Genomic DNA, 49,262 nt, shown 5'->3' on the forward strand with positions numbered 1-49,262 from the left:
TACCATAGCGATGTGAACCATTTAGCCTGCTATGACGCAAGGGATTCGGGTATTGCCGCCTTTTGTCTTCATGGCTAAATCAATGTCGATATTTTCTTGCTCTAAAAAGCTTTTGTTCATTGATGGCTTACCTTTCAAAATAAAGTAATAACCAAAGCCTTCAGCTTCACCATCATACACAAAGCTTGAAATACGAAGTACTCTTACCCCAAATTTAGTAAAATCGACATCCATATTTACGGTGCGTTGTTGTTCAGATTTTTTGTATGTTGTGCTTATTAGTTTGACGCCGTTAATCTTGTAGTCATTACCTATAGCAAACTGATTCTGAGATATACGATTCACAGTGCTTTCTTGCAAGGCAAAAGCAATACCAGCGATGTTCTGTCTATAAACAGAATCACACTCAAGAGTAGATTTCGTTACTAAAGACTCAACATCTACTTCTATGTAATGGTTTGGGCTATCGTTATTAGATGCTATGGCATGACTAGATATATAAAATAGTAGACTTACCATACAAGCGCTAAAAACTCTTGTTTTAATATATTGTAATCTAGCCATTTTCAGTTTTCTAATCAGCCTCATCTTTACCAATCACATCGAACTCTTCTAAGCACAATTTGTCATATTCTTTTTTACAAAAACTAGGATCGATTTTGCACATAGCAGCTTGTAATTGATCGAGGCGGTTTTCTGACTGCTGAATGTGTTCTAGCATTTTAGCAAATGCTTCTGCAACAGGGTCTTGTGAGGTTGGATCAATACCATAAGCCTGAAATGCTGTATCGCGTGCAGTAGCTTGTTTTGAGGTCGCTATTTTTTCTTGTGACTTAGCGTCTGGTGATTTTTCGGTAATTGGATTGCCTTTTTCATCATGATGATCCGATATCATGCGAGCTGCATTACCGACCATCGTAGCGCCTGCTGGTACCGGTTTTACCACGACCGCATTTGAGCCGATTTTGGCATTTTTACCCACCGTAAATGGGCCCAATACTTTTGCACCAGCGCCAACGGTCACGCCATCTTCTAGCGTGGGATGACGTTTGCCATTATTCCATGATACGCCGCCAAGGGTGACGCCATGATATAAGGTGACATCGTTGCCAATCTCAGCCGTTTCACCAATGACGACGCCGACACCATGATCAATAAAAAATCGTTTGCCAATCTTGGCAGCAGGATGAATCTCAATACCAGTGATGATACGTGAGCCATAAGAGACCACACGTGCGGCCAGTTTCTGTTCGTTATTCCAAAGACAGTGCGCCCCGCGATGTAGGACGAGCGCATGGATGCCAGGGTAGGTCAATATGATCTCGAGGCTGTTGCGCGCCGCAGGGTCACGTTTGAATACCGCATTTATGTCTTCTTTTAGGTCTTTTTTGATACTAATAAGTGATTTGAATAATTTGGTTGGCAATGACATAAAGCGTCCTATCTATTTGTCAGTAGAGTGTCACTGGTGAACAGCGATATCTGTAATTTATAGTTATTAGATTTTAATCGTTATTAAGTCTGCATAAATATTAGGTTGTACTTACACTAAGGTCTTTTAAGTTATAGCAGTTTTACACGATAAAATATATAGTCGGTTCAAGATAATTTGGATACAAGGTAGGCGAGTGAAAGTACTACAAGTGGTAGGCTAAGCGAGCCTGACGCCGTATCCGATTTATATAGGACTGACTGTAGTGATGAGCTATTAAATACTCACAAACCCATCAATTCATATGAGCTTGTGAGTATCGATTTTATATTTAGGGCGTGTTAGATAATATAGCTAGTCTTTTGACAGCTTGGCAATCAATGCACTCAGTAATTGATACTCTTTTTGATCGAGCTGTACACGCGAGCCCAGTCGTGACAGGCGCGATGGCAATGATTTTAAGTGCTCACTATCTGCCAGACCGCGCTGAACCATCAGCTCTGTCATACGCTGAGTCAGCTGTTGTAGTTGCTGCTGGGTAATCGCAGGCTCGTCCCATTGTTGACGCAGATGAACGTCCATCATGGGTTCGACGGTTGTACTTATATCAGCATCTAGACTGTTATCAGTTGTATTTAAGTGCGTTTGCGCGTATGCAAAGATAAAACTGGCGATTACTTGTACCGCTGATGCAACGTTGAGCACAGGATAAGCAGGATTGGCATCGATTTGAATATGATAATCTGCATAAGCCAACTCTTCATTGGTCAAGCCGCGATCTTCACGACCAAATAAGATAGCAATATTTGGTTTACTACTAGTCGTACTTGCTTGCTGATCCATAAAATCAAACATGATTTTTGCCGCTTGGGTAGGGTTCACCACAGGGCGCGGCAAATGACGACTACGACTACTCGCTGCGAACACGAGCTGACAGTCTGCAATAGCAGATTCAAGGCTAGGTGCGATGGTCGCTGATGCCAGTAGCTCATTGCCACCTGCTGCATGAGAGACACTCGTCTCATCAATTGGCAATTTAGGATCAACGACCGTCAAACGCGACAACCCCATGGTGTGCATCGCCCGTGCTGCCGAGCCAATATTGGCAGGTAGCGTTGTATTTACCATGACGACTTGTACAGCAGACAGATAGTCATTCACACCATGAGCTGATGGAGAACTGTTACTCATTTATAGCCCCAAGCGTTGATTGATTTCTTGCTCAACGTTTTGCAGCGCGATTGAGATGTTTTCAATAAGTGTGGCTTGTTCGCCAATCGTACGCTCACGGCAGCGCTCTTGTAATTGACTGCTTAAGCTGGCCAATTTCGCAGCGCCTAAATTAGCGCTAGCGCCTAAATTAGCGCTAGCGCCTTTTAGAGCATGAGCGGTCTCATAGCCGTTAGCATGGTCGTTTTCTTGCTGAGCCGTTTTTAGTGCTGCGACACGTTTCTTACTGTCTATAAGATAGACTTGTATTAAGTCGGCAAAATCTTCTTCGAGCAAGTCACGCATGTCTTCAAACTGCTCATCGTTGATAATTTCGTCCATTTTTTATATCCAATTGTTAAAAGTTAAAGCAATAAGGGTTGAGGTGGGTTTAACACATGCTAACTATAATGAAAGTGTAAGTTGTCTTCATTAATCATAGTTTTCAGTTGTTGTAAGTTGTCATCGTTGGGATAAATACGCCAATGCTCGGATAGAGCAACATTGGCAATACCAAACTCTGCATAAATACTTAGTCCAAGTGGTAGACAGTTGTCATTAATAGAGGCGTCGGTATTGCTCAGAGCATTGTCAGTATAACCTTGATCAGTATGACTGCCATTACTCATAGCCGTTAAATCATTGCCGTTTTCATCGTATAGACTGCCGCCCATGGCAGGATCGTAAGCGCCGTTGCCGCCACTATTACTGTCTTGCTCATCTTGCTCGCTGTTATAAGCCAAGCGCGGTGCTGGTATGATGTCAGCTTGTGCAGATTTCAGCAGAGGCTGCATACGTGTGAGCAAATTGATATCGCTACCGTGAACTTTAATGCTGATCTTTTTGAGCCAGCGCAAGCGCGCATCAACCATGCTCATGGCACTATCAAGACGGGCAAAGAGGCGACCGTCACGCTCACGAATACTGCCTTTGATAATGACCACTTCGTCGACTTTTAGCTGGTCTTTGACGCGGTTAAAGCGCTCCGCATAGCAGCTAACCTCTAACCGTGATGTGCCATCGTCTAAGGTAATGACGTTGCGAGTACCAAAGTTGGCGATATCGATAATCAATCCTGCAAAATAACAGATGCCGTTATAACCAGTATCGGTTAGCTTATCAAGACGCGTGCCTGAGGTATAGCGTTTTAGTTCATCTAGGTATTCGTTGATAGGGTGACCTGTCAAATACAGCCCTAAAGTGTTTTTTTCAGCTTTTAGGCGGTGTTTGTCCCCCCAGATTAGCTCTGGTGTCATGACTAATGGTGGCGCGGCGACCACACCATCCATCTCACCAAACAAATCCATCATACCGATTTCACGGTTTTGACGGTCTTGTTCAGCCGCTTGTACCGCACTTGGCAACTGACTCATCAGCGCACCGCGAATCTCGTATGCTTCATCGGCTGGCAAGTCAGGTCGCAATGTCGCTGCAAAGTCATCAAAGCAGCCTGCACTGACCAGTGCTTCAAGCGTGCGCTTATTGACTTTTTTGATGTCTACGCGGCGACAGAAGTCATATAAGTCTCTGAATGGTCCTTCGCGGCGGCGTGCGTCGACGATAGATTCAACAGCACCTTCACCCACGCCTTTAATCGCGCCAAGACCATAAATAATATTGGTCGGCGTATCAGCGACGAAATGCCATTCACTACGGTTCACGGATGGATTGACAACGGTTAACTCAAAATTTTCACGGCAGTCATTGATAAAGAATACGACGTTGTCCGTGTTGTTCATATCTGAAGTCAGTACCGCTGCCATAAACTCGGCAGGGTAGTATTGCTTGAGGTAAGCGGTTTGATACGCCAATACACCATAAGCGGCAGAATGCGAGCGGTTAAAGCCGTAACCAGCGAATTTTTCCATCAAATCAAATACGCCACCTGAGGTGACTTCATCGATGCCTTGTGAGGTTGCACCAGTGACAAAGATATCGCGCTGTTTGGCCATCTCTTCGGGTTTCTTTTTACCCATTGCACGGCGCAGCATATCAGCACCGCCCAAGCTATAACCAGCCATGACCTGTGATATCTGCATGACCTGTTCTTGATAGACAATAACGCCGTTGGTGTTTTCTAGTATTGGCTCAAGATTGGGATGATCGTAGATGACTTCCTCGCGACCATGTTTACGGTCGATATACATCTCTACCATGCCGGCATCTAGCGGACCGGGGCGATATAGCGCACACATGGCGATGACATCTTCGATATTGGTCGGTTGTAGTTTGGCGAGGTACTTTTTCATACCCATACTTTCTAACTGAAAGACAGCAGTGGTCTTGGCATCTTGCAGTAGCTTATAGGCTTTTTTGTCATCTAACGGCAAATCTTCTAGGATTAATGCGTCTTTGCCTTCTTTGGCACGGCGTAAGTTGATGTTCTCAACGGCAGCATCAATGACGGTTAGGTTGCGCAGACCCAAAAAGTCAAACTTCACCAGACCAACGGCCTCGACGTCGTCTTTGTCAAACTGGCTGACACGGTGACCTTCATCATCACAATAGATGGCGCTAAAGTCGGTAATCTTATGCGGGGCAATCAGTACGCCACCCGCATGTTTACCAACGTTTCGGCAGACGCCTTCTAGTTTGATGGCCATCTCCCAAATTTCGATGGCATCTTCATAATCCATATTGTCAGGATTAGAGATCAAGTCCTTGAGCTGTGGCTCTTGTTCGAGCGCTTGACTCAGCGTGATACCCGGAGTTTTGGGGATAAGCTTGGATATTTTATTGGCAAGGAAATACGACTTGCTTTGTACACGCGCCACATCACGTACCACGGCTTTTGCGGCCATGGTACCAAAGGTGATAATCTGCGAGACTGCGTCACGACCATAGGTTTGCGCCACATAGTCAATGACTCGGTCACGGCCTTCGATACAAAAGTCGATATCGAAATCGGGCATCGATACCCGCTCAGGGTTTAAGAAGCGCTCGAATAATAAATCGTAGTGGATAGGGTCAAGATCGGTGATGTTTAGCGCATAAGCGACCAAGGATCCTGCACCGGAACCACGACCCGGTCCAACAGGTACGCCATTGGCTTTTGCCCAGCGAATAAAGTCCATAACGATTAAGAAATAACCAGGAAACTCCATCGAGAGGATAATGCCAAGCTCATACTCTAAGCGCTCATCATACTTCTGGCGAAAATCGTTCCAATGTTCAGTACGTTCTTCAACAGGAAAAAGCTTATCCAAGCGATTATTCAAGCCACGTATCGACTCTGCCCGAAAAAATGATTCAATCGTCTCACCTTCAGGTACAGGAAAATCGGGTAAGACATTAATACCCAGCGTCAAGGTCACATTGCAACGACTGGCTAGGCGTAATGTATTATCAACTACCTGAGGAATATCAGCGAATAGCTGTGCCATTTGCTCTTGAGTTTTGAGGTATTGCTCATCAGAATAGGTCTTTGGACGATTTGGGTCAGCCAGTACATAAGAGCCTGCGATACATACTCGCGCTTCATGGGCATCAAAATCATCTTGCTCCAAAAACCGCACATCATTATGGGCGATAATAGGCATATTGTGTTTGGCACCTGAGTGAATAGCTGCTTTAATAAAGGTATCTTCACCTGAGCGATTGGTGCGTTTGATAGCAAAGTATAACCGATCAGAAAACTGCGACTGCCACTCTGTCAGCAGCTCATCGGCTTTTTCTGGCATTGAGCTGACCAGTGCCTGACCGACATCGGATTTTTCGGTAAATAGTACGATAACACCTGCCGCATGTTCTAAGATATGATGGCGCTTGATAACGGGCACACCATGGTTGGCATCATCGGCACGTCCTTCGGTAAAGCCTAGTGAGACAATACGGGTGATATTTTGATAGCCTTCATTGTCCATCGCTAACAGTGTCAATCGCGTGTCTTCATTTTCCATGATGACTTCGCTGCCGATGATTGGCTTGATACCAGCGCTTAGGCAGGCACGGTAGAATTTCACCGTGGCATAAAGGTTGGATAAATCGGTCAAAGCAAGCGCGCGCTGATTATCGGCCGCAGCAGCCTTGACTAACGGCTTGATACGCACGATAGAGTCAGTGATTGAATATTCGCTGTGAATGCCAAGGTGTACAAATGCCATAGAGGACTCTTACGGATACGATCGGAAAATAGGCTGATAATAAATAAGTTTTTTATTATCAATAATTTAAGTCTTTAATTTGGTGTGCAAATACGTTAATAATCGTATTTGCGTATTCCAAATCAGGTCGTTAATAATAGCATTATTTGCTGCAGACAACCACTGATTCAAAGGTATTGGGCGAAGTAATAAGGTTGGAAGTATTCGTTAGATACGTGCTATTTCTATTTCAATAAATAACCGCTGACATCTTTAACGATGAAAGCGGTTGTTTATGAAATATTCAGAAAGAATTATAGTTCTGTTTAGGGGTAAAAGGCTTTTAGAGGTTTGAATTATAATCCAGCCCATTCGCCTTCAACCCAGATTGGATTCTCGGCGTTACCCTCTCTATTCATCCATTTATCACCTTGCCAATAACCACTAAGGCTGTCTTCTTTTTTACATTCTTTACTATAGTAATATGAGCCCATGTCATAAGAAAAGCATTTTTTGGTATCTTTGTCGGGTGGACAAAAGCCAGTTTGTACATCGCAATTGGGTGCTTGCCCAGGTAGGTAGGCTCTACCTTCTTTACAGACATAGTCTACCGTACCATGAGGTAGATTATTGTAATCCCAAAAATTTGTACCATCACTGCCTAACGGTTGGTTAGTACGACAGTGTAATGCCCAGCCACCTTTACTATTCAGAATGTATTCATCAGGCTTTGAATTATTAATTCCCGCTATATTATCTATACAGCCTGTTAATAGCAATGCGGTGAGTCCACCGGCGATGAGGTATGATGTTTTCATAAGGTGTTTTGCTCTAGTTTTGTTTAAGGGTGAAAATCTTTTAGATATTTGGGTTATAAACTAAACCTCATATCATCTGCCCTAAATTAGTTGATCGCTACAGTACTGAATTAGTAGCTAACTATCGGCTGGTACACTAGGTACACCGTTTCTGCAATTAAATTCATAAGTACTTATAGGCAAATCATATTTTTTCCAATAGCGACGCAGCTGCGGTGTGGTCAGCTCGTTTCCTTGACAGTCCTTTGGTAATAAGGGTGTGCTTCCGTCACAGATAAAATACAGTGTACCTTTAGGCAAGTTGTTGTCTTCCCAGTATCTTTTTGCCCAACTTTTGATTATTGGAGAAAAAAGAAGTCTGTCTGTTGCTGGATTGATCTCTGTGGTACATTCTCCTACTGCATTGCCAGAGTCATCTTCTAAATAGTCTTGTTCATACATAAACCGCGCACCCAAATCGATACAGGCGGTGAGGCCTAACATGCTGGTTAGGAGTAAAGCTAGTTTTATTGATTTCATAATTATATCCTGTTGCTATTAATACCCCACCACAGCCGCATCAACGATACGTGGATCAGACGAGCCGTAAACACCGTTTGGCGTAATCATAATCGACTGCGTCGAACCCATGGCAGATTTTGGACTGACCGTGTGTCCCATTGACTCAAGCTTTTTGACAGTATCAATATTCAATGCTTTTTCGACTCGAATTTCATCAGGCAGCCATTGGTCATGAATGCGCGGGGCATGGGTGGCCTCAGCGATATTCATATCATGGTCGATGACGTTTGAGAGGATTTGGGTGACGGTGGTGATGATACGGCTACCACCTGGGCTACCTGTGACGATATAAGGCTTACTGTCTTTGAACACAAAGGTTGGACTCATCGAGGATAGGGGACGTTTATTGGCTTCGACAGCATTGGCTTCACCGCCTAATAGGCCATAACCGTTTGGCACACCAGGCTTGGCCGAAAAGTCATCCATCTCATTGTTGAGTAAAATCCCTGTACCGTCAGCGACGAGACCGGTGCCGTAAGAGAAATTTAGCGTATAAGTATTGGCTATCGCATTGCCATCTTTATCGACGATAGAGAAATGCGTGGTCTGATCGCTTTCGTAGGGCAGTGGATTATTGGCTTTGATGGTCGCCGCTGGTGTGGCTTTGTTTGGATCAATTAAGGCGCGCAGCTTGTCAGCATAGGCTTGAGAGGTAAGACCGCTGGCAGGCACATCGATAAAGTCAGCATCACCTAAGTACTCTGCTCGATCTGCATAAGCCAATTGCATCGCTTCAGCCATTAAGTGGATGGTCTGCGCGCTGTTTTGTCCGTAGTCTTTGAGTGGATAGCCTTCTAAAATATTCAAAATCTGAATGATATGAATACCACCAGAAGAAGGCGGCGGCATTGAGACCACTTCATAACCACGGTAGTTGCCTTTGACCGGCTCACGGGCGATCGCTTGATAATCGCTCAAATCCTGCAAGCTCATTAGGCCACCTGCTTCATTGACCGCTTTGACCAGTTTTTGCGCCGTTTCACCCTTATAAAACCCATCAGGCCCTTGTGCGGCAATTAGCTTTAGCGAGCGGGCAAGCTCTGGCTGCCTTAAGCGTTCTCCTGGTTGATAGGCACTGCCGTCTGGTTTAAAAAACACCTTTTTGGTACTGGGCCACTTTTGCAAACGATCACTGAGAGCGGTGAGTGACTCAGCCAATCCAGCCGTCACTTCTATACCGTCCTCTGCTAGTGCTATCGCTGGTGCCATGACTTGTCCGCGGCTCATCGTACCATGCTCGTCCAACGCTTTGAGCAGTCCTGCGACTGTACCTGGCACACCGACAGCCAAGCCATGATAGCGAGACAAGTCGCTAACAGCGTTACCTTCTTCATCGAGGTACATATCGCGAGTGGCGCTACTGGGTGCTTTTTCACGGTAATCGAGTGCCACGGTCTTGTCTTGCTTGGCATCATAAATCATCATAAACCCACCACCGCCGATGTTGCCAGCACGAGGTAAGGTGACGGCTAGAGCAAAGCCAACTGCGACGCCTGCATCAACAGCGTTACCACCTTCTTCTAAGATTTTTAAACCAATATTTGAGGCGAGCGCTTCTTGCGTAGCGACCATGCCATTTTTTGCCCAAACAGGGTGATGAATCGCATCGGCAGAATAGATGGCTTGCTCGTTATTGGTACTGTTGGCAGTGTTAGTAGTGGCAATGTTAGTAGTGGCAGTGAGAGTGCTTGATTTGCTAGGTGTAATGCGTTTGGTTTCGGACAGCAGAGTAGGACTGTCGGTCATAATATCGAGGTTGATTGCGCTGGTATTGATAGACGTATTATTTATCGAATCAGTGGGTTTTGGTGTCACGGGTTCAAGCGCATGAGCTGATATAGATAGCAATAATGTACTGGTGATGAGTAGAGTGCTGGATTTGAGTAGTGTACTGAAGTTTTGTTTAGACAGTTGAGTGGTTTGATGGTCAGAGGATGAGGGCTGCATGGCAAAGTCCTTTTTATATGAGACGTTAATCAGTAAGGCTGTATTTTAAAAACAGATAGACTAAGAAAAGGTATGTCACGAAAAATAACAGGATAGCATGAGAATAGGAAGATATTACCTACATATGTCTATAAAAATACTAAAAATAACAGCTTTAAAAGATATTTTTTTCATCTTGCTATGGCAGCTAATTATCGAGAAGGTAACGTGCGGTCGAACATGATGATGTTTTTAGCGTCTATTACATAAATATTATGATGAAGCCCAATGATTTGTGGAAATTAAATGAATAATTGCGCTATTATAGCTAGCTAGTAATGTTTTGTGATATAAATGACGCTATTCATTATATATTTACAATTGTTTATCAGCTTAGACTAAGGGAATTTCATGTCACCGCCTATTTTTCATAACAGCAAACAGCCACTTTTGTCTCAATCATCAGCGCATCAGCCAACGAGTACAGGCAAGCGTCAGTTAATAAAAATGTCTAGCTGTGCGATTTTATCCGTGGGCGCGATGACTTTGCTAGCAGGTTGTCAATCAACGTCGATGGCTTCATCAAATGCTGCGGTATCAGGCAAGGTGATTGATTTTGAGATTGCAGATCCTGCGCAGAGCCAAGCACAGGGCCGTGCATTTAATGCCGATTTAAATGCCAAGTCTGAACGCTATGCACAATTATTTGACCAAGAAAATAATCCTAGCACTGAGAACCAAGCCAAAACGCATTTGATGACGGCCATTCGCCAGCATCTGGCGACCGAGCATGTATCCGTTTCGCAAGCCAATTATCAAACCGCCCCTTTTATTGATCCTGATAGTATCGATGCTGGCGCTAGTAGTTTGCTAAGAACCGTTTTAGAAACTTATGCGTATAGCAAAGAGATGTCAGACGACTATGACTCAAGCTATGATTCGGACTACTCAGATGATGATTATTATGAATCAGATTATGACAGCTATGTCGATGCTGCAGATGAAGTCGTCATCGAAGAATATGCTGATGAGTCAGATGACATTGCATATGATGATGAAGGTTACGATCAAAACGGCTATGACGAAAACGGTTATGACTGGTATGGCTACGACGAATACGGTTATGATGAGTACGGCTACGATGAAGATGGCTATGATCGAGACGGTTATGATGAATATGGTTATAGCCGCAGTGACTATGATGAAGGAGTTTATGCTAGCGATGATTATGAATCGGACAGCGCTCTTTCAAAGTTATCAGAACTAAACCCAAAAAGCATGGCAGAGCAATATGAAGCCATGCAGATGGCAAAACAGCAAGCAGAAATGACTGGTACAACAAACGAGTTTCCTCCTACGTCAGCCTCAGGCGCATTGGGCCAAATGCTTAACATGCTCCACCGAACCCCTGAGCAGATAGCAGCGTCCAATGCTTATCATTATAAAAATCTGTTTTTTAGTAGTGTGAGTCAGTACAAACCTCAGCAGCGACAACTACAAAGCGTCTATAGCTACGACTATGTGACGCCGACGATAAGCTCATCAGTACAAATACCGCTCGCGTTTGATTTTAACAACAGTAATGTCACGGTTGATCCTTCAGTTATTATGCCTATCGTGGCGATGGCCACTCCCGAAAACACGCCACTACCGAACGAGATGGCGTCACATACGGTCAGTTTTGGTTTGCCTGATAGTATCACTGAGCAGCTACCACCAGCAGTGGTCTATGATGCAGCGATTGCTGCTATACAAGACAGTATGGCGGAGCTGGCACCTGAGCACTTTAGTGCAGTCGATATTAGTGATGATGCGTTTGCCAAAGAAGTCGGTGCTAGCCGAGCGGTAAAAGTATATTTTGGTAGTCAGCAAAGCGGTGAGATGATTGGTAAATTTCTAAAGTATATGACGCAGTCGTTACAAGAGTATATCGATACCAATCCAGAGAAATACCCTGATGGCGCCATGCTAAAAGCTGCCATTGAAAAGTTGCAGCTCTATAATAAAGGTTATCAAAGTGCAGATGTGGGTGCGCTATTGCAAGTGATTGAGGCCATTGGTCCAATTTCGTTCAATCAGACAAATTACTATTACTTAGACAGCTCAGATCGACTACTTGCTAAGCAGCAACGTATAAATATGGGCAGTGATTTTCTTGGTTCTACAACCACTGCAATCAATCAAGTCCGCTATGATAAAGCCAGCTTTAATCAGAGTGCGTTGACCCCGTTATTGGCCGAGTCGTTTGGTGATAATGCAACACCTGCTATCGATGGCAATGCTTGGATTGCAGAGCAACGTCAAAAAGGAGATAGGCTGCAAGAGGCTCGTTACGCCCGCTATGATTATGACAACGACTATGCTGATGCTAGCGAGGATTCTGCTAGCGATGCGGCAGAGTACGAGTCTAGTAATTATGATGACTATAACGAAGGTTATAGTGAAGGCTACACTGATGCGGAAGATGATACAGACAACTGGTAGAGCGTTATTAGCACTATAGTCGGTTCAATATAGTTTGGATACCACAAAGCCAAGTGAAAGCACTATAAATAATAGCCTAAGCGAATCTGATAGCGTATCAAAATTATGAAGAGCTGACTATATATCTTGTCACGTTCAAGCCCATATTTATTAAGGATAAGAAATGAAAACAGTACATCAAGCCATCGTAGGTCGTCTGCCGTCAACCATCAAAAACCATACTTTATTGACCAGTGTATTCATCACAGGCGCACTATTATTAACAGGCTGCCAATCTACCAGCTTAGGTCAGTCCAGCAGTGTTACGGCACAGCAAACGCCAACAGCAGCCAAAACAGCATTGGCAACCGCGCTAAAAAAACAGCGTCGTCAATCATTTAGCTATCATGGCAATCTTGAGATTAACAACGATCAGTATGTTACTAATGTAGATCAAGCGGAGTTGGTTACGGCAGATTATGTGGACACATACTGCGAAGAGACACATGATCAAGCGTATGCCGATCTGGTTGCTCAAGCACAAACACAAAATAATGATGTGATGGACGCAGAGTATGATGCCCAGCGAGCAGCACTCAAAGACACTTATCTTGAGTGTTCAGATGCCTATGAAGCGTGGATAGAAAGCGATTACGATAGTGATATCACTGTACCACCATCATATCAGCAACTATTTGATAACTATTATGATAAAACAACACCATCAGATATTAAAAAAGCGAAATTGCTAGACGCTTATCTATTAAAGCCATTATCCATCAATGCGCAAGGTATCTATCAACCTATGGTTGGTAAGGCTACTATGCTAGCCAGTGTGCAATATAAAGCACGTAACCATCAAAGCAGTATCAATCAGCCTATTTATATCGATTTTAAAAACGGCAATATTTATCTGTGGGCCGATAATTTTGCAATGTTAAATTCAGAATTATTAGATGATAAGCTGGGTACTACATGGCAAAACAAGTGGCTAAAAGTTGCACTGGATGATGGTACGTTGCCAAAAGGGTTTGGAAGTGAGGTGATAAAAGCTCATTTTGAAGCGCTAGATCGCACGTTTGAGGCAGCGCCTGTTAGCCAGTTTGACTATGTGGCACCTAATACGTTGGTATCTTTGTCTCCTAAGTTACCAGAGCATCAACTACCTGCCATGCTAGCAAGCGATCAAGTGATTCGCCGTCTACAAAGTGCTGAGAGTTATGAGCAGTTTTATCAAGACTACATGCGCATATTTTACAACCACATCACCGAGCAGTACCCTGAACTGGTAAAAAGTAATGAAGCTTACTCAGAAAACGACACAAACATGGATGTTAGTACTGATACATTTACCAGTAAAGCACTGGTGCAGCAAGCATTGGCTGCAATGAAAAACAGTATGAATAATGATGGCAATGTTGAGACGGTAGAAGATGAAATGGGAGCGGACACAGCGGTGCAAGAGTTATACGGCTTTGATAAACGTGGCAAGCTTGCGTGGCAGCATACGCGTAATACGTTACACACTGCTAGCAACACATCTGACAAAGGCTTGGTAATAGATGCCTTACAGCAGTATTCCGCTATCAATAAAGATATAGCATTCCCTAACTTACCAAATGATGCGCAAGTGCCGAATGACAGTAATAGTGTCGATGCACGGCAGTATAGTAAGGAGTTGCTGCAATATTATCGTGATGGCAATGGTACTGCTCTTGGAAAAATGATGTTTAATCTACTGCCAATGGCGCAAGATGAGTTCGCTGCTATTGATTAAGGTTGTATAGCAACTGGTATAGTTCAGTGAACCACTAAATTACTATGACGTTATCTATCCTTATAGCTATTTTAGAGTTCTTTGACTATCATCGATTGAAATGCACATACTTAAAAAGCGCCTCTACTTAATAGAGGCGCTTTTTAATTTAATACGCATATCGCTAGGTAAAACTATCACTTTTCCAAAGTGGTTTAAGTGAATTATTACATACCTTGCTGTGGGCGCTCGCCACGTTTCTCACGACGGTCTGGACGACCATGACCTTCATCATCATTTTTTCGATCTTCTTTCATTTGTGCCAGTTCCGCACGCTGCTCAGCAGTCAGTACTTGAGCAATCGCATGTTGGGTCTGTATGCGTTCAATAAAGCGTTGTTTTTCTTTCGCTGCTTGCTGATCGGCGAGACGGTTTACCGCAGTACTATTCAATGTGCGAGCATTAGTCAATGCTTGTATTTGTTGCTCTACTTGCGCACGCTCTGCTTGATGTTGTGCAGGTTCTGTTTTGCGATCACCATGCTGCGCTTCCATAATGGCTTTGATTTGGGTTTTTTGCGCAGCTGTAAGGTCTAGTTTAGACAACGGACCTCTCATCTCGCCTTTTTTCATGCCGCCTTTTTTCATATCAGCTTTGTGATGCTTTTGCATTTGTGTCGTTGATGGTGTGGTATCTGTGTTTGCATTGACACTGGTACATGCAGTAACAGTAAATACGCTAGATAATGCGATGGCTGAACCTAATAGTAACTTTTTCATAGTAACGTCCTTTATTTAACTTCATATGGTTTGATTGAATAGATATTTAACGTTTTATCTGGCAATTATTGTTGTTAAGCGTTGAATATAAATACAATACTTGCTGTTGATAGGTGCTATCTTACGACAGTTGAAGGTTACGAACATTTATGAAGTATTAAGAAAAGTAACATTTATAGAATACCGATCAGCTATTGCCTGATAATATAAATAACAAAGCTATTTAACGTTTAAGGAGATAGATATGCCAAACATATTGTTAGGTGATGACGACGAAGAGTTGACTCAGTTATTAGAAGAGTATTTGCATAATCATGGCGTCCAATGTGACTGTGTTCATGATGGTGAGGCTGTCATAAAAAAACTAAAAAAAGCCAGTACGCAGACCCCTGTTTATGATTTGCTAGTGCTGGATATTATGATGCCGAAGATGGACGGACTCAGTGTACTACGTCAATTACCGAATATTATTGATATCCCTGTCATTATGCTAACCGCAAAAGGCGAGGAGATTGATCGTATCATCGGTTTAGAGCTTGGCGCTGATGATTACATTACCAAACCTTGTAATCCTCGAGAGCTGCTAGCACGTATTAATGCAGTCATCAAACGTACCAATGCAGCAGTGTCAGAGCACACACCGTTACCAGAAGGTCGCTTGCATTTGGATCAAAACCAGCGAGTCTGTCAAATAGATGGTGTTGAGCTGCAAGTGACGGGTACAGAGTTTGACTTACTGGTGGCGCTTCTCAAACAAAAAGGCGAGGTCGTTAGTAAGGAGTGGCTGTCAGAGCATGTATTGCAACGTGAGTTACAGCCTTTTGACCGTAGTCTCGATGTTCATGTGTCACGCCTGCGTAAAAAACTTCAACCGTTTCATGACGAGCCAATAAAAGCAGTTCGTGGTAAAGGTTATCAGCTGGTACTTTAATGATGGAATCATCGATGAATAACCCTAAGTTTAAGGTGCGGATCACCCTGTTTTGGCGGCTGTTTTTGAGTCTGTTAGCCACCATTCTGGTCACTTCTATCCTGTCTGTCATGGTAGAGCGTTGGTTAAGTGAAAAAGCGCTCACCGCTCGTATGGATGTGCAGGTAGACAGTTTGTTGGTTCAGCGTCAGGAACTGGTCGCAGCACTGAAAGCCGGTGATATGGAAGCGGTCAAACAACTGTATCGTCAAGACCGCTGGCTAATGAATCAAGTCAGAGTCTATGATGAGCAAGGTAGCATTATATTTCCGCGTTACCGGGATAGAGAAGAGATTAGACCAAATGGTCAGATAGAAACGCCGCCCTCATTACAGTCAGGCTTACCTGAGATGGACAATGATGTATCGAAAAATGTGCGGTCACCTCTGAGCTATTTTGTTCCACCGATGATACCAACCAGTGCCGAAATAGCTGATTCTGAGAGTCGCCCAGAACTCGCTGATGTGACGGTTGTTTTGCCAAATAAACAAACGGTTATTGTGCAGCTGCGTCCCCATCTGCGTTTTTCGGATGTTGTAGAGTTGAAATATACTAACTTTCCTATACGCTTATTATTAATTATCTTGTTAAGCATATTGGTCTGTGTTTGGCTAAGTCGGACGCTGACTCGGCGTATTCGCCGTGTACAAAACACCGTATATCGTATGATTGATGGTGATTATCAAACCTATCCAAATTTGTCCAAAATGGGAGATGATGAATTGGGTCTATTAGCAAACGATGTGGCTAACTTATCAACACGCTTGGCTGAAAGTGAGCTGGCACGTAAGCAGATGTTGAGTGACATCTCACACGAATTACGTTCACCATTGGCACGTCTTGAGGTAGCAACTGAGTTGACTCGAGATTTTGCACCAAATGCCAGCCGTTATCTCGATCGTATTGATAAAGAATCTGCACGCATGAATGAGCTGATTGAACAAATTATTCATATTCAATCTTTACAAATGCAGCAATACACCATTGATAACTTGGAAACTGAAATGGTGGATATGACAGAGCTTATCAGCGAGATTGGACAAGATGTGTGTTTTGAGTTTTATCATAAAAATGTGAGCTGGCAGTGGCAGTCGCCTAGCGCATCGTTAGATAGCTCGTGGGAAGTGTTAGGTAATCAAGAGCAGCTGCACAGTGCACTTGAAAACATCATTCGCAATGCCTTTATGCATACAGCAGCCGATTCAGAAGTGATTGCTGAAATCAAAAAAGTAGAGATGAATCATCAGGTCCCCGCTATTCAGGTTAGTATCACAGATGAGGGTGACGGTGTGGCAGAAAAAGACTTAGAACGTATTTTTCAGCCTTTTGTACGATTAGACTCCGCTCGTCATCGTGAGACAGGAGGGTATGGGTTGGGGTTGGCAATTGTTCATGCGGTGGTCACCGCTCATAAAGGACATATCAATGCCTACAATCGCCAAGATGGGGTACAAGGGCTGGTGGTTCAGATTACTTTGCCGGTGAGAATGAAAGACAGTTAAAAAAGATAGCTAATAAAAAACGTTAAAAAATAAATAGTTAAGCAGACATGAGCGTGATAAACAAACTCTAAAGTCGCTCACGATCAAAAAAGCAAGACATTCGATGTCTTGCTTTTTTGTGTTTGATACATTTAACGGACATTAGGGGCGTGTCTTCAATTCACTCGATAGTCATCTCAATGGGCTAAACATGGCTGAATCTTGCCAAACATCGTCAAATAGCTGGTTAATATCTCGATATTATCTGCGCTCTTTTCCTTGTTTGACGGCAATTTATCTCATTTTTATCAGCATTTTTGACATGAAGACACGCACTAATATTTTAGCAAGTAGGCGCTAAGCACAGGTCAACCATGGTAAAGCGTTTGAGTTATACTCTAAACATTGCGCCATTTGGCGTCAGTCCAACATACGCCATGCCCGCTTGGTTTAACCAATGAGGTTGAATAATGCCATGTTGTAAAATGGCATGAATGTCTCTATGCGCTCTCTCTATTCGATGTTTTTTATAAAGTGAGGCAGTGCCAGCGACGGCATAAACCTCAGACAGCATGGATCTAGCATCGTTTGCTGCTTCACAGGCCGCGGCCCACACATCAGCCAGCTGTTCATCAGTAAATGTGTTCTGTTTTTGCGATTCTGCCCATAATGTTTCAACGCTACTATGTAACTGCAAACGTCTAGATGCCAATAGCGTTTTACTCTTTGCGATGGCAGCTTGCACTGTACCACGATCACGTAAATCTGGGCTCTTATTTGGCGTCACTCGCTCAAGACATATATCGATTAAGTCATCGGTTGCCGCTTTTAACACACCTAGTGCCATCGCGGCACAGCCCGCTGCATTGATACAGCCAATAGGCAGACGACTATATGCATTATCAATGGCAACAGGGCTATCAAAACCAACAGCGTATGCTTCTTTTACAAAAGCATCTTTGACGACTATATAGTCAGTTCAAAATAAAAGTGTTATGGTCAGGGCAAATATCATAAAACAATTTAGATAAGTCATTTTCCATCCAGCCTTGGCGTAGAAACTTCACTTGAGCCCATTTTTTCTCAATAGGGTTCAAGTCTGGGCTGTACGGCGGCAGCCATAGGATACGATGACCATGCCTGTTCAGTAATTTTTGGATACGTCTACTTTTATGAAACCGAGCGTTATCCATGACAATCACGCATTTGGTTTTAAGGCTTGGGATTAGGGTGTGTTTGCACCAATCGTAGAATATGCCGCTGTTAATGTTGTGTTCAAAGTAATCCAGTGCAAATAGCATCTTTTCATATAGAGCCCCAATGACGTTGGTTCGCTTTTTACCTTGCCAGTTGTAGCTGTCGATACAGGGTTTGCCTATCAGTGCATAACCATGAGGACGAATGGTCTGGCTTTCAAAACCGCTTTCGTCCATATACACAATGGGATAACCTTGCTGTTTAAAGTTATCAAGCTTACTCTGATACGCCGCTCTTTTTATTGGACATGCTTTTGGATGCTCTAAGGTCTTTTTTTTTGACTGATGCCTAGGCGTTTTAAAGCCTCACAAATGGCTGGGGCAGTACAGTTGAACCGTCTTGCTCTCTCATAGTGATAGTCATCAGGGTAACGCTCAACGTCTTTGCGTAGTGCATCATCCGGTATTTTTGATGGCGTAACATTGCGAGTGCTCTTACTATGCAGCCGTTTCTTCCACTTTTGAATGGTGGTTGGACTGATGTCATAAAAAGAGGCTGCCTCGGCAAAGGTCATGCCATCCTCTAAGCTTTTTAGTACTTGTTTGCGATAATCTAGTGAGTAAGTCATGATAAATAATCATATCTGTTGAGATGTTTTATCTTATAACATTTTTATACTTAATGCACTATATCGTGACTACCAGTGCCATTTAATCCGCCGACATGCCATGTATCAACGATTTCTACCTTTTCTTTTGGAATAAAAAACAGCTTCAGATTTGCTCCTGGACCTAGGGTAGTCGGAGAGCCTTCTGAGACGACCAAACAGCGTAGTACAAACCAGTCTGCTAACTCACACCCCGATACCAAGGTCCATTGACCAGAGACCATGTAGCCATTCTCTACTGTATGAGCCACGCCTTCAGGACGTGCTGAATTGGCGTAGACATGAGCAGGGTTGTGGTATATCTCTTTCATACTGGTTTCGTCTAAAAATCTACCAAAGGTACAAGCTAAATGATTGTTCCATGTAATCCAAGCGACAGAAGCTTCAGCGCTAGCCAATGTTTCATAGACCTTGAGCGTCTCTACAGGATTGCCTTCCCAGCCTCCAAATGACTTTGGCAGTCCCATTCTAAAGAGCGACAGATCCGAAAGCTTTTCGATGACTGTTGGTGCAATCTTTCTAGCGGCTTCAGTATCAGATCTCGCTGATAAGGCCAATGGATAGACATCGTTAGCGGCATCGGATGGCAGAATGTCTGTATTATTTGATAAAGATGTATGGCTCATCACTTTTTACCTATATTGATTTATAAAACAACATGTAAATATATAATTAATGAATTTTAATTAATTCTATTTTTTACATATATTAATACCTTTAACAAAAATAGCCAATAGTTGTTTGTTATAAATTAACAACTTAAATGTTGATTAAGGTATTAAAGGCAGTGTTAAGTATGGGCAGACAGAATAAACCTCAAATAATCGAGGCATAAAAAAAGGCTGAGCAGTTGCTCAGCCTTTTTATTGATCGTCATGCCTACCAAATCGTATTTAACAAGCCGTACTTAACGAGTCATACGGTTTGGTATATGGCTTGCCTAGTTTTTTAAGACGTCTGCCATGGCGTTGGCTACATAGTCGATATTACTGGTGTTCAGTCCAGCTACACACATACGTGAATTGGAGATCATATAAATACCAAATTCAGTTTGCAAGCGTTCGACCTGCTCAGGCGTCAAACCAGTGAAACTAAACATACCGTTCTGACGGGTAATATAGTCAAAGTTACGGTTTGGTATTTTGGCTTCTAATACTGATTTTAGTTTTAAGCGCATAGCCTTGATACGATCACGCATCGCGTAAACTTCGCCAACCCATTGCTCATGTAACGCTTCATCATTCATGACGATGTCGACGACATGGCCGCCGTGTGACGGTGGGCTTGAGTAGATACGACGCACCATTGCACTCATTTGACCAAATACACGATCGGTTTCGTCGACAGTCGGGCAAACGATAGACAGTCCACCAACACGCTCGCCGTATAGCGATAAGTTTTTAGAGAATGAGTTGCTGACAAACAGTGGTAAGCCCATATCGACTGCTTTGCGAATCGCGTAAGCATCGCTGTCCATATCTTCGCCAAAGCCTTGATAAGCAATATCCATAAATGGGATCAGTTCACGCGCTTGAACGACGTTTAGTACTGTGTCCCATTGCTCGCGAGTCAAATCCAAACCTGTTGGGTTATGGCAGCAAGGATGTAAGAGCACTACATCATCTTTATTCAAGGTTTCAAAAAACTGAATCATCTCATCGAATTTGATGCTGCTGTTTTCTTTATCATAGTATGGATATTTACCGACTGTGACATCAGAGCCTTCAAAGATGGCAATATGGTTGCCCCATGTTGGATCGCTCACATAGCATTTGGCTTGTGGGAACCATTGATTGATAAACTCGGCACCTACTTTGAGCGCGCCAGAACCGCCGATGGTTGCAATAGTAGCAACCAAACCATCTTTTAAAACTTGTGCGTCTTTACCAAAGAGCAGTTCCTGACAGCCTTTACGGTGTCCAGGTAAACCTGCCATCGGCAAGTATGGACGAGGAGAGACTGGATCTGCAATGCGCTGCTCGGCAGTTTTTACACATTCAAGGACGGGTAGTACGCCATTTTCATCATAATAAATACCAATGCCTAGATTGACTTTGTTTGGATTATTATCTGCTAAAAACTTTTCCATCAAGCCTAGAATTGGATCGCCTGCATAATGGTCGATACGTTCAAACATTTTATTTCCTTAGAAGAGGATAAATTTAGCCGTCAAAAATCATAAAACAAATTGGTCAGTAACTCAATATGAATTATTAAATTTAAGGGCGTTTGATTTATAAAAACAGTCAAAAACTATATTTTTTATAGAAATAGCGGCTAAAAGTCCAATTTGGCTGTTAGCGGCTATTCATCAATCTCGCTAATTATAGTCAGTCCTAAATAAAAGAGAGTCGATCACAGAATAAAGAGATACATTTTTGCCTGCCTACTGTGTCTATGTAGACAGAGGCTACGCAAAATGTAATTTGTATCGCTGTGTTCCATCACTGTATTTATCGTATAGTGGATCGCCTATAGTATCACTTTAAAAAATCAGGATGGGTAAAGGCAGGGTTTGGATAAGTATAAAAACCTTCACCTGTAGAAACGCCAAGTTTATTTTGATCAATAAAATGCTCTTTTAAATAAGCGACTGTTTTGAGGGCTAGTGGATCTTGGGTCTTTTCTGCAGACATCTTATTAATATTGTATGCAGTGTTGATGCCTACGGTATCAAGTATACCGAATGGACCAACTGGAGCGCCTGTGGCTTTCATCCATGTTTTATCAATGGTGTAAGGATCAGCCACTTCTTTGGCTAGTAGATCTAGACCAGCACCCAGTAACGGTACCAATAATGAATTGATAATATAACCGGGTTGTTCTTTGTTGAGTGGTAATGCCAACATACCAATCGCCTTAGCAAACGCCACAACGTCATCAAAGACTTTAGGGTCAGTATCAGGGTGTCCCATTATTTCAGCAGTATTATGTACCCAAATATTATTGGCAAAATGCAGGGCTAAAAATTTAGCAGGTCGTCCAGTTGAGTCAGCAAACTGGCTTGGTAATAGGGTAGATGAGTTGGTGACAAAAACAGTTTTTTCTGGTGCCACTTTTGCCAATTCTTCATAGAAGCTGATTTTAATTTTTGGGTTTTCAGGCACGGCCTCAATCATTAAATCCGCATCTTTAACTGCGTCTTTTAAATCGGATGAATAGCTGAGGTTTGCAAATGTTTTGTCTAATTGCTTTTGACTGGCCTTCATATCTCTTTTGAATGCAGCACATATGAGTTCAAACTTTGCTTTGGCTTTTTCTAAGACCTCATCGTTAATATCATAAACGGTGACGTTAAATCCATGAAATGCGGTCTGAAAAGCAATCTGATAGCCTAGAACGCCACTTCCTGCAACGGTTACATTTTTATAGGTCATTATTTTAATCTCCTACTGAGCAAAGACGCTTTTATTTTTGTCCAGTTTCGGGTTGGTTGAAAAACTCTTTTTTATGACGAAAATATCAAATGATACTTATTTTACTTTAACAGATACCGCCAGACTGGTATGTCTTTTTTAAGACTATTAAAGGTACAAATTTGCTAGGGAACCTTCTCAGATAAAACGACAGACTTCTAACTGGGCTAAACGCGGCTAAATTTTGCCAAGCAGCGTCAAATCGATGAAGGTGTATTCTAATTGATGACACGCTTTGCTATGGCTGGACTATCTTTAGCGATTCGTTCGTTTGAAAAAATCCATAAAAAAGCCGGACGAGTTAATCTTGTCCGGCTTTTTACAATTAAGGTTGTGCTCGTATCAGCTCAAACTGATCAACTAAAACTTATAGTTGATGCCCATATAAAACGAACGACCTGCGCCAGGTACGGCAGTGCCCCAGTTGGATCCGGTAGTTAGCTCGTTATTGATGCCCATGGTTCTGCCTTGACCCATATAAGACCCGCCCAGTGGCAATGCGTAGTTTTTGTCCAACACATTATCAATACCTGCCTCAACGCTAACCGCATCCCATTGATAGCCAGTGCTCAGGTTCAATAAACCGTAACCTGCTGTTTTAACCTCATTACGCGGCGTTGATACTTTGTTTTTAGCGGCTACAGCAACCACTTCAACTTGGTTTTTCCAGTCATTGTTTTCATGATTGAGCGCAATGCTGGCATTGAGTGGCATGATATTGTAAAGATGAGAACCTGTATCTTTATTTTTGCCGTTGGTGTAGCTCAGTGATCCAGCCAGTCCCCAATCACCCCAAGCATTAGAGGTTAAGTCGCGGTCAGCTGTGATGTCGATACCGTATATTCTGGCATCTTGGTTGGTATAACGCATCACGTTATATTGGTCGCTGGTTTGAGTGGTTGCAGCGGTATTGTTTGCTGAATCCCACTGTACGGCATCAACGTAATCATCGATGTGCGAGTAATAAGGTGTCGCTTTGATACCCCAGTTATCATCAGCACTGCGCCAGTCAAATGTCATGGATAGCGTATTAGATTTTTCAGGTTTTAGATCAGGATCACCGAAATAGCCATTACCATCACCCACAGTGTTATTCATGATAGAGGCCATGCCCCATGTCGACCATGTATATCGCTCGTATAGGCTAGGAGTGCGCTCTTTGTGTGAAGCACCAAATTCGATAGAGCTGTTGTCGCTCATATCGTAGCGTGCAATGGCAGTGGCATCGATATTATTATCAGTGGTGCTACGGTCACTGGCATTAAAGATGGCGCTATCGCGGCCTTGGTTGGTCATCATCATTGAGTTGTAGCCACTGACCTCATCAGCACTGGTACGTACGTTTTCGTAACGAGCACCTAGCTGTGTGTTCCACTTTGGTGCTATTTGTTTTTCCCACTCAGCATAAACACCGATACGTTCGCGTTCGCCATTATTGATATTTTGAAACTCATTAGGCGCCATCATACCAGTACCAGAGGCGGGCCATAAGTCATCGAGTGTATAGTCTTGATACTCAGCGCCTAGGGTCACCGTACCTTGGTCAATTAAATCAACGATACCCTTAAGGTTAGCACCGATGGTTTCACTGTCGGTATACATTGGCATGCCAGCAGCGGTGCCATATAAGAACTGTTTGTCCTCACCAAAGTTCATATAGTGTTCGACGTCTTCGTGGTAAGCCTGTGCTTCTAACTGTCCCCAGTTTAACTCACCTTTATAGCGCAGGTTCACTCTGTCGAGCTGGTTGTCTAGCATGTCCATACGCTGGTTTGGGTACAGCTCTTCTGGCACGTGTTGCCATAGGTAGGTACCTTGTAGCAGATGATCTCCATTTTGATAAGCCACATCGACAGACTGAGTCTGGCTTTCAAAAGCAGTCGAGCCAACTTCATCTTTCGCCAAACTTTGACCGCTGCCACTTGCATCAGTATAAGTTTTAAAGTCACCACCAGCATCGTAGTTGTCTGATTTTGCATAGCTGCCTTTATACGACAGGCTTAGTACGTCATTAGCGATGGTGGTTTCAACGTTGGCGCCGTAGCCATTGCCGTTGCTGCGATAGAATGCACCCACTTCACCTGAGGTCACAACGGTACTGTCTTCTGAAAACGTTGGCTCTGCTGACTCTACGACAATGGTGCCACCGATACTATTACCACCAACACTCACGGGTGTGACGCCTGCGTAGACAGTGGTTTCTTCGACTGCACTCGGTGAGATGTAGGATAGTGGTGAGTTCATGCTGTTTGGACAGGAGGCGATTGAGTCGACACCATCTACTAAGATACGCAGACGGTTATCAGCCAGTCCTCTAATCACTGGTAGGTTTGAGATGCCACCTGCACTTTGCACATTAATACCAGGGATTTTGGTTAATATGGTTGCAGTATCGCTAGTCGCTACTTGCTGGTGGTTGATATCATTTTGATTAAGCGTCGCAGATGTACCGAGACTATTGGCGCCTGACGCGCTTGCCTCCACGGTAATAGCTGGCAGGTAAGCCATTGGTATATCATCATTAGAATGATCTTCGCCATCGTGCGCGTATGCGCTACTGATTTGAAACAACGCCACTGCTAAAACGCTCAGCTTTAGCGTAGGTGTGGTACTTTTTAATGAATGTCGCATAGTATGCTGTCCTGAAAACTTTGAAAAACACGTGATAAAGGAGATTGTATTTTCGATTATCAGTCATAAAAAATAACGCATCATTAACGCTATAGTCGATTCAATTTAAAAGTGATGCAAGGCAACCTAGCGTAGATGTATATTAAATACTTCAAGCGAGGTTAACGCAGTAATACTTTTATAAGGGGTGACTATAATAGCCAAAGGTTTGCTTTGGTTATTCAGTAGCGCGTCAAGGTTGCAGACAATCAATGCTGAACCAACCAACAAGATTATTGGATGATTGATAATGATTGGTTATGTCGTGACTGATTTAAGTCATCAAAAAAGATGGTGGAGCGCGGGAGAAGGGTCGTAAGAAGTCAGTTGCATAGTAGGCATTTATCGTCTGCGGTATCATCGCTACGATAGTGGTGATTTCTATGGGATGAAATTCAGGTGATTCGATGATAAGCGGAGTAATTACTGCTGACATGGAAGTACATATGTCACAGCTACTGTGTTGATGAGTATCGTGTTTGGAGGTCGTGATGGTCTTTGAATTTACCACTGCCGCCGATTGTGCTGCTGTCTCTGAGGGTGCCAGCATCGATGCATCTGAATGATGCTGCGAGTGCATACTGTGATTATGAGCAGCAGATACAACAGGTGCAAGCTCAATACAAATACCATGACCCAAGCTGGCATTGTCACTCCATAATGGTGTTAATAAAGGAGTGGTATGTAACAGCCATGCAAGACACGCCAATAGTATAGCTGTCCACATCATTGCAGGCGACAACAAATATCGGTGCATGTTATTGGGCTGCTTTACAGTCATAGTGTGTTCAGTTCACTGGCATGGCAAAAAAGTAATTGATAATATGCTTTTAATACAATTAAAAAAGAAAAATTAACAATATTCATAAGAAACACTATTTTACGGTAATTACCTTACTTTTTACAAGGAATAACGCTTCTGAAGAACGAATAAACCTATGACCGTAAAAACAAAAACCCCCGATAACTTTTATATAAGCGTTATCGGGGGTTTTTAGTTATTTGTATTGAGGGTACGTACTCATTGTAAAGGTTGCCGTTAAAATAAAAACAGGCCCTAAAACAATGGTGTTAAGTCTCTTTATTTAAATTCTTACTTATACTTTTTTTGAGAAAATGGTCGAATATAAAAGGGCCGAACGGTAGAAATGAACCCAGTACACCTGCAGGCAGGGCCCATAGCGGCATTTTTATTCTACTGACCGTAATCAGTAGTATCAGAATATAAGTGATAAACAATATACCGTGCGTCATACCGATATACTTTACTGCTTCAGGAATACCCATCATATATTTAAGTGGCATGGCTATGCCCATCAATAATAAAAAAGAGGTACCTTCTAGATAGCCGACAATGGTTAATATTTTTAACGATAAGTTTTGTGATTTGCTAAGGCCAGTTATTTCATTGCTATTGGGGTTGGTGGTCTGAGCTTGTGACACTTTATCTTCCTTTTGGTATCTTTAATGTCATATAAATCGAATAAGGCTTTGATTATCAATCGCTATGATACAGGTTTAGCTTTTACGCCAATAGACTTTTATAATCGAGTCAGTACGTTCTAATGTGAACCTCTCCCTTAGTAACCCACGTAGTGCTTTAGCGGTACCTGCTTCGAGTGCGCCCCAAACTTTATCAATTTTTAAGGGGTGAGTGGATAAGTAACTTTCTAATGTACTGTCAATCAATGTGGCTAATTCACGTCCCGAATTTACTTGACCGGTCACTAAAGGCAATACCGTAAAAGCACTCCCTACATTATTTTCGGTATCAGAGGTGATATCATTGCCTATTTTAACGTCATCAAAATAAGCCTGATCATCTTCATCTTGAGTAATGCAGAGGATTAAAGGTGGTAAAGGATTGTCCCAAAGCTCGAGCAGTCGTGCCACGGTTGGTATCGATGTTTCATCAGCAATCAGCAATGCTTGACCATTACGCAGATGCTCCACCTTTTCGGGGAACTCACGCTTACTAATCACGCTATTACCTGGTTGCAATGAACGTGCCCAATTACCGCCAGAAGTATCTCCATGCAGATACACATCAACCCATGCTTGCATGCCATCCGAGGTTTGCCATGCTTTTCTCAGTGTGTAATAGCAATGAGATCGTGAGGGACGATCGTTGTCATTTGTGACGTTATGTTCTAAATCAAATAAATAGGCATAGCCTGCTTCACTAACAGGTATCAAGTTAGACGGATTGATCTCTGGTGCTGTTAAGGTCAGACGCAGCATATTTTTACTAACGGGATAGCTGTTTTGTACGATAAATTTTTGTTTAGTCAGCTTGATACTTTTTTTACCGAGTTTCTTATCTGCGCGTTGTTTGAGCAAAATATATTGCGTCTGTAGCTCGCTAAGCTGTGAGATGGGTGCTGCAAAGTCAATGTAAACTTTAGGGTCTTTAATAACATGATTTTGAGTGTTTGATGAAACCTCTAAGTCATTGGGTTTAGCGATAACTGAGATGGCGACGCCTTCAGCATAAATGTCAGTCAACTGTATGTCAGCATTATCCATCTCTTCAGTAGTTAGAAAAGTGAACGCTTTTAAAAAACTCAGTAACTCGTCAAAATGCTCTTCATTTATATGAGCAATGGTGCTTGGCAGTTCTGGAATACTCAATGAGGTGTAGCTGTTTCTGTGGGTTTGATGTTTTATGGTAGCAGTTGATGAAATAGAATCGGTCATATATATACTCACGAACAACAGTGAATGGAAGTAGAAGAATTATATTTTGTGTTAATGATAATTGTTTTTATTACGGTTTACGAGTAAAATCGGTTTTTATTGGTTATCTAATACACATACCATGATTTAAATTAACAACATTAACAACGAGTGTCTCTATGTTACGTGCAAACCAACTGACCATCAGTCGTCAAGGAAATACTCTACTAAACAATGTGAGCTGTGAGATTGATAGTAATCAATTGGTGGCATTGGTTGGACACAATGGTTCAGGCAAGTCAACCTTGATCAAGGCATTAGCAGGCGAGATGGCGAGCAATAGCGGTAGTATCAATTTGGATGAGCGCAGTATCAGTGATTACAGTAGTAAAGAGCTGGCGCGACAAATGGCGTATTTACCGCAGCAATTGCCTGAGGCAGCTGGATTTACGGTACGTGAGCTAGTGATGTTAGGACGTTACCCACATCAAAAATGGCTACAAAAGCCCACCCAGGTAGACAAAGATAAAGTTGCAGAAGCGATGCGTACCACACAGGTGGAGGCATTCGCTGATCGTATTACCGCCACATTGTCAGGCGGAGAGCGTGCGCGAGTTTGGCTGGCTATGTGTCTGGCACAGGACACGAGATATCTGTTACTCGATGAACCACTGGCTGCGCTAGATATGCACTATCAGCTAGAAGTCATTCAGCTGATTCGCCGTTTGGTCGATGAGCAGGGCTTAAGCGTGGTGATTATCGTGCATGACATCAATCTGGCTGCGCAGTATGCCGATCGAGTAATCGCCCTCAAAAAAGGCTGTATCTGTCATAACGGTGATATCAAAAGCACCATGCAACCAGACATACTACACAATATCTTTAATGTCGATATGCAATTACTCAGCCATCCTATAACAGGGCAGCCTGTCGCCATCGCCTAATGTTTGGCGCGTCTTATTTTTCTGACTTGCTTACTCCACCTTATTTGCCCAAAAGATAGGCCACTATGTTTTCTGCTCTTTATAAAAAAAACATCTCTAAAAATGCTATCAATCCCTCAACCAAACGCCTATCGCCAGACTCCTTAACGTTGCCACTAAAGAATTTGTCTCTTGTCTTAGGCTTGGTATTGACCACCATGCTAAGCGCGTGTCAGGAACCAGTGACTGAGCAAAAAGATGTTCAACAAAGTGCTCAAACAGACGCTCAGGCAGCCGACGCGACTCACACGAACATTAATATTGTCTCACCAGACTGGGGTAACGCAGCAACTTTGACCGCAATGGGCTATCCTCCAATTGCGACTGGAGATGTCCGAGTATGGGATAGATGGGTAGGAAAGCCAGCACTGCCATCCGGCACGATTGATTTGGGTATTCGTTATCAACCAAATGCCGAGCTAGTCGCACAGCTGCCTGTCGATTTGGTCGTCGATAACTCGTTTTATCAACACGCTCGCAACCTCTATGGTGATGTGCCTGCAGAGTCTATTATGTTCGCCGCCAAAGGAGAGATTGCCAATTGGGCAGATTATACTGAGCCCACTCGTAAGCTAGGAGAGCTAATTCATGAACCAAAACTGGCCGAAGATTATATTGCCAAAAGCAAAAAAGACATAAGCCTTGCTAGTGCGCGTCTGCAACAGCGCTATCCAAACGTCAAGAAATTCGCCGTGGTACAGTTTGTTGATGCCAATAATATGCGTATGTACGTGGCAAACAGTTTGTTTCAACCAGCGCTCAAGGGCATGGGTAAAGAGCTTGACGTGTTAGGTAAGGGTAACCAGTGGGGATTCGTATCGATACGTATGGGAGACTTGGCGCAGTTAGATGATGAGACTTGTTTGTTGATTATAAACCCACTGAGTCCAATTACACGGGCTGAGATTGATGACAGTTTGATTTGGCAACGTTTGAGTTATGGCAATGAGCGCTGTGTGGGTGAGCTGCCACCAGTATGGATCTATGGTGGTATGTCATCATTGGTCAGCTTGGCCAATAATCTATCAGCAGTCACACTGAAAGGCGGGGCCGCATCATGAGTATAAATACTGCTAATAAGTCATGGCGACTATGGGTAATGCTGATCATGCTCATGGTGCTGTCACTATGGAGTGGCTGGGCGTTAATTGCTCAGGAGTGGACGCGGCCTATTGGTGATTTGCTGATACCGAGCTCGCAGTTAGATATCGGTAGTATGGCGACACAGCTGCATTTGGTGGCAACCAGTATCGTCGCGTTGTTGGCAGGTGGTTTGTTAGGCGTCGTCAGTATTCTACTACAGCAATTGGTCAAAAACCCATTGGCATCAGATACTACTTTAGGGGTCGGTGTGGGCGCGCAACTGGCCATACTGCTCGTGACCTTGTTTTTGCCAAGTTTGGCAGTCTATGGTGGTATTTATGTTGCCTTTGTCGGTGCGATTATCAGTATGGGCTTGGTGTTTGCGTTGTCAGCGCCCAGTCGTTTTAATCCATTAATATTGATACTTGCAGGCTTGGTGGTCAATATTCTACTTGCCGCAGTCGCCAATGTGTTGGTGCTGTTTTTCGCTGAGCGCAGCAATGGTATGATGTCATGGGCGGCTGGGTTTTTGGCACAGAACAGCTGGCATACCAGTACGATGTTAGCGATAACGGCCGTTGTGATGGCGGCGGTTTGTTTGCCATTATTAAAACCACTGACTTTAATGAGCTTGGATGATTTACAAGCCAAGCGTTTGGGTGTGCCTATCAATGGCATTCGTGCGCTAGTGGTACTCATCGTGGCAGTGGTGACAGCGTTAGTCGTGAGTGAAGTTGGGCTGATTGGCTTTATCGGTTTGGGTGCAGCAAGCTTAGTCAATGCGCTAGGTATCTCTGCTATTAATAAACGTTTGGCAGCTGCTTTTGTCCTAGGGGCCTTGCTATTATGGCTGACCAGTAATGTTGCGTTATTGCTCGAACCGATACTTGATATGCAGATTCCCGCAGGGGCGATGACAGGTATCCTTGGTGCGCCATTGATTATTTGGTTGATTCTTCGTCAGCGCCGTGAGCAGATAGAAACGGTAACACCGATGGTCACTGGTAAGCCTGTATCTGTCGGGATATGGCGCTGGGGTGTTGGTGTGGTGGCACTCATTGCATTGGCCTGCTTGTTTGTTCAGGACATGAATGGATGGGGGCTTAGTACCGATTGGGCAATTACTGAGCAGTATCGTCTGCCTCGCAGTTTAAGTGCGGCAGCAACGGGTCTAATGTTAGCCGTCGCTGGTGTGCTACTGCAAACGCTCACGCGTAACCCGATGGCGAGTCCAGAAGTGCTGGGTGTCAGCTCGGGCGCAGCGCTTGGCGTTATCTTAGGGTTTTTACTGCTGCCTAGCTTGGGGTTGTCTGCAGGATCAGGCACGCTGCTAATCTCAGGGCTGTCTGGTGCGATGCTGGTGCTGCTACTGGTTATGTGGCTGGCGCGCCGGGTTAGCTCAGGCTATCTATTATTGGTCGGTATTGGTATTGCTGCCATGATGGATGGGGTGATGCACATGGTGAAGCTGTCTGGTGATCCACGGTTAGAGGCGATGCTTAGCTGGCTATCGGGTACCACTTATAGCGCGCAACCTAGCACTGTCTGGTATCTTATTGGTATTGCTGTTATTTTGTTTGCACTTAGTCTGCTGGTGATAAAACCATTGCGTATCCTTGGCTTGGGTACGGGCGTGGCTCGTAACTTGGGCGTTGCGGTCACACCTGTGACGCTGGCACTGTTAGTACTGGTTGCCGCACTGAGTACGGCCAGTACGCTTGCAGTAGGGCCGCTTAGCTTTATTGGTTTGATGGTGCCGCATCTGGCAACATCACTGGGAGCGACCAAACTTGAACGTCAATTGCCATTGGCCGCTTTGCTCGGTGCAGGGGTGATGGTGATAGCAGATTGGATTGGGCGTTATGTTATCTTTCCTTATGAGCTGCCTGCGGGTACGGTAGCAGCGATTATTGGTGGCGCTTATTTCTTATGGCTGATTCGCAAAGTGCCTGTATCTGCGAGTTGATGGTCTTTATGCGAATAAGAACGTTTCAGACAGCTTAGTGTTCACTGATAATGTGACCTAATCTATGAGTATAGTCGATTCAATTTAAAAAGGATACAGTGCTTCTGGGATAAATTTTGCGAAGCCTCTGGAGTGCGAAGTGCACAGCAAGCGAGGAAAGTTTATCCCAGCATAATGCTATTTTTAACGTACCTCTTTTATATCGAACTGACTATAGAACCAACCCCGTTTTTCTGTAAACCAGATAAACGGGGTTTTTATGTGTTTAACATGCCATGCTTTGTTGTATGTCATCTGTCGCACTCAATGCTACTGCCACAAAAGCAGCAACCGTCGCGCTGTTGTTATTTTGCTTATGTTGAATATGCACAGGAACCTGTGTACTGACATGGTTTAACGCTATAAAATGACAGCCATCACTATATAGTTTGCGTACGCAATAGGGTGCAATCGCCACGCCCAGTCCTGCTGCCACTTCGGTCACCAATGTCTGCATATGCTTGGGTTGGCTGATGATATTGGGTGAAAACCCAGCTTGCTTACATAGTGTGATGGTTTCATCAAATAGACCAAGCGCTTCATCGCGGTTAAAAATAACAAACTTTTCGTCTTTTAATTGCACTAAATCAATGGTTTGTCGGTCGGCTAAAGCATGGCTTTGGTTCACAATTGCCACCAATTTGTCGATATAAATATTGTGGCTGATAAAGTCATCAGCAATGGCGCTCGGTAATGGCCGCGAAAACCCAATGTCGATACGGTCATTATTAAATGCTTCTATCTGTTCGGTCACCGTCATCTCAAACAACGAGACGTGTACGTGCGGAAATTTTTCTTTATAACTGCGTACCAGTGTGGTCATAAAGGTCAAACAAGCTGAGCTCAAATGCGCGATATTAAGTGTGCCTATTTGTCCATCATGTGCTCGCTTCACTTGTATCTTTGCTTGTTCTGCTAAGGCTAAAATAACAGCACCGTCTTTCAGTAGTTGCTCGCCAGCGGGCGTGATAGTCACTTCACGAGAAGTACGGTTAAACAGGACAACCCCCAATTCTGTCTCTAATGATGAAATCTGACGACTGATGGCAGGTTGTACCGTATATAGCTCACGCGCTGCTTCTGAAAAGCTCTGGTGCTTGGCTACTGCCATAAAGCTTTTGAGTGTTTTTATATCCATATTAGCCATACCTTTTATCAATTTATCTTATCAGCTCATCGTTCAGTCTTAACTTTTATATCTATACATTATTTGTATGGATTCAATCATATACTATCATTTTTGTTATTGATTGCTAAGCTCTATACTGGTGGCATGATTTATTAAGCTGAGAAAATAATGGATAAGCCTGTACTAAACCAACCATCAAGCCAGTCGTCGAGCCAATCACTAAGCCGGTTTATTCTGCTGTTAATGACCGCTGCCATTGCGGCAACGGCGGCAAACTTATATTACAACCAGCCTATTTTACCGCTCATCGGTGCTGAGTTTGATTTGACCGACTCACAACTGGGCAGTATTCCGGCATTGACGCAGTTTGGTTATGCGTTTGCTTTGCTATTTATCTCACCATTGGGCGATTCTATTGCGCGTAGACGCTTGATTGGTATCTTATCCTGTTTATTAGTAGCCGCATGCGGTTTTGCTGCCGTGTCACCAAGTTTGCCTATACTGTTACTATCCGTATTTTTGATCGGTGTTAGTGCCAATATTACCCAGCAGCTCATTCCATTTGCTGCGTCCATGGTGTCACCTGAAAACAAGGGTGCAACGCTTGGCACGCTGATGATGGGGCTAACCATTGGTATTTTATTATCTAGAACCTTAAGTGGGTTTGTAGGTGAGCAACTTGGCTGGCGCAGTGTGTTTGTGATGTCTGCGGCGTTTGCCGCTGTCTTTGGGGTACTGCTTCGGGTGTTTTTGCCAACCAATACACCGCATACCACGCTGCGTTACTTTCCACTTATCAAAAGTAGCTTATCACTATTTGTAAAACATAAATCCCTGCAAAAATTTACTTTGGCAGGCGCATTTTGGTTTGCCTCATTCAATGTGCTGTGGGCGACGCTAGCGATTTATGTCAGCGAGGCACCTTTTAATTACAATGCGCAGCAGGCAGGGCTATTTGGTGTGATTGCGTTGGCAGGGGTGATAGGGGCCAAATCCTCTGGCAAATGGGTCAATAAATTGGGCTCTAAAACGCTAGTGATGATGGCACTGACACTAGCAGCGACAGGCTTTGCTATTACAGGGTTGTTTGCAGGTAATTTGGTGTCGCTGATTATCGGGATTATTTTAATCGACTTTGCTGTATTCAGTGCACAAGTGGCCAATCAGGTTCGGGTCTTTAGTATCGATCCCGCCGCTCAGAGCCGCATCAATGGTATCTATATGCTGGGTTATTACACAGGTGGGGCATTGGGGTCTATGGCGGGTGTCAAAGCATTTGCCTTGTACCAATGGCCAGGGGTAGTGATGGTCAGTATCCTCTTTATCATCATCAGTGCCGTATTTAATGCGTTTGCCAAAAAATAAGTGATATCAGTACAGTTATATCAGTACATAGATATCGATGTTATTTTTTATCGACTAAGGACATATATGAACCAGTTAAAAACCGCAGGTAGTTTTACCTTATTGTGTATTGCCAGTTTGACCATTATGGTCGGCACGTTACTGGCACCCGGCTTGGTTAGCATTTCGGCAGGTTTGGGTATTACTGATAACAGTGTGCTGCTAATTACCTTACCGTCATTAGGTGCGGTGGTGTTTGCGCCACTAGCAGGAAAGCTCATCGATAAATATGGCGCGTACAAACTCTTGATCATCGGGTTATCTTTGTATGGGCTTGTAGGTGCCAGTGCTTATTTTTTACATGGGCCAGCGCAGGTGTTTAGCAATCGGTTTCTATTGGGTGGTATCACGGCGGTCGTCATGGCGAGCTGCACGGTACTCATCTCTACGTGGTATCAGGGAGAGGCACGCCTAAAAATGATTGCTAAACAAGGCATGTCCATCGAGCTTGGCGGGGTCATTTTCTTGTTTTTGGGTGGCTTACTTGCGTCACAATTTTGGGCCTTACCGCTATCGATTTATTTGGTGGCGTGGGTGTTTTTAGCCATGCTGTTACTGTTTGTACCGCGTAATCATGCAGCTACAGCAGAGAATGCACAGATAGTAAAAGACGACAGTAAAACCATTATTAGCGGTCTGACTCTAAAAAATGTGTATCTTATCTCAACCTTAGCGATGACTATATTTTTTACGTCAACCGTGTTATTGCCCATCACTATGAATGAGCTTAGCTACAACGAATCACAAATCGGTCAGCTGCTGGCTTTTATCTCTTTGGTGGCGGTCGTTACCGCAGGTTTTATGCCCAAAATAATCAAATGGTTGAATGAGCCCAAAGTACTGGCGCTGGCATTCTTAGCATTTGCATTGTCATATGTTTGCTTTACGCAAGCCAGCACCTTGATATTAATAATAGGCGCGCTGTTAATCGGCATTGGCTTTGGCTTTAGTATTCCGCTACTGAACCACATGACAGTAGAGTTAAGCGCTGCCAAAGTACGTGGTCGTAATCTATCGTATTTTACGATGGCAGTGTTTTCGGGTCAGTTCTTCACATCATTTATGGAGTATATGCCGGGCGGCGCGCACAATGTGTTTATTCTATGTAGTGTATGCAGCGTCATTATTAGTGGGGTGTTATTTATGAGAGGGGGCAAATCTGCCTGAGTTAGCGTTTATAGTTGTAAAAGAGAAGGTGGTCAGCTAATAGCCTGTGGGCTGTTAGCAACGCAGCGTGCAGAAGTGTCTCCATTCTGATTAATTTCAGCGTCATTGTCTAAAAGAGGCGGATTGGGTACTTTATGCCAACGTTTTACGCTTACAGCACCTATCAACTTAATGGTGCTCGCATCGCCTTCATTTGCCTCTACGCTGCGTAGTACTTTTTCTTTACCAGTTAATGGACCTTGCGGATTATGTTCTGGACTTTCAGCATAGTAATTATCATCATACCAGTCACTCATCCATTCATAGTTCTGATTGGTCATATCATATAATCCCAACGGATTAGGCGGATATAGACCTACTATAGGCACAGCAAGGCTAGTATTATATTTACTTCTTATCTCCTGTTTTTGCTCAAAAGTCCATATATTACGTCCATCGTCTATATCTCCTGTATCGGTTGGAAATAGCACATACTGACCACGATTACGAGCCGCATACTCCCACTGAGCCTCAGTTGGTAGATTCATCGATACATTTAGCTCGTCTCCAAGCCACTGGCAATAGTGCTGAGCTGTTTGCCAGTCGATACCCGCAGCAGCATTGGGTTGGCGTACTTTTTCTGCATACTCTTGCATCCCTTCTTTTGGCTGTCCTGTCGCCATGCTATAGATATCGAAGTCACCATAAGTTGCCTTGTACGCATTCATACTAAAACTATCAAGTGTTACCTTATGCAAGGTTTTATTATCTCCGTTACTAGAAATTGGCATGCCACCAGTCCAATCAAGCTTTGGCCCAAAGTCGCCCATCTCATAACTACCGCCTTCAATAAAGCGCATATTGGCTTTTTGCTTAGCGACAAAGTCATCAAGCTGCTTTTGTTCAGCATCGGTTAGATCGCTACGAGTTTGGGGTACGCCATTGTTGTCTACTGATGTGTCAGGCGTGTTGGCGCAGGCAGATAAAGTGCATAAAGGTGATATCAATAAAGATAGGAGTAGGGGTTTAAAAGTCATAGAAGCAGGCAGTTATCTGTTATAAAAAATAAGGCAAAATATCCAATATTAAACCGTTTTCGTTTGGTTAAAAGATATTGAAAATTGGATAATAGTCGAAAATCTGGTCAATATATTGCGATAAATTTCTATATATGACAAGTCTTATCTAAAATGAAGAGTCGGATAGACGTTATACTGCATAAAATTTGGGCGTCTATAGCCTTGCTTTGGTCCATAAATAAAAATCGAATATAGTCGATAAAATACAGTATGTATTTGAATACCGGCTTTAATAGTTAGCCTAAAGGTATCCAAGTAAGAAAAGCCACATATAATCCTTACTTACATTGGTCAAGTGTGGTTGCAACTGACGGCAGCCTCGTCCTATTTGTACTGGCTGGTCTAGACCAAATCGACTATGGATCCAACAAATTTGAACGTACCTTCGATCATGAAAAGGCTCTCTAAATGTTAAAAGCTTTAAAACCGCTATCTATATGTTTTTCGATAATGTTGGTCTCCTGTTCAGTTAGTTCTCCTACTAACGATCTAAATGATAGCAGACTAGAGAGTGCCGAACACCCACTAGGGCAGGATAAGGCAACTATCGTTAAAAATGAAAAAGTATCTTTTGACAGCATAATCAAATGTAATGGGAACTTAGATTAACACATGAAGTGCAATACCAAATGCAAGGTGAAAAAAAGACCTAGATGCGCTAGCATCAAAGTTTTTATCCACCGACCAAAGTGAGATTGCAACCATGAGCTATACACATCTAAGCCTAGGTGAACGATACCAGATTTATGCCCTTAAAGGGGCAAAACATAGTATTAATTTTATAGCGAGGGCGTTAAACAGAAGTCCCAGTACCATATCAAGAGAGCTTAGACGCAATAAAAGCCTACGAGGTTACCGAGCAAAGCATGCTAATAACAAGGCTTGTGACAGACGGGCTAACAACGCCACAACTATTGTGACTGACCTCTGGGCATGGGTGACAGACAAGCTTAAAGAGAACTTGCGTCCTGAGCAAATATCTGGCGTTCATGCTGGTATCAGTCATATGAGCATTTATCGCTATATTTGGCGTGATAATCAGCATCACAAGCAAGCGATTGTCACGCTCGTTGAACGTAAAACGGGGCTATTGAAGATGAAGCGTGTGGGTCATAAAACAGCACAGCAAGTATCAGAGGCAATGATAGAACTCTTAGCGCCAGTGAGGTTGCAGGTTAAGACCATTACCTCTGACAATGGTAAAGAGTTTGCTCAGCATAAGAAGGTGAAACAAAAGCTCTTTAGCCCTTTCTTCTTTGCCGATGCTTATGCGTCATGGCAGCGAGGAACCAACGAAAATACCAACGGCCTTATCAGAGAGTACTTGCCTAAGGGTTGTGACTTTAGACAAGTCTCTGATGATGAGATGCAGGACATTGAGAACAAATTAAACAACAGACCAAGAAAACGATTAGGGTTTAAGACGCCTATGCAGGCGTTCTATAATATTAATTAGCGTTGCACTTGGTGTGTTAATCTAAGTTTGTTAATCCTTTATATTTTTCCGAATAATAATTTGTTAAATATTAGGGCGTGTCCTCATTTTAAAAATGGTGATAAAAATGAGATAAATTGCCGTAAAACAAGGAAAATAGAGCAGATAATATCGAGATATTAGTCAGCTATTTGACGCCGTTTGGCAAGATTTAGCTATTTTTAACCTATTTAGATAACTATCGATTGAATTGAGGACATGCCCTAGCATGTGGTGTTGGTGGGACTTGCTTTAATGCAACTGCAGAGAAAGGTGTGCTAATGGTCTAAATAAGGTTTAACTAAAGGCCGTTTATAAACACTATCTGTACTGCGGTAGTGAGTCAAGATAAATCTGGGCTAGCAAAATCATATTATCTTTATTCAATTATCATCAGCCTTACTTTTAGTAGGCTAATCGCCATTAATATAGGGCGTGTTGAACATTCAAATATGGTGCTGGCAGTCACTATTTTTTAGACAATATGCAGTGAAATTTTTGATGCCTAGTCATTCTAGGTTAAACAATTTCGCCATGTATTGGCAAAAAAGAGTATTGCCCTCCACTCGAGCATAGCTCTCGCCTTGCAAACGGGCAAAGCAGTGCTTTGCTGGATCCGTTCTCAAGGCTGATGCTAAAATCACCCCAAACGTTATTGCAATCCTCGTTAAGGTCTCGACATTATCGTCGGCTTGCGCCTAGTTTGGTGCAATTTTAGCAATCAGCAGCCCTAATATTTGAATGTTCAACAAGCCCTAATAATAAATGAAAAGAAAACCAGAAAAATAGCGTTAGGCTAGGGGCAATAATACCAATCAACTCAAATTCACGAATGGAACGAGTTTTGGAGATACGCGCTAAGAACATACCAACGAATGGTGCAAATGCAATCCACCATGCCCAGTAAAATATAGACCAACTGGTTTGCCAGCTACCAAGTTCAGTATTAGGATCCCAAACAGTAAAGACCATTACGGGTACATGGAGGATATAAGAAAAAATACCTTTGTCCAGCATTTCTAGGGCAAACATAGAAGCGCCAAAAATTAAGAAGAATCCTAGTAGTAAGAATGATAATATCATATTGATATTACTGAGCCATTTTACCCCGCGACCAACGCCTGATAGAGCAGAGGTGATGGCTAGGCATATGACTACAAACAGTGATAACAGCAACGCACCTGTAGTCGGTTCAGTATTCACAGCGTTAGTCACTAACCAGCTGATACGCGATTTGAGGTCGTAAAGACATAAGTAAATTATCAAGTACTCTCATTACTACTCTGTAAGACACCACTATAAAACTGAATTAAGGAGCGATTATGCACATTACTGCTAATTTTGATGCAGGTAATATCGAGGTTATTAACCTAGATGATAAAAAAGACATTCAATTAGCCATTCGTCCAGACATTGGCGGTGAGTTTTTTCAGTGGTTTAACTTTCGTCTGTCTGGTCAGATAGGAGAGCAGTATGTTCTCAATATCATGAATGCAGGAGAGGCATCTTATCTAGAAGGGTGGGAGAGTTATCAAGCAGTCGCTTCGTATGATCGTCAGCAGTGGTTTCGTTTGCCAACCTCTTATAAAGAAGGCAAATTAACCATCATGGCAGAGCTGGAATGCGAAACCATTCAAATTGCTTATTTTGCTCCTTACAGCTATGAGCGTCACCAAGATTTATTGGCAGCAGTACAAACGCACCCATTGGTAATGCTAGAGCATTTAGGCGAAACGCTTGATAAGCGCGAACTGACCTTGGTTAAAATCAGCAATGATGATAGCAATAGTGATGCGAATAAACGCAACATATGGATTACCGCCCGTCAGCATCCAGGTGAGACGATGGCAGAGTGGTTGGTCGAAGGTTTGTTATATGCTTTATTAGACAGCGATAATCCCACGTCTAAGTCGTTATTGGATAAAGCGAACGTTTATATTGTGCCCAATATGAACCCTGACGGCAGCGTGCGTGGACACTTACGTACTAACGCGGTGGGAACCAATTTAAACCGTGAGTGGGAAAGCCCAAGCTTAGAGAAAAGCCCTGAAGTATTTCATGTCATTAATAAAATGAAAGAAACCGGCGTTGATCTGTTTTATGACGTGCATGGCGACGAAGCACTGCCGTATGTATTCCTTGCTGGATCGCAAGGCATTCCAAGCTATAGCGACCGTCTCGCTGGTCTACGTGATAGATTCTCAGAGATATTGAAATTGGCAAGTGCCGACTTTCAGTCTGAAATTGGCTATGAGATTGATGCACCAAGCACGGCCAATATGACGATAGCAACCCACTGGGTGGCTGAGCATTTTGATTGTCTTGCTAATACGTTAGAGATGCCATTCAAAGACAATGATAATCTGCCTGATAAGGAGATGGGCTGGTCACCAGAGCGCTCTGCTAAATTGGGGGAAGCCTCGTTAGTGGCTATGCTTGCCGTGGTAGATGATTTACGTTAGTTTTATTTAAGTAAGAGTGAAGTCCAAAGTTTTTATCAGTGCAATGCCACTACTATGACAACGATAGTGATGGCATTTTTAGGTCTAAAATAACACCGTTAAATCAGACTCCTAACGATAAAAAACCAAACGGCCAATACCAATATTAAAATTGTGCTTATTGACCGTTTACTAGTGCTCAGATTAAAGACGGCCAATACCATAAAAAATGTATTGGCTTATAGTCGATCCACTATAAAACAAATACAGCGATACGGGTTACATTTTGAGCCGCCTCTGTCTGCGTAGGCACAGAAAGCAAGAAAAATGTAACCCGTATTTGTGGTTGTGCCTCTTTTATTTAGGACTGACTATATCATGTTTACGCTTACTTTGATTAATGATTAAGCCTTAGTGAAAATCGCTTCTTCACCCAAGCGTGATTTGGGTATCTCGGCATTAAAATCGTCATGATTGCGGTAACCAAATGATATAACCGCCACCGCAGAATAACCTTTGCTACGCAGGTCAAACTCTTCATCCAGCGCTTGTAAATCAACACCTTCCATGGGTACGGTATCAATTCCTAATAGCGCCGCGCCCAACAGTACCGAGCCCATGTTTAGGTATACCTGTTTGGCCAGCCAATGTGGCTCATCTTTTACATCATATCTATGAATGTCTAAAAACATTTGGCGTGCTTGGTGCATTTGTGTTTTGAATTCTGGCTGCGCATAACGGCCATCTTCATCTTCTTTTGTTAGCACTGCCTGCATGTATTCATCATCGGCGTGGATACGTGTGCAAAATACCACTACGTGTGAGGCATCTACTACTTTAGGGGTATTGAAATGAAAGGCGCCTTGAGTGCTTTTAGCAATACGTGCTTTGCCTGCGTCATCATCTGCAATCACAAAGCTCCATGGCTGAATATTGGTACTTGATGGACTCATTTGTAATAGGTTTTTGATTTGCGCAAAGTCTTCATCAGCAATTTTTTTGCTTGGGTCAAATACTTTGGTGCTGTAACGCCAGTTTAGGGCTTCATTAATGGTTTTCATAATAATCCTTGAATGCGGTTGGTTAATGACGGTTAGGTATAGTCAATCCTAAATAAAAGAGGTATAACTACGCGATATGGGTTACATTTTTCTTGCTTGCTGTGCCTACGCAGACAGAGGCGGCGCAAAATGTAACCCGTACCGCTATATTTATTTTATAGTGGGTCGACTATATATAAAGTTGGTATCAGCTATGCAAAACAGGCTACTCGGCGGTATCAGGCCAGCCTTCTAGTACAATTTTTCCGTGCGCGGCTCTATCTTCTAGCATTTGGTGGGCGCGTCGCACGTTTTTAGCCGTGATGGTGCCAAGCTCGTGAGCCACGGTGGTTTTTAGCTTGTCTGCATCAATTAAGGTGGCCACCTCATTTAACAAATGATGCTGCTCTATCATGTCGGGTGTGGTAAACATCGAGCGGGTATACATAAACTCCCAATGTAGGCTTATGCTTTTTAGTTTTAAGGCATTCACATTTAAGGTGTTGGGGTCATCTATCAGTCCCAGTTTGCCTCGTGGTTTTAAGCATTTAATGATTTCATCAAAATGTTCTTCGGTGTTGTTTAAGCTCACCACGTAATCTACTTCGGTAATGCCGATTTTGTTCAGCTCATCTGACAATGGGTTACGATGATTAATTACATGATCTGCGCCTAGCGTTTTTAACCATTTAACGCTTTCACTGCGGGATGCTGTGCCAATAATTAATGCGTTGGTTCGGGTTTTGAGCAGCTGCGTCATGATTGAGCCCACGCCGCCTGCAGCACCGACCACTAAAACTGTTGGGCGATTCTCTGTCTGTTGTGCTGAGCTCTCATCAGAATCTTGGCTGAGAGTAACGGGCACTTGTAAACGATCAAACAACATCTCCCACGCTGTGATGGTGGTTAAGGGGAGAGCCGCTGCTTCAGAGAATGAAAGTGATTCTGGCATACGTCCCACAATACGCTCATCAACCAGTTGGTACTCGGCGTTACTGCCTGAGCGGGTCAAATCACCTGCGTAATACACATGGTCGCCCACGGAAAATAAGCTCACTTCGTCGCCCACGGCCGTCACCACACCTGCGGCATCCCACCCAATAATCGCGAACTCACTCTCTGCGGCTGGTCTTGATTCACGGATTTTGTAATCAACCGGATTGACTGAAATGGCTTTTATCTCGACCAAAATATCACGGCCCGATGCCACCGGTTTGTCGATAGTAATGTCTTGTAATGCCAGCTCGTTGCTGATGGGTAAGTTGTGCTGATAACCAATTGCTTTCATAGTGGGTGTCCTAAATGTGTTGGTTGTGATATGAATATAATTTTTTTGATGCCAATGCTTGTGCTAGCTAAGTAGTGCGACTAAGTAGTGCTGACCAAGTTAATGCTAATTAAGCTAGTGCTCATTAACATACGGATATATGATTGAGCAGATACCTTTAGGCCGTTAGTATTTTTTGAGTGTGCTGTAATAGCGTGGTGGTGGCCGCTGTGTTAAAGGCATCGCTATGCGGTTTACCAAACTCGCCGCGTGCATCGCCGTGCTCGCCTCTAATATCATTATCAAAATATTGGGCTGTCTCGGTTGCAAACTCATCGGCCACGGCTAAGGCCACTAAAATACCTGCGCCTTTATCGGCAGATGACCAGTGTTGTCCGTAAGCGTCATTTGCCATACGGGTATTGAGCAATGAGCCGGGGTTCACGGCAACCACGTTGATATTTTTGGCAGCCACTTGTTCTGCCAGTGCCATGCTCCACATGGTTAGTGCCAGTTTGCTTTGTGCATAGGCGTCTTGGTCGCTCAGCCTGCATTGCCCAGCCAAGGCCGGTTGCGATACCGCTTGCTGCGCCGCCGAGCTTAAATTCACAATACGGGCAGGTAAATGGTTGTCAGAATTAGAAGCATTGCTTGATGCTTGAGGTGTACTCATCAATGGTAGCAATGCTTGGGTGAGTAGGTACGGCGCAAAGTAATTGACCACAAAGCGCACATCAAACCCTGCCTCAGTTTGGGTGTTGGCGACTTTAAATACGCCTGCGTTATTGATTAGCACATCTAAGTGCAAGCCTGTCGCAGTGAATTTATTTATAACAGCGTCTGCCATGCTTTTAACATCGGTCAGCTTAGCAAAATCTGCCACAAAACCATCCACGTCTACTTGTTGATTAGATTGAGTCGCCACCGCTTTTACCTCAGCAATTACCGCCGCCAGTTTATGGGCGTCTCTGCCATGTAGGTACACGTTGTGCCCCAATTGTGCCAATTTAATGGCGGCCAACTTACCAATGCCATCGGTACTACCAGTGATTAAGATGTTCTTTTTCATTTTTTATCCTTATTCTTGTAATAGTGAAGCCGAATGGCTGATACGTCTTTGTTAGCCGTCATCGTTATTTATCATCATTAACAATAGTAATAAAGTTTGCGTATGGTCACCAGTAGCGGCCACTACAAACACTTTCAATATTTTTTTGAAAATAGTACAGATATGGTCAGTGAAAAGTAATATCAATACACCATGCATCGCTGATATCACTTTTTCTCGCTTGCTGTGTCTACGCAGGCAGAGGCTACAAAAAATCGATATCAGCAATACCGTAGCGTTTTTAGGATATTTTGACTGTAATATCGAGATATTAACCCACTAGCCACGCCAGATGCCCTGCCCTAAGATGACCCTATATACCACTCTGACTCTAGATTGACATATAGGGTCATGGTTAAAATGGCGACACGCTATCGGGCTGGCTATGCGGTATGCTCCAGCGCTGCTGGGCATTAATACTGGTATTGGCCGCCCCACCGCGCGGTACTTGCATGTTATCGCCATACAGCCATAGCAGCATATTGGTACGCTGGCCGCTGGTAATAGGGTGCGCTGCATGCGGGACGGCGCCTCGGTGGATAATCGCCATACCAGGTTTAAAAATGGCACGTTTGGTTTGTCCCAACTGCCGATCAACAAAATCAACCTCTGACCCAGTAAACGGCTCATCTATCAAATTTAAATTGATATTCATGGTCACCGCCGATGCATCGGTATGGAGCTGTAGCGCGGTATCGCCCGTTGGCTGATACTGAATCGAAAACCCAAAGGTTTGGGTGTCGTAACCATAAATATTGGCAAACAATAAGCGCGCGATTGGGCGCATATAGCGGTTCATCAGGTTGCTATAAAATGCCTGAAAATGTGGTGCCGCCAAATAGCCTTGTGAGCGGGCATCAAGCATCGCGCCATTGCGGTTTAACGCAATGCCATAAGGAGGTCGTATCGGAATGTTGGTATCTGAAACCGCTTGCAAATAGCCGCGCAATTGGTGCAGCTGTGCAGGGTCAAACAACTGCCCTTGGTAAACGTTTGGTAAGATCTCTTGCCACAAATCTTTAACGGCCATCTCGGTAGAGGGTGTTTGCCATGCTTGTGCGACAGCCGCACGTAGGCTTGGGTCAAATAAAGTCTCATCAAGCATTGGCAGATGCTGCTCTGTGGTTTCCCATTCTACCCAGGCTTGCTCTAGTAAAGGGCTGTTTTGCTGCCAAAAAGCCGCTACCGATGGCGCACGCCGTAGCATATTTTTTTTTGAGGGTAGCACTAGGTTACGCGCCTGCTGTAGTGGGGTTGGTAAGGCATATGGTTGAGTGTTATGTGTGCTCATAGGCTGTTTTATCGTATTCATAATAAGTGTCCAGATAGGTTTATAAATCTTATAGGCACATGTTACTATAATTGATTGGTTTGATAATCAGGCCGTTTAACGAAACAGTTTCAATAATTTTTATATAATGATGCGCAATTGAGTGGCAGCAACTGGTTTTACGCGCCACTTTGATGGAAGCGAGGATGTGATGAAAAATTTGCAAGATTTACGTATTTTTATTGAAACAGCACGCTTGGGCAGTTTGTCTGCCTGTGCGCGGCATTTAGATTTGTCGCCCGCTGTGGTGAGTGCGGCAGTAAAACGCTTAGAGGCCGAGATTGAAACCGTGTTGTTTGTGCGCTCAACCCGCAGGTTGCGTTTAACCAGCAAAGGTGAGCAATATTTAAAGCATTGCCGAGATGCCGTGGCCATTTTAGACAACGCTTATGCAGGGCTGCATGATAATGATGCCGACTTAACAGGCACGCTTCGGTTGTCTGCCTCATCCGATTTGGGCAGAAACCTAGTGCTACCATGGTTAGATGACTTTATGCAGATTCACCCCAAAGTGACGGTGCAACTACATATGTCAGACAGTTATGTCGATTTATATGGTCAGCAGATTGATTTGGCATTACGTTATGGCGCGCCCAAAGACTCGTCATTAGTGGCGCTGCCCATTGTGCTGAATAACCGGCCTGTGCTGTGTGCCGCGCCTGCGTATTTACAAAAAGTTGAGCAGGGTATTGGGATGCCAAAAACACCAAACGACTTAACTCAGCATAATTGCCTGTGTTTGGGTCACGATGAAAAATACTTGAGCGAATGGACGTTTGAGAAAGACGGTAAAACCAAGCGTGTGGCCGTGGCTGGTAATCGGCGCAGTAAAGATGGCGATGTAGTAAGGCGTTGGGCTGTGGCAGGTCAGGGGATTGCCCTTAAATCACAATTAGATATAGCCGCAGATTTAAAAGCAGGCAGGCTCGTTGAGGTAGCAGTAGGTGGCTGGCAAGTCGCTAATTATCCGCTGTATTTGATCTGCCCAGAACGGCGCTTGATAGATCCGCTATTTAATGCGGTTAAAGAATATCTAATCGAGCGGGTCGCAAAGGTGCTGGCAACACCTTGATTGCTAGGGCGTGTCTTCATTTCAAAAATGGTGATAAAAATGAGATAAATTGCCGTCAAACAAGGAAAATAGGAAGCAGTTATGAATACGCAAGTAAAAAGCCTTTAAAGTTACATCACTCATAGCTTTAAAAGCTTTTTAATAACGTATAGGCTTAGCTTCTACCTAGCAGTAATAAGCCTGTTTTTGCTGTAATGATTGTCGCAAATGCTCAACGAGCAGTTTTAACTTTTGATCGGGTTGTCTTGCCTTAGGATAAACCGCATACATCCCCATTTTTTTTCGGGTAAAGTCTTGCAAGATTTGCGTCAGCGTATTTTGCTGTAACTCTTCATAAACCAGTGCCTGTGGTAAAAAAGCGATGCCTAAATCACTAAGTAAAGCACGTTTAATGGCGCTCAAATGGTTACTGTTAAACCGACCATTTACGGGGAGTAGCTGCTCTGTGCCATCTACATACAACGGCCATATGTCATTGGATGTATTATCAAACTTATACATCAAACACTCATGGCTTTGTAGTTGTTCTGGAGTTTGTGGATGACCATTTTTCTTTAAATAGCTTGGTGTGGCACATATTATCCATTGACTGTCTAACAGCCGCCTTGCGATGAGTGACGAATCTTCGAGCTCAGCAGTTCTTATTGCTAGATCGAATCCTTCTTCTATCAAGTCAACCAATTCATTGCTAATGTGTAAATCGACCGATATCTCAGGGTGCTTTTTGCAAAATTCGGCAATAGATTTACTCAGCACCAAGCTAGCAGACACGACAGGCATGGTGATACGTATTTTACCTTTCATATCCTCACCGTAACCTGTTACGGCATTTTCGGCTTCTTGAAAGGCAAGTTTGGCAATTTTTGCTTTGTTATAAAGCATTTTACCCGCGTCGGTTAAGCTTAATTTTCTGGTGGTTCTATAGAGCAGTTGCACGCTCAAGCTTTCTTCTAGTCTTGCTATACGTTTACTGACTACTGAGTTGGTTAATGATAGTTTTTCAGCGACTCTCGAAAACGACCCTTCCTCAACAACCTGAACGAATAAGACCATATCGTCAGCTTTAGTCATACTTGTTCCCCAATTGGCGTAATATATTTGAGATTATATCAAAAAAAGAAAATAATATTATCTTTTGAGACAATATATCAATTTATGAACAAAGCGTAGAATATCCTAGATATTACTAAGTATTCGACCATAGCGCTGGTTGTAGCGTAGCGGTTTTGATTTGGATCGATAGAATGCTTTGATAAGTAAGGATACTTACTGTAAATATTTAACAAGCCCCAGTCGTAATGTAGTCGTTAAAATGAAAATTTAGATGGCTTCATTCAAGGAAGATTACACAATAAAAAGGATATGATTTTGAATCAGACAATGTATGGGCTCCTGGCATTATTGCCAATCATTCTTTGTGGCATTTTGTTGATTGGTTTGCAATGGTCAGCCAAAAAAACAATGCCAATTATCTTAGCTGTTACCGCTGCACTTGCTCTTTTCGTATGGGATATGACGTTCACTCGAGTATCTTCATCGATCATTCAGGGAACGATCATCACCGTCTCAGTATTGTGGATCGTTTTTGGCGCTATTTTCTTACTGAATACCTTAAAACACACGGGTGCTATTGCCGTTATTCGATCTGGCTTTACCAATGTATCGCCAGATAGACGTGTACAAGCTATTATTATTGCATGGTGCTTTGGCTGCTTCCTTGAGGGTGCAGCAGGTTTTGGTACAGCCGCTGCTATTGCTGCGCCTTTACTGGTAGCGATAGGCTTTCCGGCGCTAGGTGCCGTGCTAATGGGAATGATGATACAAAGTACGCCTGTATCATTTGGCGCGGTCGGTACGCCTATCGTTATTGGGGTAAACAAAGGTTTGGATACGGCTGCTATCAGCACTCAGCTGGCTCAGCAAGGGCTAGAGTGGAGTGACTTCTTACAACTGATTACTAGTCAAGTGGCCATTCTTCACGGTGTCATTGGTACATTTATGCCACTCTTTATGGTAATGATGCTGACTCGATTTTTTGGTAAAAACAAAAGCTGGAAGGAAGGCTTTGAGATTTGGCCGTTTGCTATTTTTGCAGGTTTGGCATTTACGCTTCCTTATACTTTAACTGGTATCTTTTTAGGACCAGAGTTTCCATCACTGGTCGGTGGTTTGGTTAGTGTCGCCATCGTTGTTAATGCGGCAAAACGTGGATTCTTAGTTCCAAAAACCACATGGGATTTTGAACCGCAAAAAAACTGGCCAAGCGAATGGCTTGGTAAATTAGTCGTTAGTAAGGAAGATTTGACACCAAGTTCAGATGACAAAAAGATGTCAGCAGCTATGGCGTGGTTCCCATATTTGTTGGTTGCATTGTTACTGGTCTGCTCAAGAATATTTTCTGAATTTGAATCTTTACTAAACAGTGTAACGTTGGACTTTACGTCAGTATTAGGCGAGGCAGATATTAGCGCTGGTTTTAATCCTTTATATTTACCTGGTGGGTTGTTGTTAATCAGTGCTTTGGTTGCCGCTTTTTTCCAAACCAAAAAACCAGGTAGTGCACTAAATAGTGCGCTCAAAGAGTCAAGCAAGACTGTA

40 protein-coding genes are annotated in these 49,262 nt (G+C 43.4%); 13 read left to right on the top strand and 27 right to left on the bottom strand.

Features of this window, described 5'->3' with window-relative positions; genetic code table 11:
- Positions 1-21 precede the first annotated feature (21 nt).
- The 8 genes from ACT3SX_RS02180 to ggt form a co-directional block, all read right to left on the bottom strand.
- Entirely contained in the window at positions 22-564 is a 543-nt protein-coding gene (locus tag ACT3SX_RS02180) for a hypothetical protein (RefSeq protein WP_442063026.1), read from the bottom strand.
- A 10-nt stretch (positions 565-574) separates the two neighbouring features.
- Positions 575-1,432 carry a serine O-acetyltransferase gene (cysE, locus tag ACT3SX_RS02185; protein WP_192992202.1) on the bottom strand — a complete coding sequence of 286 codons (858 nt, stop codon included), beginning with the start codon at positions 1,430-1,432 and terminating at the stop codon, positions 575-577.
- Positions 1,433-1,786: 354 nt separating this feature from the next.
- The gene (locus tag ACT3SX_RS02190) at positions 1,787-2,623 is read right to left on the bottom strand and encodes an RNA methyltransferase (protein WP_192519131.1); all 837 of its coding nucleotides are present in this window, start codon (positions 2,621-2,623) and stop codon (positions 1,787-1,789) included.
- Positions 2,624-2,983, bottom strand: a complete 360-nt coding sequence (locus ACT3SX_RS02195) for an Hpt domain-containing protein (RefSeq protein WP_192992201.1) — start codon at positions 2,981-2,983, stop codon at positions 2,624-2,626.
- Between the two features lie 59 nt (positions 2,984-3,042).
- Complete coding sequence (gene dnaE / locus ACT3SX_RS02200; protein ID WP_442063023.1) at positions 3,043-6,744, bottom strand: DNA polymerase III subunit alpha; 3,702 nt, start codon at positions 6,742-6,744, stop codon at positions 3,043-3,045.
- Positions 6,745-7,079: 335 nt separating this feature from the next.
- Entirely contained in the window at positions 7,080-7,541 is a 462-nt protein-coding gene (locus ACT3SX_RS02205) for a hypothetical protein (protein ID WP_192519134.1), read from the bottom strand.
- Positions 7,542-7,658: 117 nt separating this feature from the next.
- Positions 7,659-8,060: a hypothetical protein gene (locus tag ACT3SX_RS02210; RefSeq protein WP_192519135.1), complete on the bottom strand. Its 402-nt coding sequence runs from the start codon at positions 8,058-8,060 to the stop codon at positions 7,659-7,661.
- Positions 8,061-8,078: 18 nt separating this feature from the next.
- Complete coding sequence (gene ggt, locus ACT3SX_RS02215; RefSeq protein ID WP_192519136.1) at positions 8,079-10,049, bottom strand: gamma-glutamyltransferase; 1,971 nt, start codon at positions 10,047-10,049, stop codon at positions 8,079-8,081.
- 390 nt (positions 10,050-10,439) lie between these two features.
- On the opposite strand from ggt, the gene ACT3SX_RS02220 reads away from it, so the two are divergent.
- Positions 10,440-12,512, top strand: a complete 2,073-nt coding sequence (locus ACT3SX_RS02220) for a hypothetical protein (protein WP_192519137.1) — start codon at positions 10,440-10,442, stop codon at positions 12,510-12,512.
- 163 nt (positions 12,513-12,675) lie between these two features.
- Positions 12,676-14,268, top strand: a complete 1,593-nt coding sequence (locus ACT3SX_RS02225) for a hypothetical protein (protein ID WP_192519138.1) — start codon at positions 12,676-12,678, stop codon at positions 14,266-14,268.
- 206 nt (positions 14,269-14,474) lie between these two features.
- Here the strand turns inward: ACT3SX_RS02225 and ACT3SX_RS02230 are convergent, their stop codons facing one another.
- Positions 14,475-15,026, bottom strand: a complete 552-nt coding sequence (locus ACT3SX_RS02230) for a Spy/CpxP family protein refolding chaperone (RefSeq protein WP_192519139.1) — start codon at positions 15,024-15,026, stop codon at positions 14,475-14,477.
- 244 nt (positions 15,027-15,270) lie between these two features.
- Here ACT3SX_RS02230 and ACT3SX_RS02235 point away from each other — a divergent pair, with 244 nt between their 5' ends.
- Positions 15,271-15,957, top strand: a complete 687-nt coding sequence (locus ACT3SX_RS02235; protein WP_192519140.1) for a response regulator transcription factor — start codon at positions 15,271-15,273, stop codon at positions 15,955-15,957.
- 14 nt (positions 15,958-15,971) lie between these two features.
- Positions 15,972-17,498: a sensor histidine kinase gene (locus ACT3SX_RS02240; protein ID WP_192519141.1), complete on the top strand. Its 1,527-nt coding sequence runs from the start codon at positions 15,972-15,974 to the stop codon at positions 17,496-17,498.
- 370 nt (positions 17,499-17,868) lie between these two features.
- Here the strand turns inward: ACT3SX_RS02240 and ACT3SX_RS02245 are convergent, their stop codons facing one another.
- From ACT3SX_RS02245 to ACT3SX_RS02290, 10 genes are all read right to left on the bottom strand, one after another.
- The gene (locus tag ACT3SX_RS02245) at positions 17,869-18,324 is read right to left on the bottom strand and encodes a hypothetical protein (RefSeq protein WP_192992200.1); all 456 of its coding nucleotides are present in this window, start codon (positions 18,322-18,324) and stop codon (positions 17,869-17,871) included.
- A 127-nt stretch (positions 18,325-18,451) separates the two neighbouring features.
- Entirely contained in the window at positions 18,452-18,976 is a 525-nt protein-coding gene (locus ACT3SX_RS02250) for an IS630 family transposase (RefSeq protein ID WP_192521036.1), read from the bottom strand.
- Positions 18,977-18,996: 20 nt separating this feature from the next.
- Positions 18,997-19,302: an IS630 transposase-related protein gene (locus tag ACT3SX_RS02255; RefSeq protein ID WP_192521035.1), complete on the bottom strand. Its 306-nt coding sequence runs from the start codon at positions 19,300-19,302 to the stop codon at positions 18,997-18,999.
- Positions 19,303-19,352: 50 nt separating this feature from the next.
- A complete protein-coding gene (locus tag ACT3SX_RS02260; protein ID WP_192992500.1) occupies positions 19,353-19,967 on the bottom strand; it encodes an acyl-CoA dehydrogenase family protein in 615 nt (204 codons plus the stop codon).
- Between the two features lie 314 nt (positions 19,968-20,281).
- Positions 20,282-21,478 carry an amino acid aminotransferase gene (locus ACT3SX_RS02265; RefSeq protein ID WP_192519770.1) on the bottom strand — a complete coding sequence of 399 codons (1,197 nt, stop codon included), beginning with the start codon at positions 21,476-21,478 and terminating at the stop codon, positions 20,282-20,284.
- A 343-nt stretch (positions 21,479-21,821) separates the two neighbouring features.
- Entirely contained in the window at positions 21,822-22,718 is an 897-nt protein-coding gene (locus ACT3SX_RS02270; protein WP_192519771.1) for a 3-hydroxyacyl-CoA dehydrogenase, read from the bottom strand.
- A 399-nt stretch (positions 22,719-23,117) separates the two neighbouring features.
- On the bottom strand, positions 23,118-25,388 hold the full coding sequence (locus ACT3SX_RS02275) for a TonB-dependent receptor (RefSeq protein WP_192519772.1): 2,271 nt from the start codon (positions 25,386-25,388) through the stop codon (positions 23,118-23,120).
- A 313-nt stretch (positions 25,389-25,701) separates the two neighbouring features.
- Positions 25,702-26,208, bottom strand: coding sequence for a hypothetical protein (locus ACT3SX_RS02280; protein ID WP_192519773.1), 507 nt, complete (start codon positions 26,206-26,208; stop codon positions 25,702-25,704).
- Positions 26,209-26,498: 290 nt separating this feature from the next.
- A complete protein-coding gene (locus ACT3SX_RS02285) occupies positions 26,499-26,870 on the bottom strand; it encodes a DUF3817 domain-containing protein (protein ID WP_413038455.1) in 372 nt (123 codons plus the stop codon).
- A 75-nt stretch (positions 26,871-26,945) separates the two neighbouring features.
- Positions 26,946-28,124, bottom strand: a complete 1,179-nt coding sequence (locus tag ACT3SX_RS02290; RefSeq protein ID WP_192992382.1) for a siderophore-interacting protein — start codon at positions 28,122-28,124, stop codon at positions 26,946-26,948.
- A gap of 158 nt (positions 28,125-28,282) precedes the next feature.
- Between ACT3SX_RS02290 and ACT3SX_RS02295 the strand changes: the two genes are divergently transcribed.
- The 3 genes from ACT3SX_RS02295 to fhuB all read left to right on the top strand — a co-directional run bounded on the left by ACT3SX_RS02295 (position 28,283) and on the right by fhuB (position 32,135).
- A complete protein-coding gene (locus ACT3SX_RS02295) occupies positions 28,283-29,047 on the top strand; it encodes an ABC transporter ATP-binding protein (protein ID WP_192519775.1) in 765 nt (254 codons plus the stop codon).
- Positions 29,048-29,112: 65 nt separating this feature from the next.
- On the top strand, positions 29,113-30,147 hold the full coding sequence (locus ACT3SX_RS02300; RefSeq protein WP_225739213.1) for an ABC transporter substrate-binding protein: 1,035 nt from the start codon (positions 29,113-29,115) through the stop codon (positions 30,145-30,147).
- Complete coding sequence (gene fhuB / locus ACT3SX_RS02305; protein ID WP_192992381.1) at positions 30,144-32,135, top strand: Fe(3+)-hydroxamate ABC transporter permease FhuB; 1,992 nt, start codon at positions 30,144-30,146, stop codon at positions 32,133-32,135. Before ACT3SX_RS02300 ends, fhuB begins: the two co-directional genes overlap by 4 nt.
- Positions 32,136-32,400: 265 nt before the next feature.
- On the opposite strand, the gene ACT3SX_RS02310 is transcribed toward fhuB, so the two are convergent.
- Positions 32,401-33,312: a LysR family transcriptional regulator gene (locus ACT3SX_RS02310; protein ID WP_192992380.1), complete on the bottom strand. Its 912-nt coding sequence runs from the start codon at positions 33,310-33,312 to the stop codon at positions 32,401-32,403.
- Positions 33,313-33,471: 159 nt separating this feature from the next.
- Here ACT3SX_RS02310 and ACT3SX_RS02315 point away from each other — a divergent pair, with 159 nt between their 5' ends.
- Positions 33,472-34,668 (top strand): MFS transporter, encoded by a 1,197-nt coding sequence (locus ACT3SX_RS02315; protein ID WP_225739326.1) that lies wholly within the window; start codon positions 33,472-33,474, stop codon positions 34,666-34,668.
- A gap of 66 nt (positions 34,669-34,734) precedes the next feature.
- Positions 34,735-35,874, top strand: coding sequence for an MFS transporter (locus tag ACT3SX_RS02320; RefSeq protein WP_192520641.1), 1,140 nt, complete (start codon positions 34,735-34,737; stop codon positions 35,872-35,874).
- A gap of 32 nt (positions 35,875-35,906) precedes the next feature.
- Here the strand turns inward: ACT3SX_RS02320 and ACT3SX_RS02325 are convergent, their stop codons facing one another.
- Positions 35,907-36,890 carry a formylglycine-generating enzyme family protein gene (locus ACT3SX_RS02325; protein ID WP_444519058.1) on the bottom strand — a complete coding sequence of 328 codons (984 nt, stop codon included), beginning with the start codon at positions 36,888-36,890 and terminating at the stop codon, positions 35,907-35,909.
- A gap of 745 nt (positions 36,891-37,635) precedes the next feature.
- Between ACT3SX_RS02325 and ACT3SX_RS02330 the strand changes: the two genes are divergently transcribed.
- Positions 37,636-38,388, top strand: coding sequence for an IS30 family transposase (locus ACT3SX_RS02330; RefSeq protein WP_444761669.1), 753 nt, complete (start codon positions 37,636-37,638; stop codon positions 38,386-38,388).
- A 732-nt stretch (positions 38,389-39,120) separates the two neighbouring features.
- On the opposite strand, the gene ACT3SX_RS02335 is transcribed toward ACT3SX_RS02330, so the two are convergent.
- Positions 39,121-39,621, bottom strand: a complete 501-nt coding sequence (locus ACT3SX_RS02335; protein ID WP_413038462.1) for a BCCT family transporter — start codon at positions 39,619-39,621, stop codon at positions 39,121-39,123.
- Between the two features lie 107 nt (positions 39,622-39,728).
- Here ACT3SX_RS02335 and ACT3SX_RS02340 point away from each other — a divergent pair, with 107 nt between their 5' ends.
- Positions 39,729-40,868 (top strand): M14 family metallopeptidase, encoded by a 1,140-nt coding sequence (locus ACT3SX_RS02340; RefSeq protein ID WP_192520179.1) that lies wholly within the window; start codon positions 39,729-39,731, stop codon positions 40,866-40,868.
- A gap of 383 nt (positions 40,869-41,251) precedes the next feature.
- Here the strand turns inward: ACT3SX_RS02340 and nfsB are convergent, their stop codons facing one another.
- From nfsB to ACT3SX_RS02360, 4 genes are all read right to left on the bottom strand, one after another.
- Positions 41,252-41,908, bottom strand: coding sequence for an oxygen-insensitive NAD(P)H nitroreductase (gene nfsB / locus ACT3SX_RS02345; RefSeq protein WP_192520180.1), 657 nt, complete (start codon positions 41,906-41,908; stop codon positions 41,252-41,254).
- A 205-nt stretch (positions 41,909-42,113) separates the two neighbouring features.
- On the bottom strand, positions 42,114-43,175 hold the full coding sequence (locus tag ACT3SX_RS02350; RefSeq protein ID WP_192992459.1) for a zinc-binding alcohol dehydrogenase family protein: 1,062 nt from the start codon (positions 43,173-43,175) through the stop codon (positions 42,114-42,116).
- A gap of 157 nt (positions 43,176-43,332) precedes the next feature.
- The gene (locus ACT3SX_RS02355) at positions 43,333-44,223 is read right to left on the bottom strand and encodes an SDR family NAD(P)-dependent oxidoreductase (RefSeq protein WP_192520182.1); all 891 of its coding nucleotides are present in this window, start codon (positions 44,221-44,223) and stop codon (positions 43,333-43,335) included.
- Positions 44,224-44,617: 394 nt separating this feature from the next.
- Positions 44,618-45,574: a hypothetical protein gene (locus tag ACT3SX_RS02360; protein ID WP_225739265.1), complete on the bottom strand. Its 957-nt coding sequence runs from the start codon at positions 45,572-45,574 to the stop codon at positions 44,618-44,620.
- A 121-nt stretch (positions 45,575-45,695) separates the two neighbouring features.
- On the opposite strand from ACT3SX_RS02360, the gene ACT3SX_RS02365 reads away from it, so the two are divergent.
- Positions 45,696-46,664, top strand: a complete 969-nt coding sequence (locus ACT3SX_RS02365; protein ID WP_318779548.1) for a LysR family transcriptional regulator — start codon at positions 45,696-45,698, stop codon at positions 46,662-46,664.
- 165 nt (positions 46,665-46,829) lie between these two features.
- Here ACT3SX_RS02365 and ACT3SX_RS02370 read toward each other — a convergent pair whose 3' ends face one another.
- Positions 46,830-47,735, bottom strand: coding sequence for a LysR family transcriptional regulator (locus ACT3SX_RS02370; protein ID WP_192520183.1), 906 nt, complete (start codon positions 47,733-47,735; stop codon positions 46,830-46,832).
- A 297-nt stretch (positions 47,736-48,032) separates the two neighbouring features.
- Here ACT3SX_RS02370 and ACT3SX_RS02375 point away from each other — a divergent pair.
- Positions 48,033-49,262, top strand: a 1,230-nt coding sequence (locus ACT3SX_RS02375; protein WP_444761670.1) for an L-lactate permease, incomplete at its 3' end; no start/stop codon positions are given.

This window comes from Psychrobacter sp. AOP31-B2-9, from assembly GCF_052378005.1.
Taxonomy (GTDB): Bacteria; Pseudomonadota; Gammaproteobacteria; order Pseudomonadales; family Moraxellaceae; genus Psychrobacter.

Bases quoted from the DNA above. Each gene is read 5' to 3' on its own strand.
- ACT3SX_RS02330 (WP_444761669.1), top strand. From the start codon at position 37,636: ATGAGCTATACACATCTAAGCCTAGGTGAACGATACCAGATTTATGCC.
- ACT3SX_RS02265 (WP_192519770.1), bottom strand. From the start codon at position 21,478: ATGTTTGAACGTATCGACCATTATGCAGGCGATCCAATTCTAGGCTTG.
- ACT3SX_RS02315 (WP_225739326.1), top strand. From the start codon at position 33,472: ATGGATAAGCCTGTACTAAACCAACCATCAAGCCAGTCGTCGAGCCAA.
- ACT3SX_RS02240 (WP_192519141.1), top strand. From the start codon at position 15,972: ATGAATAACCCTAAGTTTAAGGTGCGGATCACCCTGTTTTGGCGGCTG.
- ACT3SX_RS02275 (WP_192519772.1), bottom strand. From the start codon at position 25,388: ATGCGACATTCATTAAAAAGTACCACACCTACGCTAAAGCTGAGCGTT.
- ACT3SX_RS02320 (WP_192520641.1), top strand. From the start codon at position 34,735: ATGAACCAGTTAAAAACCGCAGGTAGTTTTACCTTATTGTGTATTGCC.
- ACT3SX_RS02280 (WP_192519773.1), bottom strand. From the start codon at position 26,208: ATGACTGTAAAGCAGCCCAATAACATGCACCGATATTTGTTGTCGCCT.
- ACT3SX_RS02295 (WP_192519775.1), top strand. From the start codon at position 28,283: ATGTTACGTGCAAACCAACTGACCATCAGTCGTCAAGGAAATACTCTA.
- ACT3SX_RS02310 (WP_192992380.1), bottom strand. From the start codon at position 33,312: ATGGATATAAAAACACTCAAAAGCTTTATGGCAGTAGCCAAGCACCAG.
- ACT3SX_RS02245 (WP_192992200.1), bottom strand. From the start codon at position 18,324: ATGGCACTAGGTGTGTTAAAAGCGGCAACCGATGACTTAATCGATATA.
- fhuB (WP_192992381.1), top strand. From the start codon at position 30,144: ATGAGTATAAATACTGCTAATAAGTCATGGCGACTATGGGTAATGCTG.
- ACT3SX_RS02360 (WP_225739265.1), bottom strand. From the start codon at position 45,574: ATGAATACGATAAAACAGCCTATGAGCACACATAACACTCAACCATAT.
- ACT3SX_RS02270 (WP_192519771.1), bottom strand. From the start codon at position 22,718: ATGACCTATAAAAATGTAACCGTTGCAGGAAGTGGCGTTCTAGGCTAT.
- cysE (WP_192992202.1), bottom strand. From the start codon at position 1,432: ATGTCATTGCCAACCAAATTATTCAAATCACTTATTAGTATCAAAAAA.
- ACT3SX_RS02325 (WP_444519058.1), bottom strand. From the start codon at position 36,890: ATGACTTTTAAACCCCTACTCCTATCTTTATTGATATCACCTTTATGC.
- ggt (WP_192519136.1), bottom strand. From the start codon at position 10,049: ATGCAGCCCTCATCCTCTGACCATCAAACCACTCAACTGTCTAAACAA.
- ACT3SX_RS02355 (WP_192520182.1), bottom strand. From the start codon at position 44,223: ATGAAAAAGAACATCTTAATCACTGGTAGTACCGATGGCATTGGTAAG.
- ACT3SX_RS02350 (WP_192992459.1), bottom strand. From the start codon at position 43,175: ATGAAAGCAATTGGTTATCAGCACAACTTACCCATCAGCAACGAGCTG.
- ACT3SX_RS02195 (WP_192992201.1), bottom strand. From the start codon at position 2,983: ATGGACGAAATTATCAACGATGAGCAGTTTGAAGACATGCGTGACTTG.
- ACT3SX_RS02255 (WP_192521035.1), bottom strand. From the start codon at position 19,302: ATGACTTACTCACTAGATTATCGCAAACAAGTACTAAAAAGCTTAGAG.
- ACT3SX_RS02260 (WP_192992500.1), bottom strand. From the start codon at position 19,967: ATGAGCCATACATCTTTATCAAATAATACAGACATTCTGCCATCCGAT.
- ACT3SX_RS02220 (WP_192519137.1), top strand. From the start codon at position 10,440: ATGTCACCGCCTATTTTTCATAACAGCAAACAGCCACTTTTGTCTCAA.
- ACT3SX_RS02210 (WP_192519135.1), bottom strand. From the start codon at position 8,060: ATGAAATCAATAAAACTAGCTTTACTCCTAACCAGCATGTTAGGCCTC.
- ACT3SX_RS02180 (WP_442063026.1), bottom strand. From the start codon at position 564: ATGGCTAGATTACAATATATTAAAACAAGAGTTTTTAGCGCTTGTATG.
- nfsB (WP_192520180.1), bottom strand. From the start codon at position 41,908: ATGAAAACCATTAATGAAGCCCTAAACTGGCGTTACAGCACCAAAGTA.
- ACT3SX_RS02340 (WP_192520179.1), top strand. From the start codon at position 39,729: ATGCACATTACTGCTAATTTTGATGCAGGTAATATCGAGGTTATTAAC.
- ACT3SX_RS02290 (WP_192992382.1), bottom strand. From the start codon at position 28,124: ATGACCGATTCTATTTCATCAACTGCTACCATAAAACATCAAACCCAC.
- ACT3SX_RS02235 (WP_192519140.1), top strand. From the start codon at position 15,271: ATGCCAAACATATTGTTAGGTGATGACGACGAAGAGTTGACTCAGTTA.
- ACT3SX_RS02205 (WP_192519134.1), bottom strand. From the start codon at position 7,541: ATGAAAACATCATACCTCATCGCCGGTGGACTCACCGCATTGCTATTA.
- dnaE (WP_442063023.1), bottom strand. From the start codon at position 6,744: ATGGCATTTGTACACCTTGGCATTCACAGCGAATATTCAATCACTGAC.
- ACT3SX_RS02225 (WP_192519138.1), top strand. From the start codon at position 12,676: ATGAAAACAGTACATCAAGCCATCGTAGGTCGTCTGCCGTCAACCATC.
- ACT3SX_RS02370 (WP_192520183.1), bottom strand. From the start codon at position 47,735: ATGACTAAAGCTGACGATATGGTCTTATTCGTTCAGGTTGTTGAGGAA.
- ACT3SX_RS02190 (WP_192519131.1), bottom strand. From the start codon at position 2,623: ATGAGTAACAGTTCTCCATCAGCTCATGGTGTGAATGACTATCTGTCT.
- ACT3SX_RS02230 (WP_192519139.1), bottom strand. From the start codon at position 15,026: ATGAAAAAGTTACTATTAGGTTCAGCCATCGCATTATCTAGCGTATTT.
- ACT3SX_RS02300 (WP_225739213.1), top strand. From the start codon at position 29,113: ATGTTTTCTGCTCTTTATAAAAAAAACATCTCTAAAAATGCTATCAAT.